Raw genomic sequence first — 57671 nt, 5'->3', positions numbered from 1 at the left:
GGCGGTTGCGCCGACGGTTGCGGTGACGTTGACGCCATCTTCGACGCCGCGCTTAGTAATGATGTTGATCGTGCCGCCCGTCGCGCCCGCGCCGTAGAGACTTGAGGCGCCATTGACGACCTCGATACGGGCTATGTTGTCCATGTTGATCAGGGACAGGATGCGCGAGTTACTCCGGAGAGGGGTGTTGCGCGGAACACCGTCAACCATGATCAGGACGCTGCGGCCGCGGAAGCTCTCGGACGCGCCCGATATGGTCTGATTGCTCGGCGCGTAGCCGGGCACCAGCCTAGACACAAGATCGGATGTGTCTGTAGCGAGGATCTTCGTTTCCTCGATCTGCTCTTCAGAAATGATCTCAACCGACTGTGCGACAGTCCCGAGGGCCCCTTCGCTACGGTTTGCCGTCACAACAATCTGATCAAGCAAGACGGTCTCGCCGGAGTTCTCCTGAGCGTGTGCCGGCAGCGTGCACAATGCCGTGCTCGCCCACAGAATGTAGGATCTGATTTTCATGGATGCCCACCCAATAAGGTTTTATTTTCAGGGAATTGGGTGGCTCGATAGCGGCTGCAGTCTGGCTTCCCGTTAAATCTACATCAATCATACATGAATAATTTATTCAAGTTTATGCACTGTAAATTGTACGGATTGATTGTGTTGTTGCAGATCGGACACATTGGAAAACACCAGATAGAACTGTCTCAGCAATTGCCTTCTGCAAAGCGAACCAGCGGGTTCCGCAAATCCGTCCCAAGCGCGGGAAGAGGCCGTTCGGCCGCGTCGCCATAGCCAATTTCAAACCGGACCTTGTTGATACAAACGCGCGGCAGGCTTGGATGAAACAGCTCGAAGGTTTTGAAGCGTTCCGCCAGCTCGGGATGCTCGGACATGTATGTCTTCAGCGTCCTGGACAGGAGGCCGTAGAAATCGCCCTCGGTGATTGCGTCCGCCGTGGCCAGCCGCGCTGAGAAGAAGCGCAAGACGGTGACGAAATGGGCCGTCTGAATATCATGTACGATGTACTCGGGCGGCTTGTTCGGCAGGATTGAGCGGATCTCGTCAGGCAAGCCAGAATGCTCGGCAAAGGTCTGATTGACGATATCCACATCGCCCTGAAGATCCTTGATCGCGAGGCCGACGGGCCGATGATCTTCAAGGACGACGGTGATGTTCTGACCATGGGCAATGAAGCCGACACCATATTTTGCCAGAAAGTGATAGAGCGGAACGACGGTGGTCCGGAAGAGCTCGGTGAGCCACTCCGAGATAGGCATCCCGGCGCGGTTGGCATGATGGACAGCAAGTGGAACTCCATCTCCTGCCACGTGGAGCAGCGCGGCGTAGAGGCAGGCATCCTGTTTCGTTGAGATCCGGCTATTGGCGTTCTCGCGCCAGATCGCGCCGAGCGTCTCCAGATGCTGATAGGGCGCGTTCGGCACCTGGTCATAGATCGGGTGGCGATACCAGATGCCGCGTTGTTCCCTAAGGATCGTGACGTTGGCGGCGAGGAGCTCATCGCCGGCGACCAGACCTTCGAGCCAGTCCGAGATGGCGCTGCCGAGCGCGATATACTGTCCAGGAATGCCACGCCATGCGGAGGTGTTCAGGATCATGAGGGCAAGTTTGATGTCAGGCGATCCGGGGCGGTCGATGCATGTCAGCGTTCTGAGGCTTGGACCCGCAACATAGCGGCCTCCGAAGGCGCCGAGGAAGACGAGCCGTCTTTCCATCAGCTCGCCAACATAGACCTGTTGTAGCACATGATCCCATTGCCAGGGATGTGCCGGGATTAAAGTATGTGTGGCGAGCGAAAGCCCTTGGTCTTCAAAGACTCCGAACAGTCTCTGCTCTTCTTCGTCGCCAAGGCATTGGCTTAGGAATGCACGCTCGTCGACGCTGGAACTGTCTCCAATTCGACATTGAGTGCGGTCGGCGGCAAGCCAGACGATTTCAAAGTCCTGCTGATGCTCGGGAGAAAAGCTGCGGACGTCATCCATTCCCCAACCGAGACGGCCTTTGTTCGCGACGGCCTTGGGGTGCCCCTCCAAAAAAGCGTGCCTCACATGCGAGGGAGCGTTGACCAGATCTTCGCCTCGCACTCGTTGGTTTTTCTCCAGAAGAACAAGGTCCTGCCTGAGCGTGTTCGAAAGTTCGCGCAGGAATGTCGCCTCGGTGTCTGGTTTCATGTCCAATTCCGCGCGGGCGTCAACGACGAATTGCAGCGGAGACGGGAAGGCCTCTGCTTCGGGCTTTCGCTGAATGCTCTCAGGATGCACCAGAAGATTGTCCCAAGCTCCGAGCTTCGCTGCGAAGCTGTAGACGGCATCTGATTGCAGTTTCAGAACAAAGCGCTCAGCGCCTTGGGCTTCGGGGGCGATCACCTCTTCATAGCTCAGCTCGTTCAGAAGTTTGGCCAGGCTTTCACGGCAAACGGTTTCCCAGCCTGAAACCGTTTCGATCGCCTGAGGTGCTACAACGACGTTCACAGGCGAACCTCATTGAAAAAGCGATCGCGGCGGCAGCGCATAAGGGCTGAACGCTTGTGCGGGAAATCGAATTCCTTGACCTTTTCATATGCAAGCGCATCAGCGTAGGTGAGAAGTTTGGCGTTATCGACGCGTGGCTCTCCCATGATGTTTTCGGTCATCGGGCAGTCGAGGAAAAGATAGTGGGCAAGGCCGCGCAACCAGGCACCTGTCTTGACCCTTCCAAGGTGCCGGCGCTCGCCAATAAGTCCATGCCAGCCCCGGTCCCATGGACCGCTGTCATAGAAGGGGCCGAGCCGGTCTTCGCGCACCCAATAGGTTTCGAAATACCCGGCATCCTCACCGTTGAAAGCCCCAATCAACGGGTAGGTGTGCGGCTTTGCGATGAGTTGTTCCAGGTAGGCGCGCAGCTCGTCCTTGGGGAGGGCTAGTTCCCAGAAAAAAGCGACCCGCCCGTCGTTCATCCAGCGATGAAACAGATCAAGATCCTTGTCGATGTCGACGGCGCGGAATGACACGGTCAACTCAGCCACCGGATCAAAGCGCTGGTACACGAGGCCATCTGGATGGGGCGCACGCAGGGGATGGTCGCGCCCGTCAGGGCCATCGACAAGTCCAGCGCGAGTCCGGTTGACTTGGGGATGTCCGATCCACATCTGAGGCACCTGATAGAACCCGGATCGCGAGACGACCAGATTAGAACCATCGCGATAAACAAATGGCAGACTGCGCAGCGGGAAGCTCGTTTCCTCGAGGTTCAGCACCAGCCTGTCAAGCGCCTCATTTGCAGCGAAAAAGCACTCCAGAGCGACCAGCACGGCGGCGATGGTCACCTCCTGGTCGAGGGCCTGTTTCCAGGTGAACGAAAGGTGCAGCTCTGCATCGCCTTGCAGTTCTGCCGATGCAATGGCTTCGCCATCGAGGAACAGTTCCGCTTGGGTGTCCGAGACCAGACGCGCCAGGATTGGTAATGCGCCAGCAAGGTTCGGACGCACAAGGCTTGGAAGAAAGGTATTGTCAGCGTCCTTTTGGACGGATGCGTGAATGTTCATGTGGTTGCCTCCGGATAGGACAAGGGATTTGGAATTTCGAGGAAACTGGCGAGTTGCCCACTGGCGTCGCCGGAGGCTTCGTTCACGCCGCTGAGGCTGGTGCGATAATTGCCCTTGCTGCAGAGGGTGGGCGCTTCGAGAAGCATGTCGTAGAACGTGGTGTCCGCATCACACGTCGCCCGCAATGCGATGAGTTTTTCGCGCAAGATCGCGTAGGCCGCGCTTTCTGCCAGCAGCCCGTCAATCGCCAGCATCGAGACAACGTTCATGAGGTTGTTGACGATCACGTAGTAGCAAAGCAGCCCGTCGCCGAGAGCGGGAGGAGCGACGTTCTCGCTGTATCGCCCAATGTCGGGAACATGACGTTCGAGGGTATCGTGATGTGTGGTCAGATGTCCTGTCCCCTGGCAGTCGCGCACCCAGACCGCGGACGGCAAGCCATCCTTCAACGAGATCATCATGTTCTGCTGATGAGAGCCGAACAGGAGGCCATGCCGGGAGCGGACCCTTGCAAGTGGAGCGACTGCAACGTCAACGAACGCGGCCAGCCATTCGCCTGCACTGGCCGCAAGAGCCTTGCCGGTCTCTCCGGCGCGTCTTTCAATCAGCGCGCCGAGTGGAGAGCGCTCATCGAGCCGTTCCTCACAAATGCTTGCCAGCATGACTGGGCCGTCTGATGCCGGGTCGCGGAAGGGGTTATCGCGAAAGATCACGAAGCTTTCTTCAAGCGCGCCACCATCTTGCGCCTTGAGCGCGGCGTAGGCCGGCTCACGCAGAATGTGAAGGTTGGGTTCCTGTTGAGAGATGTCAGCGCCGATCGGACTGTCGAGAAGGCGGCACATCTGGATCCCGCGTTCGACCTCTTTGCGCGACAGCACCCGCTTGGAGTTGGTGAGGCGCATGCTGAGCGAGAATTTCAGCATGGACGGTGCGTGATAGGCATGAACGCCGCGCATGGAGGCTGTTGCTGCGAACGGCTGACCTGTGCTGCCGACCGGGATCATTTCCCCTTGGGCAACCCAGTCGATCACTCGCTGGTCGGCCAACAGTCTCGACGCTTGCCAGGGATGCCACGGCACCGGGACAAAGCCGTCCGGGATTTCGACCTTCAGTCTTTTCGGCAGTGTTTCGTCCGCCTGGGCAAGATCACGGCAGTAGTCTTCGGCAGAGTGCTTGCCGGCGTCTTTCAGAACGAGGATCGAACGCTCCGCGAGGACCCAAAAGAGTGGGAACTTGCCTCCAAGCTCGGGGCTGTAGAGAGCTGAGCTGGTGTCGTCGACCTCGTCTTTACTGCGCGGGTTCGGATGTGTCGGATGTCCGGACATAAGCGCTTGTTCGGCGTCCTGGAACGACCAAAGATCGGCGGGCTTGTTGTTTCGGCAAGACGCATAGGCACGCTCAACGCCCAGCCGGCTGTCCAGGATCCGCTGCAAGAGCTTGAGTTGAAATGTGGGATCACCGGGGCTTGCCTGGGGATCGAGGACAAGAAGTGTCAGTGCTTCGGCGAGGGCGATTTCACGAGGCTTTGTTTTTTTGTCCCAGCGCAGGAAGGGGAGCGAGATCTTCTGTCTGAAGCGACCTGCGTACGGCACCTCAATGAGCAGTGCTTCATCGCTTTTGACGAGCGGCAGCTTGGCATAGGTGCCTGACATGCCAAGCTGTTCGGCTTTCTCTTGCGAGATTAGAGACCAGCCATCCCATTCGCGCAAGAGCGCGTTCAAAAAGGCCGTGGCTGTTGCATGGTCGGCCTTGCGTGCTGCGGTTTGTACGGCGTCGGCAAAGCCATCGGCGGACATCTCGTTCATGATGATCTGGTCCTGTTGCGAAGGGCTCAGCCGGCAGCGGCTGCTTGTTCCAGAGACGTCGCGACAGGTTGGTCCAATCGCGGCCAGCTGATGATGTCGGCGCTAGGCTCCACATCGAAGACCTGGCTGCCCGCGAGGGCATTGACGATGACACCGGCGCGCCAGGCCATAAGGCTCATTTGCGGGTCAACGATCCCATGGGAGGCGAGGCCCATATTGAGGCCGAATATGCGGTTCTCGGACGGGCCGTCGAAGGTCATCCGGTAGTCCTGTGACAGATGGGGAATGCCGGCAGGGTCACAGTCGATGCGATTGCATAGAGGTGCCATGAACTCCGGCAGGCTCGGCTTTGCACCTATCGCCAGAATGATGACATCGGCGCCTAGCGTTTCCGCCGTTTGGCAGGGGGTCACGTCCGTATGGATGCAATACCCCGTGGCGTCCCGGTCGAGTGCAAAAACGTTGCGACCCGGCAGAAGGGTGACGGTGTCGGGCGCATTTGCCAGATGTTTCCTGCGGTAGACTTCCTCATAGAGGGCGTCGATGGTGGCGGGCGTGAGGCCGTCGCTGGCGAGTTTTTGTCCTGCGACTTCGCTGCGTTTTCCAGCCTGGGGAAGCGTCTGGTAAGTCGAGACATAGCCCGGTGTGAAGACCTGATCGACGAAGCCTCCTTCTTCCAATGGCGAGAAACGGGGGAGGTTGCTGATCCAGGATACTTGCGCGGGGTCACGTCCCGGTGCGGTCAAGAGATCAAGCACGATCTCGGCACCTGTTTGACCTCCACCGATTACCGCGACGCGCTTGCCGCTGAAAGATGCTGCACGGTGGAGATAATCGCCGGCATTGAAACATGTTGGACCGATGTGAGGGACGGCCCAATCCGGCTTGTTTGGTTTCATGCCGGTGGCGACTGACAGGTTCCGCGCACGGCTTTTCAGGCCGTTATCAAGCTCAACCTGGAACGCCTCTCCATCAAAGCTTACTTCGCGCACTCCGCTATCCCACCGAGTGCTTGGCAGGCGGTGTGCGACCCAAGCCATGTAGTCTGAAAACTCGGTGCGGCTGACGCCAGTAAAGCGCCCGGCCATGAAATCGTAGAAGCGCTTTTGCTCAACGAGATAATTGACGAAGGAGTGGGGGCTTGTCGGCAAGACGGGGGTCACCAAGTCCTTCAGAAATGAAGTCTGCAGGATGCTGCCAGGAAACATCAGACCTGCATGCCAGACAAACTCCGGCTTCTGGTCAAAGAACGCGGCATTCATCTTCGGCATGCTGTCGAGAAGGGCAGCGACGCTGAGATTGAATGGGCCGATGCCTATGCCGATCAGGTCCTTGATCGCATCAGGAGCATTGGGTGATCCAACTGGGGCCAAGGAGGTCATTCAGAAGTTCCTTTGCGCGGACTGAGGGGCTGGACGGGCAGTACCCTGCTGATGAGGACGGCGATGAAAACCAGGAAAACCAGTAGAGCTGCGAACTGAAGCGCAAGCGTCAGATCGACGTCGCCGAGGTAGGCAAACAGGGTGGTTCCGCAGGCCAGGCCAAGCATTTGCGCGCTGGCGAGCCACGTTGATACCTGTGGTCTGTCTGCCTTGGGTGTTTCTTGAAGCTTTGCCGTCAGATTGGCGCTCAGGGCCAGGGCCGTGCCAATGGCGAGAGCGCAGGCTGCGAAGGACAACTGAAGTTGGGTCGATGCTTCCGCCAGACCCAGCAGGCCAAGGAACAGAATGAAAATCCCGCTTGTGAGCGCGAGGTGCAATCTGTCGGAAAACAGCCGTGTCAGCACTAGTTGGGTGAAGATGCCACACAGGAGCGCAAAGGTCAGAGCGATGCCTGCGGCTGATGTGGCCTCTGTGGCGTCGGCCGAAAGCCTTTCGAGTATCAGCGGCGCGAGGAGCACATAGGCGGCGCCGATCGTGACTTGAACGGTCGCAGCAATGGACATTGCGAGTATCGGGAGACCGCTGAGACCCAACCGAGTCTTGCGATCAGCCTCAGAGGTTGTTTTCGAAAGACTTTGTGGCGCGCGCGCGATGCCTGTCAGGGCGTAAAGGTATGCGGGTATGACAACCAGGATTGGCATGGCTGCACCGGCAAGGAGCAGTGGCGTTACCAGGGCATTGCCGGCAACCCTGCCGATGCCGTTCATGGCGTTCAATGATCCGATCGCGCCGAGCAGTGATTTGCCGTTACCGTGGTTGGATCTTAGGGCCTGCGCTACCGGCAAAGCCGCAGCTGCGGAGGCGCTGTAAATCAATCGCGCGGCAATCAGCAAAAACAACCCAAAGTATACATGCTCGGTTGAGCTCTGTGCCAAGACCAAGGAGCAGCATAGCAAAAGGATGCCAACGAGGCTGCCCGTTGCACTGCACATCAACGCTTTTCGGAGGTCGGTCTTGGTCGCCGCGTACCCCCATATCGGGGTCGTGCAGGCCGAGACCAGAAGGCCGCCGCCAATGATGGCGCCGAGCGATGAAAGCGAGAGGTCGTAAATCTCCTGAAGGATAGGCACCATAACCACAAGCGTCGCTTGATGGAATGAATTATACAGCAATATCAATCTAATAGACGAATTGTCAGACATTGACGCCTTGCTGGGTCATCGTTTCGATGCGCATGACAAATACATGAGTAAATTACTCAAGTAAATAGATGCACCTCATTTTAGGAATGAATTTTTACGAACACGCGTTGCTGCAAAACGCGCTTCTGCGCGATGATCGACGCTATCTAAGTGTTGATTTAAATCCGCGGTTCGCGGTCGTGAAGCATGAAAAGACAGATGAACAGCAACACAACCTATGATTTATGTTCCTGTCGCAAAGATTGTCGTGTTTGACCTTCTCCCCGATATCCGGGCCATTGCACACTGGAATTTTCCACCTTTGAATGGATGAAGGAGGAAGACTGAACCGCCCTGGGTTTACCGGAGGCTCCAACTTCTGAGAAAGTGGAGCCGATATGAGCAAAACAACAAACAAGTTTTCATCTGAAGTTCGCGAACGCGCCATCCGCATGGTGCTCGACCATGAAGCCGAACATCCGTCCCGTTGGGCCGCAGTGTCTTCTATCGCAACCAAGATCGGCTGCGCACCGGCGACGTTGCATGAGTGGGTCAAGAAGGCAGAGGTCCACAGCGGCAAACGAGCTGGCCTACCGAGCGATGTGGCCGAGAAGATGAAGGCCCTGGAGCGGGAGAACCGTGAACTTCGCCAAGCCAACGAGATCTTGCGCAAGGCGTCTGCTTATTTTGCACAGGCGGAGCTCGACCGCCCATTTAAGCGATGATTTCCTTCATCGAAGAACACCGTCCGGTGTTTGGGGTCGAGCCGATTTGCAGGGTTCTGCCGATTGCCCCGTCGACTTATTATGAGAATATCGCCAAGCGTGAGGATGTGGATCGCCTATCGTCCCGCGCTCGCCGCGATATTGCTCTGAAGATCGAGATCTGCCGTGTCTTCGAAGAGAACTTTCGGGTCTATGGCGTGCGCAAGATCTGGCGGCAATTGCACTGGGAGGGCTTTGACGTCGCCCGCTGCACGGTGGCCCGGCTCATGAGGGCCATGGGGTTTCAAGGGATCATTCGCGGTAAGCCGGTCAAGACGACGTTCCCGGAAAAGTCTGCATCCAGCCCGCTCGACCGGGTGAACCGCCAGTTCAGGGCTCCAGCGCCGAACAGGCTCTGGGTTTCGGACTTCACCTATGTCGCCACCTGGCAGGGCTTCGTCTATGTCGCCTTCGTCATCGACGCATTTGCCCGGCGCATTGTCGGCTGGCGTGTCAGCCGGACGGCCCACGCCACCTTTGTCCTCGATGCCTTGGAACTGGCGCTTCATGATCGACAACCTGCTCACGGCGGCGGTCTCATACATAATTCCGACAGGGGTGTTCAGTACGTGTCGATCAGGTATTAGGAGCGGCTGGCCGAAGCTGGCATTGAGCCCTCCGTCGGGAGTGTTGGTGACAGCTACGACAATGCTCTCGCAGAAACGATCAACGGGCTTTACAAGGCCGAGGTTATTCATCGGCGTGGACCGTGGAGAAACTTCGAAGCAGTCGAATTCGCAACACTCGAATGGATCGACTGGTTCAACCACAGGCGCTTGCTGGAGCCGATCGGAAACATCCCTCCGGCTGAAGCAGAGGAACAATACTACGCCACGCTAGATCAAACGGCCGAAGCCGCATAACTTAAACCAAACAGCCTCCGGCACATCCGGCGCGATTCAGTTCTCCGTTTGCCCGCGTTGCAAAGGGTTTGATGCTCATGACCGGCTTGGTGCTATCGCCCTTCGGGGATGCAACGCCCCGTGACAGGCCCGGATCACCGTTGAATGCAATTTGTGAACAGCCTGATCAGATTGGGCTTGGAGCCCCAGGTTATTGTTGCGGTGCTGCTTATTGCGCAGTCAATGTGACATTGGCTCCCGCCGGTATCGTTTGGTCTGCATTGTTGAGTGTGTCCATCGCGAAGCCTGCAGCCGTCTTGTAGCCAGCCATGAATGCCGCACGCTCGTCCGCCGGTATCACGTCATCGATATTTTCAAAATCACCGCCACATCGCTCGTCCAGCAAATTCAACAGGCCAAACGGACCCGCCCCACGGTTCCGAAGCACCAATTCGGAAACGGGCGAGCACAGCTGCGCGTCATAAGCCGCCAAGGCGCGTTCGCACACGCCATGCCCGAGCATTTTTGCGCCTATCACCCTTGCATCGACAATCGCCTGGCTCGCCCCGTTGGATCCGGTCGGATACATGGCGTGGGCCGCGTCTCCCATCAACGCCACTGAACCGTCAACCCAGCTTGGGATCGGATCTCGGTCGATCATCGGGTTCTCATAGGCGCAATCCGCCCGTTCCAGCAGCGCGGGGACATCGAGCCAGTCGTAACGGAACCCGTCGAAAAAATGCACAAAATCTTCGATCTCAACGGGCCGGAACCACCCCTCCTGCTGCCAGCCCTTTTCACTGTCGACAACAACCTCGGCAATCCAGTTGACCAACGAATAGCCGTCAGGATCCGGCTTCGAAATCGGATAGATGACCATGCGCTGGCGGTGCGTGCCCAAGCCGACGAAGGAGGCCCCCGTCCTGAGCGGTCTGGCCCGAACCGTTCCTCGCCACATGATCGCCCCGCCCCAGTGAATTGGCGCTTGGCCGGGATACATCTGGGCGCGTATTGCCGAATGAATCCCATCCGCGCCAATCAGAAGGCGGCCGCGAAGCTCTTCAACCGTGCCATCCGCAAATGTCAGCTGTGCACCAACGCCCGCTTCGCTCTGGACGTATCCGCTCACCCTGGCACCAAGCCGGACGGCGTCCTCCCCGGCCCTTTCGACAAGGGTGCGGTAAAGCAGCATGTGAAATTCACCCCGATGCACGGCATATTGCGGCCACCTGTAGCCTGCTTTGATCCCGCGCGGCTCCGCATAAACTTCCCTGCCGTTCAGGCCGACGAGCGCCCACTCCTCGGCCGGGATGCCAACTTCATCCAAGACACTGGCATCGAAACCAAGATCGAACAGCTCGCGGACCGCGTTGGGTTGCAGGTTGATCCCGACGCCAAGGGGACGCATCTCGTGCGCTGTTTCAAATACCGTGAAGGGAACGCCAATCTGATGAAGGGTCAGCCCCAGGGTCAGCCCGGCAATACCGCCACCCGCGATGAGAACTCTGTTTCCGTGCATAGTCACCTCCTGTTGATTTCCTCAAGTCCAAAGAGGCTACTGAAGAAGCACCGGTATCTGCACCGGTCCGCGAAACCCGAAACCGCGCCAGATCACCGCGTCTCGATCAGGAAGTTGCATATCCGGAAACCGATCGAACAACTGGGGCAACATGATCTGCCCGATCGCTCGGCGCGCGACATGGGTGCCCTGACAGAAATGCGGGCCATTGCCGAAGGACTGATGGCGGCAGTCCTTTCTGTACACGTCAAAGACCTCGCCATTCTCGATCACGTCTTCGTCGCGATTGGCGCTCGCCTGGATCGTCATCACCGTATCGCCCTTGGGAACAAGACAACCGCGAATTTCGGTATCCTCGGTCACAAGTCGCGAAGAAGCCGATATCGGGGCAACCCACCTCACGCCTTCCTCGAACGCACGCATCCAGTCACCGGTCCTTTTGACCTCGGCCAGTTGGTCGGGGTTGGTTAGGAGACCATAGAGCGTGGTGTTCAAGGCATCTCGCGGTTCATTGATCCCACCTCCGATCGCGATCTTGATATTCGCATATATCTGCTTTTCGGGGATGGGATCCTGCGCGTTGAGCATGACGGAAAACGCAGACGAGTTGGGCGCAGCCCGGTGCCGGTCCCGTAACCTGTCGAGAAGCGCATGTATCCCCTGATTGGCCCGGTCCGCACGCTCGAATGGAGCGTCCAGCCAACCGAAATTACCGGCCCCTTCGATCAGAGCCTGCGACCACTCCATCATGTCCTCGTCGCTGGCTTCTTCAATACCCAGCAGGATAGCAAGACCCCGGGCGGCGTAAGCACCCGAGAGGATCGCAAAAAGATCGACCACCTCGCCACGCGGCAAGCGTGCCACGTATTCCTCCGCGAGTTTCTGGTACCGTGGCATCCACTCGCTCGTGATCACCTTCGGGGCAAAGGCAGGCGCCATGGCCAAACGTTCGTGTAGATGGGCCTCACCATCCTTGCGCATCAGTGTATGCGCCCAGAACGCACGCTTCATCGGCGTGTTTGGATCATCCGAACTGAAGAGTTCCGGGTTGTCCTTGACGTATTTGGTGTCGGCCGCCTTGGTCAGGAAAGTACGGCCTGCCGCCTTGACCCGGCAGACTGGTGCTTCCCGCCGGAGCCGGCGATAAATCGGAAACGGATCGAGATCGAGCTGTCCGAGCGTAATCGTTTCATTCAGCGGCGCGTACTCTGCCATGTCATCCTCCCGGCAAGAGATTAGGCGGTCTCGCCCAGCAGCCGCAATGCGTTTTGCTTCAGAATGAGTGGACGCACCTCGTCCTTGAATGGAGCCTTCTCAAAATCGGCCAGCCACCGATCCGGCGTGATTGCAGGCCAATCGGAGCCGAACAGCATCTTTTTCTTCAGGATCGAGTTTGCGTATTTGATGAAGATCTCGGGGAAATACCTCGGCGACCAACCCGACATGTCGAAATAGACGTTGGGTTTGTGCTGTGCGACGGCAAGGCCCTCTTCGGTCCAGGGAAAGCTCGGATGGGCCAGCACGATCGGCATGTCGGGAAAATCCACCGCCACATCGTCCAGATGCATCGGGTTTGAGTATTTCAGCCGCATCCCCATCCCGCCGCGCATGCCTGAGCCGACACCGGTCTGGCCCGTATGGAAGAGCGTAATGACACCTTCTTCGGCACAGGCCTCAAGAACCGCATAGCAGGCTTCCCGGTCATTCGGGAAAAAGCCCTGCATCGTGGGATGAAACTTGAAACCGCGCACACCAAATTCGCGCACAAGACGGCGCACCTCGCGTGCTCCGGCTTTGCCCTTGTGGGGATCGATGGACGCAAAGGGGATCAGAATATCATCGTTTTCAGCGCAAAGCTGGGCAACCTCTTCATTGGAATACCGGCGGAACCCGGTTTCACGTTCGGCATCCACGGGAAAAATAATGGCCGCGATATTGCGTTCGCGATAATAGGCCGCAGTATCCTGAACCGTCGGCAACATACCCTCAGCGCCCGCCGGATTCTTGAAATACGCCGCCATGCCTGCCTGGAACTCGTTGTACCCATCGTCACGCCCATGATTGCAGGGCTCTTCCGCATGTGTATGAAAATCAATGGCCTTTACAGTTTTGAAGTCAACCATGCCACGGCTCCAGTCACGATTTTTCGGGGTCTTGCTGAAAACGCTATACATTAAAACTGTTTACCGATACAACAATAAACAACTGAAATCTAATGGAACTGAAAATGCAGGACGGGACAGCCCAGACCGGCAAGGTCACGCGGATAGAGATCGAAGGCGACATTGCGATACTTGTGTTCAATCGCCCCGAAAAAAGAAACGCGATGAATGACGCTTTGGTGGACGAGCTGGACCGGTTCTTTTCTGATCCGCCCGCAGGGGTGAACGCGGTTATCCTGCGCGGCGAAGGTGGGCATTTCTGTGCGGGACTTGATCTGGCCGAGCACGAACATCGCGAACCGGTCGAAGGCGTCTTCCATTCGCGCAACTGGCATCGTGTCTCCGAATTGATTGAATTTGGCGGACTGCCCGTCATTTCTGTCCTGACCGGAGCGGTGATCGGCGGAGGACTGGAAATAGCGGCCTCGACACATGTCCGCATCGCGGAGGCAGGTGTCCGGTTCCAATTGCCGGAGGGGCAGCGTGGCATCTTCGTCGGCGGCGGCGCAACCGTGCGGGTCGGCCGTCTGATCGGAGCCGACAGGATGCGGGAAATGATGCTGACGGGCCGAAACTATGATGCCGAGGAGGGAACGCGCCTGGGTCTTTCCCACTATGCCGTGGGACAAGGGGAGGGTCTCAACCTTGCACGCTCGCTGGCGCGCAAGATCGCTGACAATGCGCCCTTTTCGAACTACCTGATGATCAACGCCCTTTCCCGGATCGGAGACATGTCGAGATCGGATGGGCTGTTCACCGAAAGCCTGGCCGCTGCAATGAGCCAGACGTCTGACGGTGCGAAGGAAGGACTTCGTGCCTTCCTTGAGAAAAGGGCCCCCAAGTTCAGGTAGAGGACATCTGATACAGCCTAGGGCGGGGCACTTGAAAACGTGAGCAGACACCGGTTGATTAGGGTCAGGGACAAAACAGAAATTTACAAATGCATGGAGAACTAGGGAGGACATCCATGAAAAAACGCGACTTCATCAAAACGGCGATTGCAGGCGTGATTGCCTCAGCTGCCTTGGGCAGCGCGGCCTATGCGCAAGACGTTACGCTGCGCCTACACCAATTCCTGCCGCCCCCTGCACCGATACCGGCGCAGATCCTGAAACCCTGGGCGGCGGGCATTGAGCAAACCTCCGGCGGCCGCATCAAGATCGAGCATTTTGACGCAATGTCCCTTGGCGGACGTCCGCCTGAACTGATGGATCAGGCGCGCGACGGTGTCGTCGACATTGCCATGACTGTCGTCGGATACACCCCGGGCCGCTTCCCGCGCACCGAGGTCTTTGAATTGCCATTCATGATGACCAATCCAGTGGCAACGGCAGCGGCTTTCTGGGAAATGGTGGAAACGGACTTCCAAAGCAACGAATACAAGGACGTCAAGGTGCTGGGTGCCTGGGTGCACGGTCCGGGGCTGATCCATACCCAGGATGGTGTGACCAGTCTTGAAGACATGCAGGGACTGACCCTTCGTGGACCGACGCGCATCATCAACGACCTGCTGGGCGAATTGGGTGCGGAGCCGGTCGGAATGCCTCTGCCCGCGATCCCTGAGGCGATTTCCAAGGGTGTTGTGAAGGGCACCGTGATCCCCTGGGAAGTAACCACAGCCATCCGGCTTTCGGAACTCGTGGACAATCACACCGAGTTCGCTGGGGAGGAAGCGCTTTACACCGCCGCGATCGTCCTGGTCATGAACAAGGCCAAGTATGACGCACTGCCGGACGACCTGAAGGCAATTCTCGACAAGGCGTCCGGGGCGGCGCTCTCGACATTTGCGACGCAGGTGATGTGGGACATGGACACGCCGGCCAGATCGATAGCCGAAGAAGCTGGAAACACGATCGTCACCCTTGACGATGCGGAAGTCGCCCGCTGGAAAAAAGCTGCTGAACCCGTGATCGAACGCTGGATCTCGGACATGAACGGCAAGGGCATTGATGGCGCTGCGCTGATTGAACAGGCCAAGGCTCTGATCGAAAAGCACAGCGATTAACCTAACGTTAACCCAAATGGAAAGGCGGCCAAGGCCGCCTCTCACCTCCTCAGAGGAACGGGGAACGCATGTATCGCATTCTCAACCGCATTGCTGAAATGATTGCCAATGTCCTGGCGCTGGCCGGAGGCGCGGCCCTGCTTGCCATCATTGCCCTGACATGCGTGTCCATTGCCGGGCGGGCCATGGGTCCATTCAATATCGGACTGGGCCCGATTCGGGGCATCTATGACATCACCGAGTTTGGCATGGCCGCTGCAATTTTTGCGTTTCTGCCCTGGACACAGTTGCGCGAAGCCCATGCGCGCGTCGATCTGTTTGCACCGGTTCTGCCCAGAATGATGGACAAGCTTCTGGACCTGATTTTCAACATCGCGATGTTCTTGGTGGCCGTCGTCGGCACCTGGAGGCTTTACCTCGGCATGATGGACAAGCTTTCCTACGGCGAAACAACCCTGATTGCGCAAATTCCGGTTTGGCAAGGATATGCCGCATGCCTCGTCGGCGGACTGGGGTTCATCCTCGTTGCGTTTTTTTGCATTATCAGATCGCTGCGCCGACTCTCGGGATGGCCCTATGAAGGAGAGCCTGCGTGACCAATATCGAACTCGCGCTCTGGTCCTTTCCGGTCCTGCTGTTACTGGTCTTCCTTCGTGCCCCCATCGCGCTGGCAATGATCGGTGTGGGGGTCGGCGGCACCTGGTTGGTCATCGGCACACCAATGATGACCTTGAATCAGCTCAAGACGCTGACTTACGGAACCTTCTCCAACTACTCATTCTCGATCATCCCCCTTTTCCTGCTGATGGGCCAGTTCGCGACCTTGTCTGGCATGTCGTCCTCGCTGTTCAAGGCAGCCGAAAGTTTCCTCGGACATCGAAGGGGCGGGGTTGCGATGTCGGCCGTAGGAGCCTGTGCGGGGTTTGGTGCGATTTGCGGTTCGTCGCTTGCGACAGCAGCCACCATGGGCCAGGTGGCCCTGCCCGAACTTCGGCGCTACGGGTATCCCGGTTCACTGGCAACCGGCGCCCTTGCCGCGGGCGGCACGTTGGGCATCTTGATACCGCCGAGCGTTATTCTGGTGATCTACGCCATCCTTGCGGAACAGAATATCGAAAAGCTCTTCGTTGCGGCATTGCTCCCCGGCATCCTCGCAGCCGTCGGATATATGGTTGCCATCTCGATCTGGGTGCGGGTCTCGCCGAACAGCTCCGCGGTCAAGGAACGGATCCCTTGGGGGAAGCGGCTGAGGGCACTCGCTGCAGTCTGGCCGGTCGTCACGATTTTCCTTGTCGTGGTTGGCGGCATCTATGCCGGCATCTTCACCCCTACAGAGGCCGCCGCTGTCGGTGCGGCAGGGACAGGCATTGCAGCTCTAGCATCCGGTGAAATGAACGCAGACCGGCTGAAACAGGCAATCCTTTCAACTGCCGCCGCCTCGGGCATGATCTTCCTGATTATCCTTGGCGCGGGGATCTACAACAATTTCCTGTCACTGACTCAGCTTCCCCAAATGGCATCCGTCTGGGTCGGTGAGCAAGGATTCTCGCCTTGGCTCATCCTGACCATCGTGCTGATCATGTATCTGATCTTCGGCTGTGTGATGGACAGTCTGTCAATGGTCCTGCTGACTGTTCCGATCATCTTTCCCATCATGTCCGTCCTCGACTTCGGGATGAGCGTCAATGACTTCGGCCTTTGGTTCGGTATTCTGGTGCTGATCGTTGTTGAAGTGGGGCTTATTACGCCGCCAGTGGGAATGAACCTGTTCATAATCAATTCGATGGCCAAGGACACTCCGATCGGCCAGACCTACAAGGGCGCGCTGCCCTTCGTGATTACGGATATGGTTCGGGTCGTGATCCTCGTCGTTTTTCCGGCGATCACGCTCTGGCTTGTTTGGCTGATCGACGCAATTTGAAAGCGCGGGAATAAAGGAAAGCAGGGCCGCAAATAGTACCTTGCGGCACCTTGCTTATCCGCATCAGAGCCTCGTGCGATAAGCCTGCACCATTTGATGCTGGAAAGCAGATCTTTCGGCAAGGCGCTTTGCGCAGCGAGATGCGGTGTATCGGGCAAGCGACGCAACGCTGCAGATGGGATGCTTTCCATCATCCGAGGCGCTGGTCTGCTTTGTCCGCTGACATCGTTGGATCGCACTTGAGGTGGGAAACACCAAGGCGCGCGATCCGCCGCCTCAGCAGACAAAGCAGATCCGGTCAAATCGTGCAGACTTAGCGCAGGATGCTCTAACCGGAAGTTTCAGACCCTCAGCACAGACCCCTGGTCTGAGTACATTGCTGTGACAAGGTCTTCGTGGTTGGCGCGCAAGGCCCGCTGATTAAGAGAGCCTTTTTCCGTTATCTCGCCCTTGTCGAAACTCGGCACACTTTCGAGCACCATCGCCCGGCGTATTCGCGTGGCGGACCCCGTAGCTGTTTCTGCAGCAGCCTTCAGCTTTTCGGACAATTCGGCGGCACGGCGGTTTGCCTCCATCTGCTCAGCCCGTTCCGACAGGATCAGCAGCGCACCGAGTTCCGCTTCGTTTTCGCCCACAATGACCGCATCCCGGATCAGACCGTCCATCGCATCAACGAGTGCGCCGCGCACCGAGCCGACCGCGACCCACGTGCCCGTGTTGAGCTTGAAGTTTTCCGCAACGCGCCCGTCAAAGAAGAACCCCTTGGAGAAGTCGGCCGGATCAGCGGGACGCAGGGCATCCCCCATCATGTAATAGCCTTCGTCGTCAAAGACCTCGGCCGTCTTGCCAGGATCGCCATAGTAGCCTGGCGTGATGCTGGGACCCTTGAGACGAAGTTCGAGCTTGCCGCCGTTCGGCACCAGTTTCATCGACAATCCCTTGGCCGGTACGCCGACATTTCCGGACTTCTCCTGGGGTTCGGTGCAGGACAGGGCAAAGGGCGCGGTCTCGGTCGCCCCGAGGCTGGTCGAGAGAAGAACGTCGCGACCCGTGGTCTTCCGGGCAATCGCCCTCAGGCGTTCCCAGGTCAGTTGAGCCATTCCTGCCCCGGCGTAGAACATCATCGAGAGCTTTGCGAAAAATGTTCTCGCCAGCGCTTCATCACGCTCCAGTTCCTCCACCAGTTTGTCCCAACCCACGGGGACATTGAAATACCAGGTGCAGGAAATCTCGCGCAAGTTTCGGATCGTCTCTTCGATCTTTCCAGGCACGGGCTTGCCGTCGTCGATGTAATAGGTTCCTCCATTGGTCATCACGAGGTAGGAAACCTTGTTGCCCGCAGCAGTGTGGTTCCAGGGTGCCCAGTCCAGGACCACCGGTGGCGTGTGCTCCAGGAACCTGTAGCAGTCCCGCACCATCGCCTGCATCGTACAGATCATTCGGTTCGTGTTGATGACCGCCTTGGGAGACCCGGTGGAGCCGGACGTAAACAGGTATTTGACAACGGTGTCCGGCCCAATCGCCTGCCGTGCCCTGACCGCCCCCTCGGGATCCGTTGACAGAAGGTCTTCGAAACGCACGGCATCTGCGGGAACATTCTCCAGCGCAATGACCCTGCGCCCTTCATCCGAAATAGCCGAGAGTGCCGGGGCGAATGCGCCAGCATCATCGACGAACAGGGCGCCCGGTTTGAGATTGGCAGCAATGTCCTTGAGCTTGCCATGGTCTTTGGAGACCAGAGAATAAGCAGGCGACACCGGCGCATACGGGATGCCGACGTAGAAACATGCCGCGCCCAAGAGCGCATGTTCGAGCGAATTTCCCGAGAGGATAAGCAAGGGGCTATCCGGCCCAAGGCCCATGCCCAGAAGGGCCGCGCCGATACTGCGGGCCCGGTCACGCGCATCACCATATGAAATTCGCCCCCACGCCCCGTCCGGACCCCGCCGCGCGATCCATGTGTGGTCCGGCGTTGCATCGGCCCATTTGTCGAGATAGCCCGCCAATGTCGGCAAATGGTCGGGCAGTCTCCCCTTTTGGCGCATGATCAGCGTGCCGTCTGCGCGCTCGTCGTAAACGAATGCCGGATCCCAGAAATCCGCAGTCTTCGGGGTCGCTTGCGAATTCATCGTGTTCCTCCTCCCAGGTGTCTTAGTTAGCGTGGGGCCATGCGGATTGCCCCGTCGAGACGGATGACCTCGCCGTTCAGCATCGGGTTCTGCGTGATATGGGCAACCATCGCTGCATATTCCGCCGGGTCTCCCAACCGTGACGGGAATGGCACCTGCGCGCCAAGCGACGCCTGCACGTCCTCCGGCAATTCTTCAAGCAGGGGCGTCAGGAAAAGTCCGGGAGCGATCGTGCAGACGCGTATGCCCTTGTCGGCCAAATCACGCGCCATGGGCAAGGTCATTCCGACAATCCCCCCCTTGGATGCCGAATAGGCAACCTGGCCCACCTGGCCATCGTAAGCCGCGACGGAAGCGGTATTGACGATGACGCCTCTGGCACCGTCATCATCAACCGGCTGTGCCGCGACCATACGTGCTGCTGCCTGCGAGGCGCAGTTGAAACTGCCCATCAGATTTACGCGCAGCGTTCTTTCAAACAGACTGAAATCGTGTGGTTCGCCGCGTGACACGGTTTTAGCCGCCCCTCCAATCCCGGCGCAGTTCACAAGAACACGCGGCACGCCAAAAGCCCCCGTGACCTTGTCCAAACCTCGAGCCACAGATGACGGGTCGGATACATCGACACGCATGAAGAGGCCGTCTATGCTTTTTGCATGGGCCTGACCCTTGTCTTCATTCAGATCAAAAAGACCGACCTTCATGCCGCTCTCGGACAGTTTGCGAGCGGTGGCAGCACCAAGTCCTGACGCCCCCCCGGTCACGACAGCGCAGCATCCGTTCCAGTCCTGCATGGTCAGACCTCGATGTTTCTGATTTTTTTCAGCAAAGAAGTTAGGGTCTCGATCTCGTCAGGCGAGAGATCAGCGAACAATCGCTCCTCATGGGTGCGGACCACTTCCCGGGCATGCAGATATGCCGTCCGGCCATCCTTCGTAGGCGCCAGGGCCTGAACACGCCGGTCTCCGGGCACGGCCTGCCGCTGAACAAATCCACGACTTTCCAGTTCGTCGATGATTGCAACAAGCCCGGAACGCTCAATGCCCAGTTTCCGGGCCAATTCACTTTGCGTGATATTGGGAAACTGCACGATCAGAGAGATCGCGGAAAATACGCGTGGAGCAAATCCGTCCTCACCGAGCGCGCGGCGGAAATCCTCGCTGACGATGACATATGCGCGCTTGAGGTTGTAGCCGACAAAATCGTCGAGGTCTCCATGCGAGGCCTCTGAACCTGTCTGACTGCGGGATGCTTTGGACGACTGCGCCATTCTTTGCCTCATGTATTGTAATCTCCAATCTGATACGTCATATTGTTAACCAAGTAAACAGTTAATCAGGACACGCAATGACGCTCCCCACCCCATCGCTTGAACATATTTGCCGTTTGACGGTTGATCTTGCCGACATCCGATCGATGGGTACCGGGCGTGCCGGCACAAGGCGCATCATTCCGATCATCGGAGGCACGGTAGCAGGCCCCCACTTGTGCGGCCGGATCCTGAATATCGGAGCCGACTGGCAAACCATTTTCGAAGATGGCATGGCCGAACTCGACACCCGATATGCCATGGAAACCGATGATGGAGCGACGATCGAGATCATCAATTATGGATACCGGCACGGTCCACGGGAGGTGATTGAGGCACTCGGACGTGGCGAACAGGTCGATCCGGCGAGCTACTACATGCGCACGCAGGCAAGACTGGAAACAGGCGACCCGAGATATGACTGGGTAAACAGGACACTTTTCATCGGAACAGGCGCCCGCATGGCCAACAGCGTTCAGGTCGAGCTTTACGCGGTGCGCTAGAGCATCGTGCGATAAGTCTGCAAGATGCTCTAGGCTGCCCAGATCCGCTGTGGCGAAAGCACCTTGTCGGCGAGCCCGGAAAGGTCATCCGACGCTGCCAGTCGCGCGATGCGGTCCCAGGCCGCCCGATAGAACAGGTCGCCGGTGAGCTGCATGAAGTCATGCGCCAATTCAGCTGGCACCGCACTGGCTTCGACCGCCGCTCTTGCTTGCCTCCAGACATCACGCTGGGCCAGCACTTTGGCGTTTCCCGACAGTCTACCAATGAGCGCATCAAAGGCGTCCGCGCCCTCTCCCCCTCGCAGCGTCAGCCCGCGGGTGGCGGTGGCCAGGGCATGAATGCCGTTCGCTCCTTCGTAAATCGAGGTGATCCGTGCATCCCGCCAGGTCTGGCCCACACGGTACTCCGAAAGGTACCCATATCCCCCAAGCACCTGAATCCCCAGGTCTGCGGAACGGATGCCAGCTTCCGTGCAGAAAACCTTGCAGACTGGCGTCAGGAAATCGACCAGCGCCGATGCATCGCCGCGGTGCATCTCCACCAGCGTCACATGGGCCATGGCGCGGGCCCCAAGGGCCAGAGAGCGTTGCTCATTCAACATCCGGCGTACATCTGTGTGATCGCTCAAAACCGCTTCGCGGCCATCCGGCAGCTTGCCCTGCTTGCGGTCCCTCGCGTAGGCGGACGCGATCGCATGGGCCCGCGATGCATGTGCCACGCCTTGCAAGGCAACATCCAGCCGGGCGTGGTTCATGAGAGTGAACATCGCCTTCAAGCCCTCGCCTTCGACACCCACCAGTTCTGCAGGCGCAGCGTCAAATGCCATATGGCAGGTCGGAGAGGCATGAATTCCGAGCTTCGCCTCAATCCGCGTCACGTTTATTGCCGGGCCCGCAGCGGAACGCGAGGTCAGAAACAAAGACAGACCTTTCACCCCGTCCTCAACTGCCCCGGTTCGCGCCAGTACCAAGTGCAGGATGTCCTGCGAAAGGTCCTGATCGCCGCCGGATATGAATATTTTTTCTCCTGATATGGACCACCCGTCACCTTTCGGCACAGCGCGCGTTCTAATGCGTGACAGATCGGACCCGGCCCCCGGCTCGGTCAAGCACATGGTGGACAGGGCGTCCCCCCGTGCAAGCCGCGGTATCCAGGTCGCTTGCTGCGTTTGGGTCCCGAAAAGCAGAAGCGTGGAAATGGCCCCTGGCACGAGGTTGCACACCATCTGTAGCGCATGATTGGCACCGGCAAAGACCTCGGACACCATGGCTGCGACCAACGGCCCCTGTCCCATGCCGCCGTGCTCTTCCGGTGCGGTCAAACCCTGCCAACCCATCTCGGCAAGCTGGGTATAGACCCCTGGAAAACCGTCGGGCATCCGGACACGGCCATTCTCGAACCGGCAGCCCTGGCGATCGCCTTGTTCGTCCACAGCCGCGATTTCGGCTTCGGCAAAAGCTGCGAACGCGGTCAGAATATCTTGAGACAGATCCTCATCCCAGTCTGCAAGTTTGCCTGCGCCCGCGACGTCGCGAAGCGAAAAAAGGATGTCTCTGATAGGGGCTGAAAACGGTGCCATGTCTGCCGCGCCAAAATTGTTAACTTTATATACAGTTATGCTAGTTTACATAATGGAGTTACGCAAGATGCGGCACGGCGCACATTGCTGATTATCTGCCGCCCCTCCGGCTCATCGGCATCGCTTTGCAGTGTCTTTTCGGACAGCAGTCTCCGCATCAGGCGGGTATGTTCTCCCTGCGCCTATTCGCTTTCCCCCCAGAAAATGCTCGAAATCAGCCCCAAACAGACATGGTTACTTCCGGCCCGGAGTGGTTTGATCGGTCTTATTGACCCCTTGGCAGTGTTCGACGGCTTGGCGTAATTTTGTCGCCGTATTCAGGGCAATTCTGAGCGGCCATCGAGGTGCAGTTTCTCAGCTTCAACCGCACCCATACGAAGCCCCCCGAGAACCAAGACCATGATGGAGCAGAGGCGCATCTCGCACCAAACGTCGAACTGGACCACGCGAGTGGTAGGATCAAGGCCTGTCAGCCCCTTCTCTTGTTTTATGTCCCGTCCGGCCTCGATCAACGCCTGCTTTAGATTGCCGTTGTGGTAGTTCGGCGCGCTCCGTCGACCCTATCTTTACGTCGTCTATATTTTGGTTGACACCCTCGTTTTCATCATATAGACATCGTCTATATTGAATAGATTGAGCGTCCGGAAGGTTCCCATGGACTATCAGTGCTTTGCCGAAACCATCGCCCTTGTAAGCCGACACATACACAACGCCGATGTCGAAGCTCAACAAGAACTTGAGTGTATTTTGGGGTGCGAAGATCTTCGCCGTTCCTGAATATTCAAGATCATCTGATCATAAGGCCGCCCCTTACTTGATCGGCACCATTCTGGACGGGAAATTCTCATTTCGGTCGACCACCGGTAAAGAGCTGCGAGCGTTCTCCTGCCCGACACATTCGATGCCGTCCGCGTTGTTGGCTATGGCCGCAGACGGCGAAGCCTGCGAAAGGATGGCATAGAGAAATTGCCTCTAGTTGATGCCGAGTTTTGGCTGGCGTCCCTGTTCTTGCGGAAGAATTTACCGATAACCCGGCCGTGAAAGATCGCGGCGAAACAAGGTTGGCTCGTGACGGGCTTTTCTTATGACACTTGTTTTCACGTCGGCGCCTCTTGAGCCCAGGGCATTCAAAGGTCGTCTTGCTCGCTTTCCGAAGCACACCCCGCATTGGCTCGCCCCCCAGTATTTATATTGCTAAATAAAAATCAATAAGAATTTTTCTGTAAAAGTATTTATAAAATAAAATTTTATATTAATATAGAGCTATTTTATTTTTTTATTTCATCTCAAATAATTTTTACTTGATTCGTATTTTGCATCGAGTCCAAATTGATCGGAATAGCCAATTGTTACTATTTGGCTATTACGTCATACGACTCCGATAATTCGAAATTGAGTGACTCCATGAACACGAATTCCAACACAAATACGGTTCAAATTGTTCAGCCCGAGACTGACGGTGTTGTCGTAACTGCGGGAAATGGAACCGCTTATCGCGACTTCAGCAGTGAAGGCAGCTTCATCCAGACGGAGAAAATTGTCCTGGTCCGGGCTGGATATTCCCCGCAAGAGCTGACGCATATCGCCAACCCGGATCCGATGACGGACCTCTCGCTGAAACTGGTGTTGGACGACTTCATTGTTAGCTACGATCCAAGCAACGGCGCTGCTTCCTATGACTTCCGTGCTCTCGATGATGCAATGGCACGCTTGTCCCAGGCTGACGGGTTCGCGGCCCTGGAAATTCTCGTCGACAGCGCATCAATCAATGGCGATTCAGTTGACGGTACAGAAGCCTTTGCGCAGGTGAAGGCGGCCCTTGCGAGTCACATTCTGCCCGGCACCGACATGCCCTTGTCTGAGCTTCCCAATGTCGTCATTCTCCCGGACAATGATGAACCCGAAGGCCTGAACATCTCGGCGGTCAACACATGGTCCGCTTTGGGACAGGAGCTGGCACTACAATCCGGGGACACCGCCTATCTTGTCTATGACCGCAATGACCCGGTCGAGATGGATGGCTCGGAGATCATACCGACCTATCATGTTCTCCAGAACAACCAGCTCGAAAAAGGTGCAGACAGCTCTCTCGGCGGCAGTGCGCTTGAAACGGCCCTCAAATTCGGATCGATCTATCAAGGTGTCGCTGAATTTGCCGGAACGGACCAGGACGACCGGTTTTTCAGCCGCAACGACGACGTGGCGTTCTCTGGCGGCGCCGGAGATGATCTTTTCCGCACCTCGGGCGGCCGCACGACCATGGATGGCGGTGCCGGTGACGATACCTTCCAGATCTGGTCCGGCAAGGGGACCTTTGTTGATGGAGGCGATGGGGACGGCGATACCGCCTATGGTCTCGACACGGAGACCGGTCTGGTGATCGGCAGCATCAATCAGTGGAGCATGCTGGGGAACGAATTGGGCATCGAGCGCGGGTCCAATGCCTATAACATCCGCCTCACAGGCGCGACAACCGACTTCAACGGCACCACCGTCTCCGCCAACTACTTCAGCTTGAATGAGAATATAGCTGCCAGGGGATCGACAGACCTACTCTCGGCCACGGCATTGGAAACAAGCCTTGCGCTGTCCAATGTGGTCATCAATGTCGAAACAATCGTTGGCTCCAACCATGACGATAGGTTCTTCGGCGGCAGCGCCGACGACCATTTTGTCGGAAAGGGTGGAGATGACTGGTTCAACACAGGTGCCGGGGACGACCGCATCGACGCAGGCGACGGCAGTGACACCATCGTCATAGGCGCCGGCAATGATGTTGTCGATGGTGGAGACGGAGACGATACTCTCCGGCTGAATAATAACCTGTCCACCTACACATTCACCCGCCTGGAGGATGGCCGGGTGTCTGTGCTCCATGAGGCGGGTGAAACGCTGCTGACCTCGGTCGAACAGGTGCGCACCACCGACGGCGACAGGGTTTCAATCGAAACCCTGCTTGACGGCGGCGGCCAGGGGCAGACAAACCGGGCACCTGAGTTTGCCGCAGCGACCATTGCGCCACTGGCAGAAAATGCGGAAGCTGGCACCGTCGTCGGGCAGGTTACAGCCTCGGATCCGGATGGGGACACGCTCACCTATGCAATCACCGCCGGCAATGATCAGGGAATTTTTGCGATCAACAGCCAAAGCGGCGAAATCACGGTGGCTGACGCCGGCAAGCTCGACTTTGAAACCAGCTCCCTTCACAGCCTTGAGATCACCGTAACCGATGGCGAACTGGCAAACACGGCCACATTCGATATTCCGGTCGAAGACGTCGACGACACTTGGGACCCAACAGTACAGGCTCTTCTTGAGCAGACAAACCGAGCGTTCGGTCTCAAAGCCTCGGTCATCACCGTTAACTTGTCGGAACTGGCTGACTGGAACAATCAGGACCCCTTCCTGGACATCATGAAATTCTCCCGGCCCGGCGTCATCAACAACGGCACGGAATGGGGTAAATACAGCCATCAGGAACTCGTTGATGGCGGATATCTGGACGAAAACGGCTGGCCGATTGAAATTCCCGAAGATGCGACCCACTGGAGCGCTTTCTTTTCTGCAGAAGCCTCGCGCGCCGGCACCTTTGTCCTGACCTACGAGGGCGACGGCGAAATTGATTTCCAGAACGTCACGGTCATCAGCGAAGACGAGGACTTGAATCAGATTGTCTTCGAGTATAGCGGCAGCGGCAACTTCCAGGTGCAAATCAGGGAAACCGACCCCCAGGGAACCGGAGATTATATACGCAACGTCTCCATTGTCAGACAGGAATATGTCGCGCTTCATGAAGCCGGTCAGATCTTCAACCCGGATTTCCTGGCAGTTATCGAGAACTTTCAGGAAATCCGCTTCATGCACTGGGACAACATCATTGATACCGAAGTCACAAGCGTTGAGGACATGACGCCCTTCGGTTTCCAGACCTAGGGTGGATATGGCTTCAAGAGGGATGGTGTGCCTAAGGAAGTCATGGCGGAACTGGCCAACCAAACCGGTGTGGATCTCTGGATCAACATCCCGCCCGGGGTCGATGATGCTTACATTCGAGAGCTGGCCCAGTTCTACAAGGACAATCTGGATCCAAACCTTCAGATCACCGTCGAATATGGCAACGAACTGTGGAACAACAGCTACGATGAAACCCATGAAATTCGAGAATGGGCACAGGCAGACTGGGGTGTCGGGCCGGAAGCCTATGAAGCCTTTTATATGTACACCGCGAAGCTCGCGACAGAGGCGGCCATTATCTGGAATGAGGTTTTTGGCGAGGAAGCTGAAGCGCGGCTCCATCACACCTTGGGCATGCACACGGTTGGAGACTCCAGAACAAAGGACCTTCTGGAACCGACCGACTGGAAGCTCTATGAGCCGGACGACTATGTCGATCCTCTCACCGTTTTTGACTCTCTCGCCGTAACCAATTACTTCGGCGGAAAGACGATCACCTTCGAGGATCTACGCCAGGACATCCTGGACGCTATTGCCGACCCCGAAGTCGACGCCATGGCGTATTTCCGGGACCTGCTGCTGACACCGGATTATCCGGGATCGATTCAAAACTCCTACAACGAGATGATCGAACAAAGGGAACTGGCCGACCAATACGGTCTCGACCTCATCATGTATGAGGGTGGAACGCACATCCAGCATTACGACGGCACCGATATGACGCCCGAAGAAGCGGCAACGCTTCTGGATTTCATGTCGGACTTCGCTGGAAGCGAATATATGGCCGAGCTTTATCAGGTGCTGCTTGAGAACTGGATGGAAATCGGCGATGGCCCGCTGATGCAATTCGGCACAGTCGGCGAGCATTCCATCTATGGTGTCTTCTCCTTCCTTGAGAACCTCCAAGACAGCAATGCCCGCGCCGATTGGTTGTATCAGACCAGTGAAGAAGTCGATCAATGGTGGGACGGCGCTGAAGGCGGCGAATACCATCAGCAGGGTGTTACGGAAGACGGTACGGAGGGCGATGATGTTCTCATTGGCACCAATCAGGAAGACTTCCTCATCGGCCAGGCCGGAAATGATATTCTTGTGGGCGGCGCTGAAGACGACGGCTACAACGGCGGCAGCGGTATCGACACGGTCGTCCTGTCCGGCACGTTGACCGACTACATTGTCTACCGGGAGGACGACGGCTTCAAAGTCGCTCACAAGGGCGGTTACGGGACAGACTATCTGGTGAATGTCGAGCAGCTGCAATTCGAGGATGGCAGCATCGCCCTTCTAGAGGATCTGGTCGGATCTGAAGACGCCAATTCCCCTGTCCAGGCGCAAGACGATGCCATTACGGTCCGGGAAGATATTGCGCTCAACCTCGGCGCCCTTTTGACTGGAAATGACAGCGACACCGACGGCGACACTTTGCACATAATAGATGCCGATGATCTCTATAGCAGCGGTCATGTTCTGGTGAACCCGGATGGAACCGTGACCTACACACCCGGCAAGGACTTTGTCGGCGAAGACACCTTCACCTACACCGTTACGGATGGAACGGCCCGGTCCGAGGGAACGGTCACTGTTACCGTGATCAATGAGCCGGATGCACCGGTCGTGGAACCGGAGCAGGTCTACTCCGTTCTGGATACGGCCGAAGTCGGTTCAACACTTCTGACCGTTGAGGCGAGCGATCTGGATGGAGACACGCTGACCTATTCGATCACGGCTGGAAATGACGAAGGGCGCTTTGACATTGACCCTGCGACTGGCGAAATCAAGGTGGCAAAGTCCCTGCTCAAGGAAGGACCGCTAGAAAGCTACGCACTCAACATCACCGTATCGGACGGGCAGCTAACGACGGAAGCAGTCTACAATCTGGACGTTCACGGGCAAGCCGACAGTTTTGATCTGGCAACCGTTTCCGGCAGCCTTGTCAACGGGCTCGAAGGCACCCAAGACACGGTTTATCTCATATCAACCAATGGCGAGGGCTTCCGTGTCGGCACGATCGGATATTGGGGTGAAACAGGTGAGGAAATGCGGCTTGGCAACATCGTCGACGATGTGAACCCGGTGCCGGCCTATACGGTCTACCAGGCAAGCCATACCGTCGAAATTGACGGCCTGGACTACAAAGCGTCCAGCAGCATCTTGAACAACAACGTTCTGGCATCCGGGGACACGGAAACAATCTCGGACTCCGCCCTCGGCACGGCTCTGATGTTTGCCAATGTCATCGCCAATGTGGAAGTCGTCGTCGGATCGGACTATGCAGACCGGTTCTTTGGCAACGACACAAATGAAACCCGCTACGGTGGCGCTGGCAACGACTATATGAGCATGGCAGGAGGCGATGATCTCCTGGTCGGCGGACTGGGCCGCGACACCTTGTTTGGGGGAGCTGGCTCCGACACTTTTGTGTTCGACAACCTCGACACCTTCGATGTCGTGAGGGACTTCAATCCCGACGAAGGTGATGTTCTGAGTCTGTCGTCTCTTCTGGGCAACTTCGACCCGGAAACAAACGCGCTCGTGAACCTAGTCAGCCTCACGGAAAATGACGGCACCTATGATTTGAGCATCCGTTTAAACGGGGACGGTGATTACACCAAAGTGGCGCAGCTCAACAACATTACCGACGAACTCAACCTCGAAGATCTGATCAACAACGGAAACATATCAATCAATGATATTTTCTGATCCATAACATTGGCCAGGCGCTGGCATGATACAGCGCCTGCAGCTTCCCTATGGTCGGTCAGGCGGGCCGAAAATCCAGGTTTCTTTCGTCGGCTTTGGATTAGAGCATCGGCCGACAAGTCCGCACGATGCTCTAATTTCTGGGCGCTGACGAAATTTCACCCATCATTCCCTCTATGCCAGCCTCCGTCCCCTTCACTAAGGCTGGTTTCAAGGATGCGAAATATGTTGTCGAGTAACTTTCAATTCACTCAAGGTCTGCTGCGCATATTGGCCAGTGCTGTGATTTCAAATTTTGTTGTCATGAGTGCCTTTGCAGAATCGGTGGACGTTCGCGGTGCGGTTGACCATCCTCTGATTGAGCGGTTCCCAGACACTTCAATATTGTCTTACAGAGTGAGCGATTTTGCTGGCCTGAATTTGGCGACGGGACCATTGACAGACGAAATCTTATCCAGACAGGGACGAACAGCAATGCCGCCCGTCCGTCAGGTTGAAGGGCATATTACGCAAATTGGGTATCGCGCGAACACAAAAGAGACCTCGATATTACGCATATATCGAAGCTTTGAGGAAGCATTTCGGCAAGCCAACTTTACCCCTCTTTTTAGTTGTGCGTCCGACACCGAATGCGGCCGAAATTTTGTCGTGCAAACTTATTGGTATGGCGACCCTGATCGTCAGGGCATCTATCAAAACCTGAGTGCGCCTAACATCGATAGTGACTACAACTACCGTTATTGGGCAGGCTTTGCTGAAGCGGAAGGACAAAAATATGCTGTTTCCCTGCTTGTGGCACAACACAGATCGGGAAGAATGGCGGCCAACATAGCGCTCGATATTGTGCGTCTGGAAAAAATATCGCTTGAAGAAATAACAATAAGCCTGACTGTGGACTCGATAGAGCAGAGCATTTCAGATACCGGCCGCGCGGTTCTGGATGGCATCTATTTCGACTTTAACAAAAGCACATTAACGACACAGTCAAAGGACGCGATTGGCGTTATTGCTGATTTCCTGCGGAAGCATCCAGAAGAAGAGTATTGGGTGGTCGGCCACACAGACAATGTTGGTTCGTCAAACTTCAACGCAGCGCTTAGTGAAGATCGAGCCCGGGCCGTAAAGCGACAGTTGGTCGAGGCCGAAGGGATTTCAACATCTCGCTTAACGTTTGCTGGGGTCGGACCGCTAAGCCCCATTGCGGGCAATGAAACCGAGGAAGGCCGCAGCAAAAACCGGAGGGTTGAACTGGTTCCAGTCCAATAGCGAGGCTGTGATGCGAAAATACTTCGTAAGCGTCCGGTGAGGCTCTACCAGGCGCAAAACCAACGGAGTAAGGGGGAAATGCTCTATCCGTTCATCCCATCAGCTCACTCAGAGCCCAAGCGTCAAATTTGACCCGCAGACTGGTCTGTTCACGTATGTGCCTCTGCCCCCTCACGCCTCGACCAGCCGGCTGTCGTCCCGTGCTGCTTCCAGGGCCAGCCCTGTGCACATCATCAGCGGGCCGACGCCTTTGCTGTCGTTGGAAACGACCGGTTCGCTCAGGTAATAGGCCGCAGACCCGTCCCGGTAGGTGCCTTCAAAGCCGCCGAGGCCGGCGACCTCGCAAATGGCGGACATGCGCGGGGAGCCGTCCAGACCGGGTGTCATGGCGAATTCCGTCAGTCCTTTGAGAAGACCGGCATCCGCTGTCCCTCCCCGCAGGGCTGCGCCAGAAGGCGGCGGGGCTTGTGTTCCGCCGTGCAGGTCCGGAGGTGAGACCGGGTCCAGCAGGCCAAGGGCACGGGCGCGCAGGAGAGCGTAGACGAACATGGCCGAGGCGGAAGTCTCGATATAATTGCCCTCAAGATCCGGAGCGTCGATCACCTGCAGCCACAGGCCCGGTGCGTGCTGAAGGCGTTCGATCCGGGTGAGAAACGCCTGCGTGCGCGCCTTCAGCGGCAGGAACGCCTGCGGGCCGGTCAGATCCGCCACGTCCACCAGACACATGGCCAGCCAGCCCAGCGCCCGCGCCCAGTGGGCTTTGGACAGGCCGGTCTGCGGATCGGCCCAGAGCTGCTCGCGGACCTCATCAACCCCATGGGCGTAGAGGCCGGTATTTGGCACGAAGGTCTGGTCCAGCGCGGTACCGATCTGCCTGACGGCATCTTCCACCAGGTCCGGGCAGCAGGTCACCTGGCCATAGGCAACCTGGAAGGGAGCGGCCATATAAAGCCCGTCCAGCCAGATCTGCCAGGGATAGCGCAGCTTGTGCCAATAGACGCCGGAGCGGGTGCGCGGGTGACTCTTGAGCTGGCGCGCCAGAAGACCGGCGCCCGCCAGCCAGGCGGAATCCCCGGTCACTTCATGCAGGTAGAGCAGCGCGCCTCCAGACTTGATATTGTCGATATTATAGTCCGACAGGCTGTAGCCGCGCAGCGCCGGGCCGGGCAGAAGCTGCGGGGTGATCAGGCGCATCAGATGTGCCAGCCAGCGCTCCTCTCCAGTGGCCCGGTGCAGCAGCTCCAATCCCCGGTAGATCAGGCCGTCCTCATAGCACCAGGCGCCGCCCTTATAGGCCCCGTAGGTGGCGGCGTAGCGGTCGAAAAACTCAGTCAGCACGGCCAGCCTCCTGCTCAAGAGGGGAAATTGCGCCGCTGAACCCGGCAAATTCGGCAACAATCTGTTCATGGCGGCAGGCGGGCACGCCGCAGGCCATCAGCGGCACCCCGGCCTCAGCCTCCGGGTCGAAACTCACCTTCAGGCCGGAGATCTCAATTCCGCTCAGCGGTGCCTCTGGCAGGCCAAGCAGGGCGACAGCCGCCAGGCGCACCTTTTCGGCAATCACGTTTTTCACCGTGATGCCGGTGATGTCCGGGGTGCCCTCAGTCACCGGCGCCAGCTGCCGCGACTGCACAAACGCGCTCTTGCCGTCCGCATCGCAGAAATAGAACGCATTGGCGCAGATGGCCGTGTCGACCTCGCACATATGCACATCGGTGAGGCTGACGCGGGCCACCCTGCCACCGCGCCCGCGCCGGGTCTTGATCCTCAGGCCCCGGTCGGTACGCAGGAAGGCGCAATTGGCAATGCGGATATCTGTGATACCGCCGCTCATTTCCGAGCCCAGCACAACCGCGCCATGGCCCCGCTCCATCAGACAATGGCGGATGGAAATGTTGCGGCAGGGCGCCAGATGATCCGTGCCATGGGCGCTGTCCCGCTTGCCCGCCTTGATGGCGATGCAGTCATCACCCACGGAAAAATGCAGGCCGGTCAGGGTCACATCCTCACAGCTTTCCGGGTTGAAGCCATCGGTGTTGGGGCTGTCGGGCGGGTTTTGAATGGACAGGCCTGCAGCCAGCAGGCTGCGGCATTGGAACGGATGGACCGTCCAGGAGGGGGAATTGCGCACCGTCAGGCCGCTCAAGGTGACATGGGTGCAATGGGCGAGGAACACGGTCCGCGGCCGCCGGGCGCCCCGCCGGGTCTCCTTGGGCCAGTCCCACCAGTCGCCCCGGTCGCCGCCGCCATCCAGAATGCCCTTTCCGGTCAGGGTGAGGCCTGTGCAGCCGACCGCATTGATCAGCGCGGCGAAACAGGGCTCCGGCAGCCCTTCCCAGGTGCCCACCACCCGGTTGTGGCCGTCCCGCGCGGGCAGAACCGGCCAGTTCTGCCAATCCGAAAGAGCCGCCAGTTCGGCCCCTTCACTCAGATAAAGCGTCATATGGGAGCGCAGGAAAAGCGGGCCGGTCCAGTAGCGGCCGGGGGGAACGATCAGGGTGCCGTTTTCCGGCACGGCGTCAATCGCGCGCTGCAGGGCTGCCGTATTGTCCTCAGCCTCCGGATCAGCCCCGAACCCGGCCGCATCCACGGAGCCACCGCAGGCGCGGGTGCGGAAGGTCAGATCACCAAGGGATGTTGACAGGGTGTAGCCGGTCTCCGGCGTCAGGCCGCTGACGTGCAAGACAGCGGCGGTGGCCGTTCCGTCCGCCACGCACCCACCCGGTTGTGCCGTCAGCGTGTAGGGGACGGGCTCGCCCAGATGATAAAGGGTGCCTTCCGGCGCGAGCAGAAGGGTTGCCGTTCTTGAGGAAACGGTGATCAGCGAAAGCAGGGCCATGATCTCACATGAAGGTTGGAGGTTACGGCGGCCGGACAGACCGGCCACCGCACAAAGGCTCAGGAGCGGTAGTCTTCCAGGGCGTCGTTGATGCCCTCGATAATCTCCTCGGCTGCGGTCTGCGCATCGATCCGCCCGTAGGCGTAATATTCCAGCGTATCGAGAAAGATGCTGCGCACGTCGGGATGCTCGTTGAACGGCGACACGCTCGGCCCGGTGCCGGTCATGATGATCTCATTGGCCTGTTTCAAGATCGGCTTGACCGCCCCGGCTTCAATCAGCTGGGTGGCGGCCGCCCTGGAGGCAGGCAGGCCACGGGCGCTCGACATGGCCGCAATGCCTTCCGGCTCGTTCATCAGGCAATTGAGGATCTGGGCGGCGGCCTTGGGATCTTTCGCCCGCTTGGAGATGGCAAAGGTCATGGAGGCCTTGCGGTACACTCCTTCGGTCTTGGCGCCGTCCACGTTCAGGATCTTCACCGGCACCAGTTCGTTGCCCTCTTCCAGCGGATCGGAATATTTGAAATAGGTGGAATCCCATTCATAGGACCCGCCCATCTGCCCGCTGGCCCATTTCGGGTTTTCGTGCAGCTTCATATTGCCTTCCGCAGCACCCGCCTTCCAGGGGCGGATCGCGCCCTTGTCGACCAGCATCTGGTAGAACTCCAGGCCTTCGGACAGCTCTTGCGGGGTCCAGGCCACGGTGGTCGTCGCCGGGTCGATCAGGTCTTTTCCGGTCTTCTGGGTCACCACGTTGGAGATCAGCAGCACCGCGTTGATGGTGGCCGCATCAAAGGGATAATAATCCTCCCCGAGCTTTTCCTTGAAGACCGGGGCTGCGGCGATCAGCTCCGCCCAGCTGGCGGGCACCGCAAGGCCCGCCTTTTCATAGGCGGTCTTGTTGAACATATAGACCCGCCCCGTGGTGGAGACGGGCAGGCCGTTCAGCTTGCCGTCCATTTCCCCGGCCTTCAGCTGCTCCGGTGTCCAGTTGTCCAGCGCAATCGTGTCCTTCAGATCATAGAGATTGGCAAAGCCGTCCCCATGGAGAGAAAACAGCGGCAGCCAGGGCCAGTTGATCTGCATGATGTCGGCTTCAGTGCCCCCGGCAATCTGGGTGGTGACCTTTTCCAGATGCCCGGCCCAGCCGGTGAATTCCGGCTTGATGGTGTGGCCGTGCTTTTCGCCGCACACCCGTAAGGCCTCCTGAGTGGCCTTGTGGCGGGTATCACCGCCCCACCAGCTCATGCGCAATTCGGCCGCGCCTGCAGATCCTGCGGCGGCTGCCAGCGCTGTGGTGGCCAGCAGGGCCGCAGCCATTGTCTTCAGTCCTGTCATTCCTTCCTCCCATGACACACCCGGCCTCACCCGAGTGAAATGTTGTCCTCTGTGTGACGGTCGAACAGGTGGATCTTGTCGCCCTGGGGCCGCAGGGCGACCGCATCGCCGCGCGCAGGCAGATGTGCCAGCTGGCCGCCGGGCACCACCACAACAAAGTTGCCGCTGCCGACCTTCAGGTGGCAGTTGAGCTCGTGGCCGAGAAATTCCACATTGGTCACGACCCCGTTGAGGGCATTGTGAGTGCCGGGCGGTAGCAGCTCCAGATGCTGCGGCCGGATGCCCAGCTTGACCGGCCCGGCGCTTTCGCTAAGCCGGCCGGCCAGCCCTTCCCCGATGCGGATGGTCTGACCGGCCAGGGTCAGAAGCGGCACGTCTTCGGTTGTCAGCACCGCGTCCACAAGGTTCATTTCCGGCATGCCGATGAACCCGGCCACAAAGGCATTTGCCGGCCGCTCATAGAGCGTCACCGGATCGGCCACCTGCATGATGCGGCCTTCGCGCATGACGCAGATCCGGTCGCCCATCGTCATGGCCTCGACCTGGTCATGGGTCACATAAACAACGGTGGCCGGTTGGCCCTCGGCCTTCAGCCGCTTGTGCAGGTCGGTGATGCGCACCCGCATGGAGGCGCGCAGCTTGGCATCGAGATTGGACAGTGGCTCATCAAACAAAAACACTTCCGGCTGCTTAATCAGCGCCCGGCCGACGGCGACCCGTTGCGCCTGCCCGCCGGACAATTGCTTGGGCAGGCGCTCCAGAAGCTCCTCGATTTCCAGCACCCTGGAAACGTCCTTCGTGGCGCTTTCAATGGCCGGTTTCGGCTGACCCTTGAGGCGCAGGCCGAAGGATAGATTGTTGCGCACCTTCATATGCGGGTAGAGCGCATAATTCTGGAACACCATGGCAATGCCGCGCTTGCCTGGCACCAGATCGTTGACCACCTTGCCGCCGATGGAGATCTCTCCGCCGGTAACGGTTTCCAGCCCGGCAATCATGCGCAAGGTGGTGGATTTGGCACAGCCGGAGGGACCGACCAGAACCATGAACTCCCCTTCTTCCACCGCCAGATCGATGCCATGCACGGCCTTGAAGCCGCTGCCATAGGTTTTTTCAACGGATGTCAGTCGCAGCTCAGCCATTATCCCTTGACCCCTCCCGTGGAGATCCCTTCGATGAAATATTTTTGCGCAAGGAAGAACACGAAGAGCGAAGGCGCGAGCGCCAGCACCGACATGGCCAGGATCTGGTTCCAGTCAAAGGCTTCCGTCGTGTCGATAGACAGTTTGAGAGCCAGCGAGACCGGATAGTTCTCAACGGAAGAGATGTAGATCAGGGGCCCGAGAAAGTCGTTCATGGTCCACATGAACTGGAACAGGCAGACCGAGATGATCGCAGGCATCAGCATCGGTACCACGATATAGACCAGCGTCTGCAGCGTGTTGGCCCCGTCCACCCGGGCCGCTTCTTCCATGTCCCGGGGGATGGCCCTGAGAAACTGGATCAGCATGAACACGAAAAACGCATCTCCGGCGACGGCGGACGGCACCCAGAGAGGCAGGAAACTGTCCAGCCAGCCAATGTCCCGGAACAGAAGATATTGCGGAATGCGCGTGACCACATTGGGCAGCAGCAGGGTTGCGATCACCGTTGCAAACAAAATGCGTTTGCCGGGAAAGTCGAACCGGGCGAAGCCGTAGGCCACCAAGGTGCACGACACCGCTGTGCCGATGACCTTGGGGGTGATGATCAGGAACGTGTTCCAGAAAAACCGGGCGAAGGTATAGGGCGTTGAGGTTTCCCAGCCCTTGATATAGCCCGACAGCGTCGGCTCCCTGGGCCAGAAGGAAGGGCTGGAGAAGATCTCCGCGTTGGTCTTGAACGAGGCGCCTACCAGCCAGATGAGCGGATAGAGCATGACCAGGCCAACGGCGGTCAGCACCGTGTAGCGCAGCAGGCTGTTGAGCCGCCGGCGGCGGCGCAGCTTGATCTCCATGACGGTGGCCGGTTCGTTCGACTGGACGGAGGCTGGCGGCAGGATGTCGGCGGATGTGGACATGGGGTCAGCTCCTCTTGTCGCCGGCGTAGTAGACCCATTTCCGGGAAGACCAGAAGGCAACAAGGGTCAGCACCATGATGATTGCGAACAGCACCCAGGCAATGGCCGAGGCATAGCCCATGTCGAAGCTTTTGAAGGCTTTGTCATAGATGTAGAGCGGCAGGAAATAGGTGGCTTTCAGCGGCCCGCCATCGGTGATGATGTAAGGCCCGTTGAACTCCTGAAACGCCTGCACAGTCTGCATGATCAGGTTGAAGAAGATCACCGGTGTGATCAGCGGCAGGGTGATGTAGCGGAAGATATGCCAGGGATTGGCCCCGTCGATGGAGGCGGCCTCATAAAGGGACTTGTCGACCGATTGCAGTGCCGCCAGGAAGATCACCATGGCCGAGCCGAATTGCCAGACCCGCAGCAGAGTGATGGTAAACAGCGCATTGGCCGGATCGCCGAACCAGTTGATGGCATCGATCCCGAACATCCCCAGCAGCATGTTGACCAGACCGGCCTCGGCAAAGATGTAGCGCCAAAGCACCGCGATGGCGATCGACCCGCCAAGGATGGAGGGCACATAATAGGCGGTCCGGAACAGGTTGATTGCCTTCAGGCGGTAATTGAGCATCACCGCGATCAGCAGGGCAAAACTCAGTTTGAGCGGCACTGTCATCACCACATAAAGCAGCGTCACGCCCAGCGATCTGGTGAAGGTGCGGTCCCGGGTGAAGAGCTTTTCGTAATTCTCCAGCCCCAGCCATTTGGGGGTGCTAAGAAGATCATAGTCGGTAAAGCTCAGATAGAAGGAGGCGACAAAGGGAAAGCCCGTAAACAGCAGCAGACCGATGATATAGGGCGAGACATAAAGGACCCCGAGATACTTGCTGTCACCGCCCATGGCGCAGCCCTCCGGCCCAGATTCCGGTCCTCTCTCCGGCGCGCATTCTGACCCGCTTTCCGGCCGTCGGCTCTATGCCCCCCGCGGCGCAGGCCGTTCTCGCGGCAAGGGCCGGTACCGTGGACACCAGGATGAGCCTGCACGCCAAAAATCTCGCATAAGTTGCATTTCCAGGCGAATTGCTCTGTTCGAAATATTTCATGTCTTTAGCTGACTGCCACAGCTGCGGCCCCGTGGACTGTTGCGTCCAGGTGCAGATGTGGCACTCTTTCCTCCCAAAACAGGCAGCATCCCTTGGTATCGGGAGATGCAGCCCCTGTCAGATCCATGCTAGCGCCCTCGGGGCTAGATCGAAATGAAGGCTATCAAACAAAAACATGGAGAAAAACGAACAAAGTCTGTTTTCACGCATGCCGGTTCAGGCCCTGACGCTCCGCCTGGCCCGCACCCCCATCCGCATGCAGCACTCCAGAAGCTGGCGTATCAACAAGGTCAATCCGGTGCATGATCTCGTATTCTGTCTGAGCGGCTGCGCCCGGTATGAGATCGCGCACGAGAGCATCTGCCTGAAGGAAGGCGAAGCCATGATCCTTTATGCCCGGGAGCGGTTCCGGGGCACCAATACGGGCGAAGGAGGCTATACGGGCGTTGCCCAGCATTTCACGCTCGGCCTGTTCGGCCGGGCCGATCTTCTTGATCAGATGACCCTGGCTCGCACCGCTCCTTTGAAAAACTGGGCCGTGCTGCGCCCATTGATCAGTCATTACCGCGAGACGGCGGCCACGATCAGCCCGACCCTGGCGCAACACCACCAGTTTATGGTGCTGCTGCTGGCCTTTCTGGACGATGCGTTTCTGGGCTGGCGGGAGGATGTGGATCTGCTGGCAAGCCAGGGGCAGCTGTCCCTGCAGATCATGCTGCTGGCCTCGCGTCTCGCCGCCGATCCGCTGAAACCCGGCGGCCTGAACGAGGCGCTGGCCGAGGTTCCCTATAACCGGGACTATTTCCGCCGCGCCTTCCGCGAGCGCATCGGCATGACGCCGCAAAAATTTCTTGAGCTGAAACGCATGGAATATGCGGTCCACCGGTTGGGTCTTGGCCAGACGGTCAAGGAGACCGCCGCCGAGTTGGGCTATTCGGACCCCTATTTTTTCTCGCGCATGTTCAAGCACTATATCGGCACCAGCCCCTCCAGCTACCGCCTGTTGCGCACGAAGCGGTCGGGCTACCGATATGCGGAGTAAGGAGGCTTTGATCCGGCGCCTCCCTTTGACGTGGGAGAACCGTTTGACGAAATCCACGTTCGCCGCAGGCCGCCGCCTGCGCCGGGAACTGGTGGCCGGTTTGATCCTCGCTCGGAGCCTCCCCCGGCCCCTCCCCAGCCCCGGGGAGGACGCGCTTGGTCCCTTCGGCTTCAGGCTGAGCTCCGGAAACCGGACATCCCGTTTTCAAACGGCTGTCAGCACGCCCCCAGCCGTCTCAAGAGCTGCGGGACTTTGATTTGCCATCAGCACGCCAAGCTTCCCCTTAGTCAATTATTAAGGCTATTCCTTTGTCCTGAGATACAGCCGCCGATTGCGGCCGCTTTTTTCTCTGCAATCCCCAGATGGGGATGGGCAGCGCGGCCCGTGCAGACTAAAGGCAGATGCGCTTGAGGAGAGACCCATGAAAGGCATTGTCTTCAACGAGTTTTTTACCCTGGTTGATGAGGCCTTCGGTCCGGACATGACCGAAACCATTATCATGGAAGCGGATTTGCCCAATGACGGCGCCTATACGGGGGTCGGTTATTACGACACCGCAGAGATGGTGCGGCTCGTCAAGGCCTTGAGCGCGCGCAGCGGCTTGCCCGTGCCCGAACTGTTGAAGACCTTCGGCAAACATCTGCTCGGCAGTTTTGTGACCGGGCATGAGACGTATTTTGCCTCCTGCACCAGCACGTTTGAATTTGTCAGCTCCATTGAGGAACAGATCCATGTGGATGTTCTGAAACTCTACCCGGATGCGGAATTGCCGAAACTGACCGCCAGCCCGGTCTCAGAGACAGAAATGACCCTGGACTACCGTTCCAGCCGGCGCATGGCAGACCTTGCCGAAGGGCTGTTATGGGGGGCCATCGGCCATTATGGCGAAGACATCGGCATTGCACGCACCGAGCTGCCCGACCAGGACGGCGACCAGTGTACCCGCTTCACCTTGATGAGGAGGTGACCCTGAAAGAGCTCTCCTATGACATGCTGGTCCGGCGGCTGGAGCGGGAAAAAAAAGCCCGCCTTGCGGCTGAGACCCTGCTGGAGGAAAAGAGCCTGGAGCTCTACGAGGCCAACCGGGACCTTGCGGCTGCCGCTGCCAAGCTGGAGCGGGAACGTTCGCTCCTCAGCGCCGTTTTCGACGCCCGCCCGGCGGGTCTTGTGCTGACGGACAGCGCCCTGCGGCTGGTGCGGATGAACCCGGCCGCGCGCAGTTTTTTCGGCCTTGACGGGGAGGTCCTGCCCGAGGCCGAACTGACCGATTTTCTGACCGGTGAAGATCGGGCCTATGCCTGGATCCGGGCTCGTTCCGGCCAGGAGCCCGTGTTTGACGACACCACCATGGACTTGACCGTCAACCAGCGCGAGGGGGAGGAAATCCCGGTGCGCATGTCCTGTTCCCCCATCGGTCAAGGCGAATTGCGCCTTTGGATCCTGCTGGACATCCGCCGTCACCTGGCGATTGAAGCCGAACGCCAGCTTCTGGAACAAAGCCTCAATCAGGCTCAGAAGATGGAGGCGCTGGGCACATTGGCGAGTGGCGTGGCCCATGAGATCAACACCCCGATCCAGTATGTCGGCGACAATGTGCGCTTCATGCAGGAAGTACATGAGGCCGCCGGGGCTGTGATGACCGCCTATGACGCCCTGACCCAGGCTGCCAAGGGCACCAGCGGCCTGGAGGAACTTGTCCAAGCCGTTGAGGACCAGCGGACAGAAACCGACATCGCGTTCCTGATGGAAGAAGCTCCCGTGGCCCTGGACCAGTCCCTTCACGGACTGCAGCAGGTGGCCTCGATTGTCTCGGCCATTCGGGAATTCTCCCACCCGGGCGAAACCGAACTGAAGCCGATCGACATCAATCTGGTTCTGGAAACCACCATGTCGGTGTCCCGCAACAGCTGGAAACACGTGGCGGAGATTGACCGGCACTTTGCTGTGGATCTGCCTGATGTCATGGGCCAGCCCGGGGATCTGCATCAGGTGTTCCTGAACCTGATCGGCAATGCCACCGATGCCATTGAAGACAGCGCGCCAGCCGGTGGCGGTGTGATCCGCATCGAGACCCGGCGGAACGGCTCCTGGATCGAAATTTCCATTGCCGACAACGGCGCAGGCATTGACGCGCAGACACGCAGCCGGATCTTTGATCCGTTTTTCACCACCAAGGAACCGGGCAAGGGCACCGGCCAGGGTCTGGCGATCGTCTACAAGATCGTGCACGTGAAACATGGCGGCCGCATTGAAGTTGACAGCACACCCGGAAAAGGCACCACCTTCACCGTGAAGCTGCCGGTCACCCCACAACAGACCGGTGTCCCGCAGGCTCGCGCGTCTTCCGGGCAGATGGTCCCCGCACCTCCCGCAAAAGAGCAGCCGGAGGATGCCGGGGACGCCCTCTCCGGTGAATTTATCGGCTAGAGCATCGTGCGATAAGTCTGCACCATTTAACCGGATCTGCTTTGTCTGTTGCGTCGACCTCTCTCATATCAGGCCGCGATAGACAAAGCCGATGAAACGCGATTTGCTCCAAGGCACGCCACCGCCCTGCAAGGTCTTGTCACAAACCACCAGTCCCCAAATGAGGATATCGCACCAGGCGGCACTGATGCAAAGTTGCAGTCAGCTGCCACCTCTTGACGCCCCGGGAGCGCAGCTCTGGCCGAAAGGACAAGCCGGATGTTGTTCGCCAAACGCTTTTTCAGAGCCGCTCCCCTGGCCTGGATTACTTTGCCCGCACTGGCCGGGGCCGCGTTCCTGTGGGGCGCAAGCCTGCTGGTGGCGGACATGGCCAATGCCCTGAAAAGCCAGTCGGACAGTCATGAATTGCTGGCCTACCTGTCCCAGGGGCGTCACCAGCTTGAACACCTGGAACGGGATCTGGCAGCATTGGCCGAAGGCCCCGCCGGACCTTCCGGAAACCGGCAGAGCTCAATTCTGGAGATCCAGACCCTTTACCAGTCGCTTGTGGACAGTCTTCAAGTCGCCGGGAACGGCGGACCGGACGCTCAAACACACCTCCAGAGCCAGAGCCAGAGCCAGACCCATCAAGCGCTCGTGGCCCTCACAGACACGATCAGAACCGACCTTCAGGCTCTACGCCCCGCGTTCGCGGCGCTGGGACAAAACCATCCGCAAGATACGGCAGCGCATCTGACCGCCGCCCTCAACGCCATCCGGGCGCATATGGAGCCTGCCGACTGGCATCTGATTCAGGCCATCACGCAGGAAAGCCAATCGCATATCGACAAGCGGGCCGCATTTCAGCTGGCCCTGGTCGCGGGGCTGACCGCTGCCGCGCTTCTGCTTCTGGCTGTCAGCCTTGTGCTGGGAACACGGCTGAAAAAGCAATGCGCCGCTCTGCGCCAATACGCTCAAAAAACCAACAGGGTCCAGCTCACGGACGGCTTGACCGAACTGCCCAACCGGTATGCTTTTTTGCAGATGATTGAAGAAGCTTCCCAGCCCCGCCAAATCGAAGGCCCCCGCAGGTGCCCTGACGGCGGCGCTGTACCGGATGGCTGGGGCATTGTGGTTCTGAAACTCAGCGGGCTGAAGCGCGTCAATATCCAGTTCGGCTATTCTTACGGTGATGATGTGATCGCCCGGCTCGGTGCCGATCTGTCCGGCTATGTGCGCGAACTGGACGGGCGCAACCGGATTGCCCGCACGGGCAGCGTAGAGTTCTCCTTCCTGATCCATGACATCACCAGCGAAGAGGAACTGGCTGTTCTCGCCCATATGCTGCTTGCCATTGTTGCTGTGCCGGTGGAGCGGCACGCGATCGCTGTGACGCTGGACGGTTATGCGGGGATTGCCACCAGCCAAGCGGAAGGGCTCGACTCCAGGGAGCTGGTTCTGCGCGCCGATCTGGCCATGCAGGAGGCGGCCCGCAAGGGGACCAACGAAGTCGCCCGGTTCTCACAGCCGCTTCAGGCCGGTCAGATCCGCCGCCGCAAGATCGAAGACACCCTGAGGGGCGCAATCGAGACCAACCAGATTTATCCCGTCTATCAGCCGCAATTCGACATGATGAGCGGCGAGATGGTGGGCATGGAAGCCCTGGCCCGGTGGAACAGCCCGGAGTTCGGCATGGTCCCGCCCCTGGAGTTTATCGAGGCCGCCGAGCGGGTCGGCGGCATTCTTGAAATCGGCCGCCACATTCTGCAAAGAGCCTGCGAGGATGTGGTCACCATGCGTGGTACTCCGAGTGTTTCCGTCAACCTCTCGGTCCTGCAGATTGTTCAGGACGATGTGCCAGCCTTTGCCCGCCAGGTTCTGGACGAAACTGGCCTAGAGCCCGTCCGGCTGAAGCTGGAAGTGACCGAATCCGTCCTGATCAGCGATGGCCGGCGGGTGCATGACACCCTGACACAGCTCAAGCGCCTCGGCATCTCCATTTCCCTGGACGATTTCGGCACAGGCTATTCCGCCCTCTCCTATCTGACGGATTTCGACTGGGACGAACTCAAGATCGACCGCAGCTTCGTGGCCAAGGCCCTCAACTGCGACAAGGCCCGGCATGTGGCGACAACCGTGGGCGCCCTGGCGGGCAAGATGGATGCCTGCCTGACGGTGGAAGGGATCGAAACCTCCCCGCAACGGGACCTGTTCGCCGCCATCGGCTACCGGGTTGCACAAGGCTATTTTTACGCCAAACCCATGGATTTCCGCGACCTGAATGCATCTCCCTACATCCTCACCTCCAGAAATACGCATTGTAATATTTATCAATAACTCAACGGAATAAATTTATCTGAATGAGAATTAGAATTTAAAATCAAATTATACTTTTGAAAAATTGAACATATACACTTGCTTTACTTTGTGTGACTACGGTAGCCACATGAGTGCAGCAAGACAGCGAATTCTGTTCGTCGATGACGAAGCCATGATGCTGAGCTCCCTGCAGCGGGTGCTCCGGTCCCAGCACGTGTGCTGGGATATGGTGTTTGAGACCGATCCGGTTGCCGCAATCGAGCGGGCCCGGAGCGAAGACTTCGATGTGGTTGTCAGCGATCTGCGCATGCCCCATCTGACCGGCATCGAGATGATCGACCGGATGCGGAAGGAAGAAGCCTCAGACCGCGAATATATTCTCCTGACCGGCAATGCGGATCTGGCCTCTGCCATTGATGCGATCAACAGGTCCGGCGTCTTCCGGTTCCTGACCAAGCCCTGTGCCGCCGAAAGCCTGATCGAGGCGATTGAGGTGGCCCTGTCTGCCATCAAGACCCGCAAGGAGCAGCCGGGTCATATGGCCACGGCGGCTCTCTCTGCCATGGCGCCTGCGGTTGCCGTGGTCGATGGCACCAGCCGGATCGTCTATTACAATGACAGTGCCGATGAGGTGCTGAAGTCCCACAAGGGCATTGTGGTGGACCGGAACGGCGCCCTTGCGGTCAACGCGCCCGGCGCCCGCAGCGAATTCAAGGCCGCCGTTCAAAAAGCAGCCGAAGAAATGGACTCCGTTCCAAAATTCGTCTCCCTGTCCGACCCGGACGATCTGGAGCCCCTGACCGCCGTCATCATGCCTGTCGGCCAGAAGCGGGTTGCCGTCATGTTCACGGTGCCCGGCCGCTATGCGCCGCCGAGTGTTGAAAGCCTAGTAGACCTGTTCGGCCTGACCCAGGTCGAAGCGGTGATTGCCCAGACTATCGCCAGTGGCGGCACCGTGGAGGAGGCTGCGGGCAACTGCAACGTGACCCAGGAAACGGCCCGCACCTATCTGAAGCGCATCTTCCAGAAGACCGGTGTCCGGCGCCAGGTGGATTTGGTGCAACTGATCCTGACAACACCGGCCGCCTTGGTCCGGCCCCGCGCAGCATCTCTTTAAAGCACTTAAATATATACCTAAATTCCGCCACTCCACGTGCTAGGCGTGCTGGAACTGCGAAGAAATTTCAAAAAAACAAGCCCGATAGAGATCCTGTACCCAAATGGGGATACTCGGGAGCTGCTCCAATTCGTAAGGTCCATGCCAGAAACGTTCAAACGCATGAGACCCGGCATGACCCGCAAAGTGAGCATACTGTTTGTCGATGACGAGCCCAACATCCTGAAGGCCGTCCGCCGGCATGTGCGCCATTACCGGGACCAGTGGGACATGCATTTTGCCTATGGCGGCGTGGACGCGGTCAAGGTGATCACCCGTGAAACCGTCGATATCCTCGTCACGGATATGCGCATGCCGGAAGTGGATGGCTCGCAGCTGCTGGAATGGATTTCCGGCCACCATCCCCAGATTATCCGCATTGTGCTGTCGGGTGAAGCCAAACAAGACGAGATTTACCGTATCGTCGGCCGCAGTCACCGCTTTCTGGCAAAGCCGTGCTCGCCGGAAGCCATCATCTCCGTCATCAAGGACATTGTCGATGCCCAGCTGCATGACCAGCTGGAAAACGGCATCTTCAAACTGTCCGTCCTGGACACCCTGTGCTCGCCTAAGGGCCTGTTCAAGAATCTGACCAGCGCCCTTGAGGCGGAGGAGCCGGGCATTGACCACATCGCCGGACTTGTCCGCAAGGATCCGAGCCTGTCCCTGCGCCTGCTGCAGTTGTGCAATTCCGCCTATTTCAAACAACCCGTGCCGACTTGCAGCATTCGCAAGGCGGTCGGGTATGTCGGCCTCGATCGGTTGCGGGAACTGATCGAGGCCGGCAGGCTGGGGCAGGAATGCTGCTCTGAAGACCTGCACGGGTTTGCACCTGAAGACGCGCACCATCTGGCAGAGGACTCCAAGGCGCGTTGCCTTGAGCTGACCCAGGATACGGAAGCCGCTGCAGCTGCGTTCCTGCTTGGAATAAGCCTGCGCTCCGGCGCGGTCGGCTCGGCCGGAACGCTGGCCCAGGCGGCAAAACGGGTTGCCTTTCTCACGGTCCTGTTCGGGCTGCCGGCGGGCCTTAGCACCGCCCTTCAGCAACTCGCGGACACCAGCCCGTCGGCACCGACCGGCGCATGGCCCCAGCTGATTGCCGAGGCCGTGGCCAGGCAACACACCCCGTCATCGAAGAATGAGGTTGCAGCATGAGCGAGAACCGCAAAGTCCTTCTCGTCGATGACGAGATCCATGTCCTGCACGCGGCCAACCGCGTTCTGCGCAAAAGCGTGGACGTGACCATGGTCAACAGCCCGCAGGATGCCCTTGAAAAAATAAAAACCGAGGGCCCCTTTGCCGTCGTGGTCAGCGACCAGAACATGCCTGGTATGGACGGCATCAGACTGCTTGGTCTTATCTCAAAAAAAGCCCCATCGACCACGCGGATCATGCTGACCGGCAACAACGACCAGAAAACGGCGGTCAACGCCGTCAATGACGGGCGCATTTTCCGGTTTATCGGAAAGCCCTGCAACTCGGAAATGCTCCTGAAAGTGATCGAGGAGGGGATCGAGTTCCACCAGACGCTCGCCGCAGAGCGGGAGCTGCTGGAACAGACCCTGTCGGGAAGTATCAAGATGCTGGTTGACATCATCGCGATCTCCCGGCCGCGGGCCCATGTCCGCGCCTCGATCATCCAGCGCTGGGCCCGCAAAGTGACCAAGACCCTCGGCATGCGCCCCTCGCTGGAACAGGGCATTTCCGCCATGCTTTGCACCCTTGGCTACCTGACGCTGCCAGATGCCCTGGCCGACCGCTATTTCAACGGTGATGATCTGTCTCCGGAGGAAAAGCGCCAGGTCAACGAGGCGGTGGCCCAGGCCCGGGACCTTGTTTTGAATATCCCCCGCATGGAGGGCATCGCCGAGGCGATTTACTACTGCCGCAAGGGCTTTGACGGCAGCGGGTTCCCCTATGACGACATTGCCGGGGAGAACCTTCCAGAAGCCTCAGGCGTCTTGTGCGCCCTGATCGATCTGGCAGAGATTGCCACCGGCGATCAGCCCGATTTTGAGGCCTGCATGAACGAGCTTGAGCGCAATGCGCCGCGCTATGACCCGAAAATTCTGGAGGCGATGCGCCAGGTGCTCGGCGGCGACCAGGTGTTTGCCGGCAGCGTGGAAGCGGTGCGCAAGAAGGTGCCCGCGAACCAGCTTCTGGGCGGCGACATTCTGGCCTCTGATATCCGGGACGGCGAAGGCCGCTTGCTGCTGGCGGCCGGCAGCCAGCTGAGCGCCATCACGATCAAAAGGCTGCGGGCTTTGCCCACGCTGAATGCGTCCGAGACCTCCATTGAGGTCTGGCGTCAGGCCGCCACTGCCATGGCGGCCGGGGAAACGGCGGGTGAGACGGCCACCCCCGTTTCCTAATTCTTAACCAACAATACGAGGAGGAGGAGATTATATCCCTAAATGGGGATCGTGACGCAGGGTTCTTAGTGGCATCAATGGTGAAAACCGGAGGTAAGTGTCATGAAAAACCCTATCGACTTGATTGTACCACTGAAGAAAACTCGGCTGCAGGCTCTGAAACAGATCTTTCTGTCAGGTGCTGCAGCCTTTTTCTTGTCCGGCGTCCCGCAGGCTTCCGCAGAAAAAGTTTACACCTTTGGCGTTGTGCCCCAGCAATCCGCCACGCGGCTTGCCCAGGTCTGGGTTCCGTTTCTCAAAGAGCTGGAACGCCAGACCGGCTACAAGCTGAAATTCACCACAGCAAAAGACATTCCGACCTTTGAGGCCTGCCTCTCTGAGCGGGCGTATGACTTTGCCTATATGAACCCGTATCACTATACGGTCGTCCATCAGAGCGCAGGCTATGAAGCCTTTGCCCATCAGGCGGACAAGAAGCTGAAAGGCATTCTCGTTGCCCGGGCCGACAGCAGCATCGAGGCACTAACGGACCTGAACGGCCAGAAGATCGCATTCCCCTCCCCGGCCGCGTTTGGCGCCAGCGTGGTGCCCCGGGCCGAATTGTCCGCCGATCAGGTCGACTTCGAACCCCTTTACGTGAAATCGCACGACTCGGTCTACCGGGCGGTTGCCCTGGGCCTGGTGGCCGCGGGTGGGGGCGTGGTGCGCACCTTCGGCAATGTGCCGCAGGATCTCCAATCGCAGCTGCGGGTCTTCTACAAGACCGCTGCCTACACCCCCCATGCCTTTGCAGCCTCCGCCAATGTGGATGCGGACGCGCGCGCCACACTGGCTGAGGCCATGATCGCCCTCAAAGACGAGGCCCTATTGGGCCCGCTCGGCATGACCGGCTTTGTTCCGGCGGGCAACAGCACCTGGGATGATGTGCGGGCGCTCAACTTAAGTTCCAGCCAGACCCAGATCGCTTCTGCGGGAGAAGAGACATGTCATTCAAACTAAAGACCATTCTGGGCATTGCGCTCATTGAGATCCTCGTTCTTGGCATTCTGGTGGTGACCAGTCTTCAGGACCTTAGATCCTCCAACGAGCAGGAACTGCGCACCCGGGCGGAAACCTCCGTCCGGCTGCTGGCCACCATGACCAGTGACGCGGTGCTGGCCCTTGATCTGGCAACGCTGGACGCGCTTGTGGAGCAGGCGCTGAAAAATCAGGGCCTGCTCTATGTTCAGATCCGCAATTCCAGCGGACTGGTTCTGGCGGAAGGTGGCCCGGTGCCGGCCAGAACCCTGACCCATGGCAATCGCGCTCAGGATCTGGACCTGGAGGATGAGAGCGTCGATGTGGCCGCCCCCATACTGGCGGGCGGGGCCCAGTTCGGCGAGGTGCAAATTGGCCTCTCCACCTCCCTGCTCAATGACGTGGTGGCCGCCGGCACGCGGCGCATGCTGACCATTGCCGGCCTCGAGGTGATCCTGGTGGCCATCTTCGGCTATCTGCTCGGTTCAATCCTGACCCGCCAGCTGACCCAGCTGCGCGACGGGGCCGCCCGGGTGGCCAAAGGCGAGTTCGGCTATCACATGCCCGTACGCGGCAAGGACGAACTGGCCAGCACGGCCCAGTCCTTCAACCAGATGTCGACGGCCCTGGCTAAATTCGCCAAGGTCACGCGTAGTGAGCGGGACGAAGCGGAAGCCGGACGGAAATTCGCCGAAACCCTGTTACACAACGCCATCAACAGCGTGTCTCATGCGATCTTCATCGTGGGAGACAATGGTGAACTGCGCTTCGTCAACCGGGCCGCTCTCAACCTTTACGGCCTGAGCCGGGAGGCCTGCGGCCCAGGCGTGCATTTTGAGGACGTGCTCCTCAAGGCCTATGCCGCCACGCCCGTTCAGGACTCGCTGGCCCAGACCGAAGCTGTTCAGGACCGGCTCACCCGTCTTGAAGCCGAAGGCATCCAGACCTGGCAAAGCACCTGGAGCGAAGACAGGGTGCTGCTGCACACGCAGCGGCCCATAGCCTCCGGCGGCTTTGTCATGGTCGACACGGATATCACCGAACTCTACGAGGCGAATGAGAAAAACCGCCGTCTGGAACTGGAACTGATGGAAACCCACAAGCTGGAATCCCTCGGAACCCTGGCGAGCGGCGTCGCCCATGAGATCAACACCCCGACCCAGTTCATCGGCGACAATCTGAAGTTCCTTGGAGAAGCCTTTGACGACCTGAAGAGCTTTGTCGACGAGGCTGGCGGTGCGCTGACAGAGGCCCAGACGGACAAGCTGGAAGAGATCGACTGGGACTTCCTGAAGGACGAGATCCCCTCGGCCCTGACAGAAGCCGCCGAAGGCGTTCAAACCATCGGCAAGATCGTACGGTCCATCAAGGAATTCGCCCATCCGGACGATGCGGAGACATCCGAGACCGACATGATCAAGCTGATCGAAAACGCTCTGACCGTGTCCCGGTCCCAGTGGCGCCACAGCGCGGACCTGACTTTCAGCCCGCCGGAGGAGGAGATGATCGTGCCCTGTTATCCAGGCGACGTCTCCCAGGTGGTGATCAATCTGGTGGTCAATGCGGCCGACGCCATTTCCGAATATTCCCAGTCCCGGGACTATACGGGCGGCAAGGGCGAAATCACCGTCAGCGCCGAAAAGGACGACACCACCTGCACGATCAAGGTGACGGACAATGGCGCCGGGATCGATGAGCAGGCCCTGCGCCGCGTCTTCGACATGTTCTATACTACAAAGCCACCGGGAAAAGGCACCGGACAAGGGCTCGCCATCTGCAAATCCATCGTGGAGATCAAGCACAAGGGCAAGCTCAGCGTTCAGTCCGAACCGGGTAAGGGCAGCACCTTCACCGTTTGTCTGCCGCTCAATCCGGCCCAGGCCAAACAGCCTGAACCGGCCCGCCCCCAGGCCGCGTAAACCGGAACGCCCTCCAACCCAAGCGCAGACAGAACCGGCCCCCTTGCGGGGCCGGTTTTCTGCCGACGCAGGAATTGACCGCTTTGCGCCCCTGTTCGGCCGTTCACGGGGTTTCGGCCCGGCCTGAAAAGCTGTCGCACACCGCAAGCTTTTGCCAGACACACCCAATAAGACCCTTTTCGGCCGTGCCCAGAGAGCGCTCAGCGAAGAGGGCATCGCCAACTTGTTTGGGTCGGCCCGCATGGCTCCCTGTTTTGGCGGATTTCAGGCGTTCATCCCAGCGGTGTAGTCCTGCCATAGGCCGAACGCATCTGCTCTCGCGTGCTGGTATGAGGGCGCGGACAGTTTGCATCGGTGCGGCCGGAAGACCGTGTTGATCTGATCGTGGGCGGACAGAAACTGTTGAGCTTGCCGAGGCGACTTGAAACGGCCCATGATCTTCTCCCGTTTCCGGGCCGGACGATGGGACTTCTCAATCCTGTTGTTCAGCCCTTTGTGAGGGCGATGATCGGCGTCTGGAGCCAGGGCCCGAACCGGCTTGGTGTAGCTGCGCAGCTTGTCCGTTGCCAAGACCCTGGGCTCGCCGTATTGCGCGACCAGTGCACCGAAGAAACGCCTGACAGCCTTTGCATACCGGTGGGATTAAACCAGGATATCGAGCACATCTCCATCGCCGTCAATCGCACGCCAGAGCCAGTATCTCACTCCGCCAATGACGTTCACAGCTTCATCCAGATGCCATTTGGCATTGGGCTTTGGTCTGTCCCGGCGAATGCAGCGCGCGAAGCGCTGGCAAAACCGGTTCACCCATTTGCGGATCGTTTCACGGCTGACACAAAGACCCCGCTCCGCAAGGAGGTCTTCAACATCTGCCGTAGTCAACGCAAACCGGTGATCGGCCCAAACCGCATAGGAGATAATCGATCTGGGAAAGCGCCCCCCTTAAGGTGCGGCAAATCGAAATCCTCAAACATCACAGCGATCTACCAAACCCAAACGCGATCAACAAGTTGGCGATGCCCCGTCGCCAGCCAAAAGAAAACCGGCCCCCAAGAGGGGCCGGCTCGCAAGGCGGACATGTGCTGAATGTCAGGCGGCGGCGTGGAGATGTTGCTCCAGCTCCAGGCGCAGTTTGGCGATGTGATCCCGCTTGAGCGGGAATTGCAGCATGGTGCCGCCCGCTTCCGTCTGGGCGATCCGGGCCTGGATCGGGCCGGACAGGCCGTCGGTAACGAACTCCACCGGCGTTCCCGGCGCGCCACTGAGGACCGTGTCGACAAAGCAGGAGGCCGTCGACACCTTGCGCACCCGCACAGGCACCGTGTCGCGGCCCAGGGTGACACTGCCCTGCCAGTCCACATCATGGATCCGGTAGGTCTCATCATCTCCGCGGCTGGCAATGGCATCCAGGAAGGTCTCGACTTCCGTACCAAGCAGCACAGCTTCATCATAGACCACCGAGCTGCCGGCCTTGACGCTGTCGGCGGTCTCTGCACTGGTGTCGGCGTTGCTTTTCATCAGGGAGACGCTTTCCTGCACCCGCCCGGCATTCTGGGCAACGGTTTCCATGCTGTGGGCGATCTCGGAGGTCGCGTCTTTCTGCTGGCTGACGGAGGCCGCAATGCTGATGGCGGTTTCCGTCACCTCGCCGATGGCGCCATAGATCTCGTTCAGGGACCTTTCCGCCCCTTGGGCCGTTTCCTGAACCGCATTGACCTGTTCGCTGATTTCCGCCGTTGCCTTGGCGGTCTGGGCGGCCAGCTCCTTGACTTCGGACGCCACCACGGCAAAGCCCTTTCCCGCCTCCCCGGCCCGGGCCGCCTCGATGGTTGCGTTCAACGCCAGAAGGTTGGTCTGGTCGGCAATCTCCCGGATCAGATCGACAACACTGGTGATCTGGCCCGACACGTCCAAAAGGCGGTTGAAGTCGTCGCGGGTCTGCTCGGCCTTGGACGAGGCAGACGAGGCAATTTCAGCCGAATGGTCGGCATTGCGCCGGATTTCCTCAATGGAAGAGATCAACTCTTCGGCCGCAGAGGAAACGGTTGCCACCATGTTGGAGGTTTCCGATGCATCCTTGTCGAGCACGGCGGATTGATCCGCCGAGACGGCCGAGATTTCGGTCAGGGACAGGGCCGAGGTAGACATTTGCGACGAGGAGGTGGACATGCGCTGGAAGATGCCCCGGATCGCATTGCCGAAGACACCGATCATCTGATCCAGCTCGTCCCGGCGGCGGGACGCGGTTTCCTCCGTGCGGATCTGCTCTTCGCGCATCTTGTGGCGCTCGACCAAAGCCTCATGGAACACTTTCACGGCCTCGGTCATCTCGGCAATTTCATCTCGGCCCTTCGGCACGTCGATCACCACATCCAGGCGGTTGCTGGTCAGGGACTGCATCACCTCCACAAGGCGGGTCACCGGGCGGCTGATAAGGCGGCCAAGGCCAAAGGCGGTGGCAAAGCCGATGATGAGCCCGGACACGGTGGCGGTGATGGCAAAGATCATCGCGGTTTTCGTCTGCGCGTGCACCTGTTCCTCGATCTTGTGTTCCGCAGTCACTGCAATGGCGTTGATCTCGTCTAGGTCGTGGGAAATGATGCCGGCTTCTTCCACCATGACTTCCTTTTCCAATCGGCGGATATCCGTGTCCAGCACGCGGAACCGGTCCAGCGCTTCCACATAGACATCGAGCTGGTGCAGGGCGTCTTCGATCAGGGTGCGGTCCTCCGCCGAAACATCTGTCAGGGCTTCACTGGTCAGATCCCGGCGGACCCGTTCGATTTCCGAAAGGGCAAAATCGAGGTCATTGTCCTGGTGGGAATAGACAAACCGGTTGGCATGGTCCTTGGCGATCAGCAGATGGATAATGGCGTCGGTTACCATATTGAGCGCCTCTGACGGCTTGCCGTCTTTCACTTCGCTGCCCAGAACATGGTCGAAGACCAGTTGCAATTCGTCCTGCAGGGTTTTGCTTGCCTCCGAGAGGTTGCCGGTGATCAGCTGGTTCTGCTCGTTCCGCTCCTGCGCCAGTTTGAGGAAGTTTTTCCAGTAAATCCTGATGTGCTTTTCGGCATCCTTCAACCGGCGGAGCTCTTCTTCGTCGTGCATGAGCTTCATGTCCTTGACGATCAGAGCCGTTGCCTCTTCATAAGCCTTTTGCGCAGCCGCCATATTGTCCGCCGAAGACACGGAAATGAAGTCCTTCGCCCGGCCTTCCAGCTTGGCGAAGGAGCGCGTGATTTCGCTGGTGGCGGCCAGAACATTGCCCTGAGCGGAAAATTCGGTGAATTCCTCATCAAGAACGCCGAGCGTGAACACAAATGTGCTGCCGAGAAATCCGAGCAGAACAAGCAGTACGCCAAAAGCGCAAAAGAGTTTGTTCATCAGGCGAAGATTGTAGAACCAGGCCATAACTGCCTCCGAAAACTGCGGGAAAAGTGTGGTCCAAAGCGGGATGACCGGCGGCTCAAGCCGCCAGAACGTCGCTGACCGTGGTGAGCAACTGCCCGTTTTCAATCGGCTTGGACAGAACCGCGTCAGACTTCACGACGGCCAGCTTCAGGGCTTCGGCCGCCGTGATACCGGCGCCGCCGCCTGACATGGCAATCACCTTCGGCGCCCGGTGGCCATCCTTGAGGGCAAAGACAACGTCTGTGCCATCCGTGTCCGGCATCATGATGTCGGTGATCACCAGATCGAATGCCTGGGCTCCAGCCAGATCGAGCCCTGCGGCCCCGTCTGCCGCAGCGACAACCGTATGTCCGGCCTTTTCAAGGATCGCGGCCAATGCGCGGCGAACCGCATCTATGTCGTCGATCAAGAGAATATGCGCCATGTGACTACTCCTTACGCGAGGCTGAATGGGTCAATATGCGGGAAAGGTGATCTGGAACCGGCAGCCGAAGCTGCGGGGCGCCCCGTTGGGCAACCCATCGGCAATGGAGACGTCGCCCCCTGCGGCCGCGACAATGGTCCTGACGACGGAAAGGCCCAATCCGGATCCCGTTTCCCGTGTCGTGAAGAAAGGTTTGAAGACTCTCTCCCGGTCATTCTTCTCAATTCCCGGGCCATGGTCAGACACGTTGATCCGGCAGGTACCAGCCGTTTCCGTGTTCGCCTCCAAGACAATGCACCCGGCATTGTCCATGGCCTGGGCTGCATTCTGCACTGTGTTCAAAAGCACCTGGAACAGATTCGTTTCCGACACAGGCAGACGCACGCTTCTGTCCAGCCGGTCGAGATCGACCTTAAGCCTCACCGGAGCCGGGATCAGGATACGCAACAACTTTTCGGCCCGCTCCAGGGCCGCACCGGCCGTCGTAAGGCCGGTCTGCCCCTCCGCAGTTCCCTTTGTCAGCAACAGAAGGCTGTTGGACATCTCCGCCGCTTGCAAGGTGCTCTGAAGCGCGGTTTCCAGATCCTCCCGCGCTTCGGCGCTTGGCAGAGACGGGCCGTGCAGGGCCAACAGGCTAACCACAGGCTGCAGCAGGTTGTTCATCTGGTGGGCAAGAGTGCCGGAGGCCAGTCCAAGGGCTTCCAGCCGGTTTTCACCCCGATCGCGCTCCGCTCGGATTTTCACTTCGGTTATATCGCGCTGAATGCCCAGATAGGCCATCAGCTTGCCATCGCGCCCAAAGATTGGAGTCAACTTCAGCGCATTCAGGAAAGCCTGCCCGTCCTTTCGGTAGTTGAGCAATTCGACATCGACAGCGGATCGGGCTTTCAGGCCGTCGGCGATCGTTTTGACCACCTTGGGGTCCGTCAGAGGACCTTGAAGAAAGCGGCAGTTTTTCCCGATCACCTCTTCGGCCGCATAGCCGGTTGTGCGGGTGAAGGCCGGATTGACGTAAAGAAGCGGCATATCGGGGCGCGTGGCATCCGCAATGCTGATCGTATCCGGTGACGCTTCCATGACTGCGGACAGAAGATCCGGCGCCGCAGCGATCAACTGGCGCAGGGCCGCCTGGCTAGATGGCGGCCTGTCCAGCCCCCCGTCATCTTGCACACGGCCGTTCCGCGCCAGACAGGGGATCTGATGACAGGGCATTTGCTCACCCGCAGACACTGCTGAGTGAGCCTGGCTCCCGCCCAAGGGGATTTGCGTAAACTGGACAACTGCTTCCTGCATACCTTGCCTCCGCTGCAACCTCGCACGGCAAAAGAAATGCAGACAATTTGAATAGAATTCGATCCCCATTTGGGGACTGGAGCGGCCAGCATGCCGTCTCCGGCGCGCAGCCTTTGCGTGAACTACTGCCAAGACTACATGTTTTGCGATAACTTCAAGCGAACGAATACTTCAAATAACGCATCAAAGAGACACAGTCTCAACGGCCTATATCCTCAATAAAATTATACACATACATCGATATGAAAAATATGTGCATTAAATTCACATTTAAAATAAAGTAAAAAAAATTTGCTCCTTAGGTCACTTTAGTACAAAATACCCAGCGTTGATTTAAGTAAATGGCGTTTTTTCCGCCGATACCAAAAAATCTCGAACCTCTCTCCAGGTTCTCGCTGGCGAAACGTCAGCTGTATTTCACTGCGGTCCAGTCGTGTGTGGGGCCGGCATTTGTTCGCAGATTTTAACTTTGAAATATCGTAAGGGGCACAGCATGAGTCTTCTTCCATCCTTCTTCAAATCCGTTCCTGTTAAAACCGTGGCCGCGGGAGCAGGCGCTCTTCTTTTGGCAGCAGGCACCGCGTCAGCATCAGCGATCATCGACAATGGCACCATCCAGCTGGGCGTGGACGACTTCGGCCAGCTGAACGTTTCCGGAGGGACCCCCTCCCCGGTAAGCGGTACTACACCCGTTGGCTTACGGTTCATTCCGACCGGCAACGAGTCCACCTCCCACGGCTGTCTGTGCGAAGGCTGGGGCGTCGGGATTGCTGACAGCGGCGCCAGCGGCAGTGCCAACAATGACTTTGGTGGAGCGAGCGGCCTGTCCCTGGTGTCCTTCGCGTCAACTGCCTCAACGGCGACTTCCGTTGTCGATATGGGCAGCGACCTGCGCGTGACACACGACTTCAAGCCGGCAACGGAGACCTCAAATCTCTACCGTGTGGATGTCACAATCGAAAACACTAGCGGGGCCGCCATTGCGGATCTGAGATACACCCGCACATTCGATTGGGATATCGAACCGGATACATTCAGTGAATTTGTCACCCATGGGGGCGTTGCAGCCGCGTCTTCCGTTCTTCTGGCAGTGGATAACGGGTTTGTAAGTTCCGATCCGTTCGCTGCACGGTCGGAAATTGTAGCCGGCGGCACCGGAGATTTCACGGATCTCGGACCGGCCGACCATGGCTCCAATTTCGATTTCGGATTTGGCGGCCTTGCCGCCGGTGAAAGTTTTTCCTTCGAGATCTTCTACGGCGCCACCACCACTGAGGCCGGCGCGCTTGCCGCCCTGGGCCTCGTTGGCGCAGAAGTGTTTTCCCTTGGCCAGCCTGCCCGGGATGCCGCAGGGACGGGGGCCGGTGGCTCAAATACGTTCATCTTCGGCTTTGCCGGTGTTGGCGGCACTCCGCTGCCCAGCCCCAACCCGATCCCGGTTCCGGCCGCCCTTTGGCTTTTCATGACCGGCATTGCGGGCCTTTACGGAATGCAGCGCTTCAAAAAATCCTAACCTAGCGTAAGCACACAATGGACAGTCACCGCACTTTCGGTGATTGTGGGACGCCCGGCGGGCGTCCCATTCAGTCAACCCAATGGTACCGGCATGATTTCAACGTGTGACTTCTCCCCCGCATCCCTTGTGCAGATCTTTCTGCAGCGGGCCATGCGGTTTCCGGCAGCAGTCTGTCTGGCCGCCTTTTTCTCACTCCTGGCCGCCTTGAGCGCCAATGCCCAGGACAAGCCGGAAACGACTTCCGAGGTCGCAGGCTGGGCCACAGCCTGCAAGATGGGCTCCTGCAGCCTGACCAAGTCCGTTGCCGAAAAATCATCTCAGCAGACATTCCTGTCCCTTTCCGTACTGATCGAGCAGGATGGGCGCAAGCCAGCTCTTCTGATTGCCCTGCCGCTTGGCACCTCTCTTGAGCCGGGCGTTCGTGTCGTTCTGGGAGAAGATGTCTGGAACGTTCCCTTCAGCGCCTGTTTCCCGAACGGTTGCCAGGCGTTGCAGGATCTGAGCGCAGCACAGCTCGATCTTTTGCGCGGCAGCGACAGTGCAGATATTCGCTTCTTTGCGGTCTCATCGGAAGATCCGATCGCGGCAGATGTCAGCCTCTCCGGCCTGGGCGACGCACTGGATTTTGTTCAGAGCAACTGACGGACGCGGAGGCAAACGCAGAGCCAGGCAAATACCCGCCTCGCTTCTCCATCCCCGAGACGTGTTGCGCTCTGGCTCCTGCGGCGTTTCGTCAAGGTCAATCCGGCTTTCCCTTTGCGCTGACCTCTTGGGTTTCAGGCCGCGCAAGAGACCTCCGATTGCGGCTCCACATCTAGAGCATTTCCCAAAAAGTCTGAATCGTCTTGGGTTCCCTTTTGTGGTGAATAGTGATTCAAGCTGAGGGCTGGACAAGGAGGCCAGC

The 57671-nt window shown here is 58.6% G+C and carries 41 protein-coding genes, 2 pseudogenes and 1 other annotated feature (1 of these 44 running past the window's edge); of the genes and pseudogenes, 20 read left to right on the top strand and 23 right to left on the bottom strand.

Annotated elements, in window-relative coordinates; all coding sequences use genetic code 11:
- The 6 genes from ACXAIC_RS13700 to ACXAIC_RS13675 form a co-directional block, all read right to left on the bottom strand.
- Positions 1-429 carry the 5' end (the start) of a TonB-dependent receptor gene (locus ACXAIC_RS13700; RefSeq protein ID WP_475179932.1) on the bottom strand. 1656 nt of this gene lie to the left of the window's left edge, so the window shows 429 of its 2085 coding nt (coding positions 1-429); the start codon lies at positions 427-429; its stop codon lies off the left edge, out of view.
- A 275-nt stretch (positions 430-704) separates the two neighbouring features.
- A complete protein-coding gene (locus ACXAIC_RS13695) occupies positions 705-2489 on the bottom strand; it encodes an IucA/IucC family protein (protein ID WP_475179930.1) in 1785 nt (594 codons plus the stop codon).
- Positions 2486-3541 carry a GNAT family N-acetyltransferase gene (locus ACXAIC_RS13690; protein WP_475179925.1) on the bottom strand — a complete coding sequence of 352 codons (1056 nt, stop codon included), beginning with the start codon at positions 3539-3541 and terminating at the stop codon, positions 2486-2488. The genes ACXAIC_RS13695 and ACXAIC_RS13690 overlap by 4 nt, the downstream gene beginning before the upstream one ends.
- Positions 3538-5346 carry an IucA/IucC family protein gene (locus ACXAIC_RS13685; protein WP_475179919.1) on the bottom strand — a complete coding sequence of 603 codons (1809 nt, stop codon included), beginning with the start codon at positions 5344-5346 and terminating at the stop codon, positions 3538-3540. The genes ACXAIC_RS13690 and ACXAIC_RS13685 overlap by 4 nt, the downstream gene beginning before the upstream one ends.
- Positions 5347-5372: 26 nt before the next feature.
- Positions 5373-6728, bottom strand: coding sequence for a lysine N(6)-hydroxylase/L-ornithine N(5)-oxygenase family protein (locus tag ACXAIC_RS13680; protein WP_475179916.1), 1356 nt, complete (start codon positions 6726-6728; stop codon positions 5373-5375).
- Complete coding sequence (locus ACXAIC_RS13675; RefSeq protein WP_475179913.1) at positions 6725-7930, bottom strand: MFS transporter; 1206 nt, start codon at positions 7928-7930, stop codon at positions 6725-6727. The genes ACXAIC_RS13680 and ACXAIC_RS13675 overlap by 4 nt, the downstream gene beginning before the upstream one ends.
- Positions 7931-8307: 377 nt before the next feature.
- Here ACXAIC_RS13675 and ACXAIC_RS13670 point away from each other — a divergent pair.
- A pseudogene (locus ACXAIC_RS13670) lies at positions 8308-9536 on the top strand (IS3 family transposase).
- Positions 8589-8705, top strand: a sequence feature (AL1L pseudoknot). Its footprint overlaps the pseudogene before it by 117 nt.
- A gap of 208 nt (positions 9537-9744) precedes the next feature.
- On the opposite strand, the gene ACXAIC_RS13665 reads toward ACXAIC_RS13670, so the two are convergent.
- From ACXAIC_RS13665 to ACXAIC_RS13655, 3 genes are read right to left on the bottom strand one after another with little or no spacing between them, the layout of a single operon-like run.
- Positions 9745-11034 carry a flavin-dependent oxidoreductase gene (locus ACXAIC_RS13665; RefSeq protein WP_475179908.1) on the bottom strand — a complete coding sequence of 430 codons (1290 nt, stop codon included), beginning with the start codon at positions 11032-11034 and terminating at the stop codon, positions 9745-9747.
- 36 nt (positions 11035-11070) lie between these two features.
- Entirely contained in the window at positions 11071-12249 is a 1179-nt protein-coding gene (locus ACXAIC_RS13660; RefSeq protein WP_475179903.1) for a cytochrome P450, read from the bottom strand.
- Between the two features lie 20 nt (positions 12250-12269).
- Positions 12270-13157, bottom strand: a complete 888-nt coding sequence (locus tag ACXAIC_RS13655) for an amidohydrolase family protein (RefSeq protein WP_475179898.1) — start codon at positions 13155-13157, stop codon at positions 12270-12272.
- 104 nt (positions 13158-13261) lie between these two features.
- Between ACXAIC_RS13655 and ACXAIC_RS13650 the strand changes: the two genes are divergently transcribed.
- The 4 genes from ACXAIC_RS13650 (at position 13262) to ACXAIC_RS13635 (ending at position 17122) form a co-directional block, all read left to right on the top strand.
- Positions 13262-14047, top strand: coding sequence for a crotonase/enoyl-CoA hydratase family protein (locus ACXAIC_RS13650; RefSeq protein WP_475179895.1), 786 nt, complete (start codon positions 13262-13264; stop codon positions 14045-14047).
- Between the two features lie 116 nt (positions 14048-14163).
- Entirely contained in the window at positions 14164-15201 is a 1038-nt protein-coding gene (locus ACXAIC_RS13645) for a TRAP transporter substrate-binding protein (protein WP_475179892.1), read from the top strand.
- A 68-nt stretch (positions 15202-15269) separates the two neighbouring features.
- Positions 15270-15797 (top strand): TRAP transporter small permease, encoded by a 528-nt coding sequence (locus ACXAIC_RS13640; RefSeq protein ID WP_475179890.1) that lies wholly within the window; start codon positions 15270-15272, stop codon positions 15795-15797.
- The gene (locus ACXAIC_RS13635; protein WP_475179886.1) at positions 15794-17122 is read left to right on the top strand and encodes a TRAP transporter large permease; all 1329 of its coding nucleotides are present in this window, start codon (positions 15794-15796) and stop codon (positions 17120-17122) included. Before ACXAIC_RS13640 ends, ACXAIC_RS13635 begins: the two co-directional genes overlap by 4 nt.
- A gap of 341 nt (positions 17123-17463) precedes the next feature.
- On the opposite strand, the gene ACXAIC_RS13630 is transcribed toward ACXAIC_RS13635, so the two are convergent.
- From ACXAIC_RS13630 to ACXAIC_RS13620, 3 genes are read right to left on the bottom strand one after another with little or no spacing between them, the layout of a single operon-like run.
- Positions 17464-19251, bottom strand: a complete 1788-nt coding sequence (locus tag ACXAIC_RS13630; RefSeq protein WP_475179883.1) for a feruloyl-CoA synthase — start codon at positions 19249-19251, stop codon at positions 17464-17466.
- A 26-nt stretch (positions 19252-19277) separates the two neighbouring features.
- A complete protein-coding gene (locus tag ACXAIC_RS13625; RefSeq protein WP_475179877.1) occupies positions 19278-20045 on the bottom strand; it encodes an SDR family NAD(P)-dependent oxidoreductase in 768 nt (255 codons plus the stop codon).
- Positions 20046-20047: 2 nt separating this feature from the next.
- Entirely contained in the window at positions 20048-20521 is a 474-nt protein-coding gene (locus ACXAIC_RS13620; RefSeq protein ID WP_475179873.1) for a MarR family winged helix-turn-helix transcriptional regulator, read from the bottom strand.
- 77 nt (positions 20522-20598) lie between these two features.
- Between ACXAIC_RS13620 and ACXAIC_RS13615 the strand changes: the two genes are divergently transcribed.
- On the top strand, positions 20599-21063 hold the full coding sequence (locus ACXAIC_RS13615) for a DUF3237 domain-containing protein (RefSeq protein ID WP_475179869.1): 465 nt from the start codon (positions 20599-20601) through the stop codon (positions 21061-21063).
- Between the two features lie 29 nt (positions 21064-21092).
- Here ACXAIC_RS13615 and ACXAIC_RS13610 read toward each other — a convergent pair whose 3' ends face one another.
- Positions 21093-22643, bottom strand: a complete 1551-nt coding sequence (locus ACXAIC_RS13610; RefSeq protein ID WP_475179863.1) for an acyl-CoA dehydrogenase family protein — start codon at positions 22641-22643, stop codon at positions 21093-21095.
- 1404 nt (positions 22644-24047) lie between these two features.
- Here ACXAIC_RS13610 and ACXAIC_RS13605 point away from each other — a divergent pair.
- The 3 genes from ACXAIC_RS13605 to ACXAIC_RS13595 all read left to right on the top strand — a co-directional run bounded on the left by ACXAIC_RS13605 (position 24048) and on the right by ACXAIC_RS13595 (position 30563).
- Positions 24048-26576 (top strand): cadherin domain-containing protein, encoded by a 2529-nt coding sequence (locus tag ACXAIC_RS13605; RefSeq protein ID WP_475179860.1) that lies wholly within the window; start codon positions 24048-24050, stop codon positions 26574-26576.
- Positions 26577-26603: 27 nt separating this feature from the next.
- On the top strand, positions 26604-29297 hold the full coding sequence (locus ACXAIC_RS13600) for an Ig-like domain-containing protein (protein ID WP_475179856.1): 2694 nt from the start codon (positions 26604-26606) through the stop codon (positions 29295-29297).
- Between the two features lie 225 nt (positions 29298-29522).
- Complete coding sequence (locus ACXAIC_RS13595) at positions 29523-30563, top strand: OmpA family protein (RefSeq protein WP_475179850.1); 1041 nt, start codon at positions 29523-29525, stop codon at positions 30561-30563.
- A gap of 171 nt (positions 30564-30734) precedes the next feature.
- On the opposite strand, the gene ACXAIC_RS13590 is transcribed toward ACXAIC_RS13595, so the two are convergent.
- The 6 genes from ACXAIC_RS13590 to ACXAIC_RS13565 all read right to left on the bottom strand — a co-directional run bounded on the left by ACXAIC_RS13590 (position 30735) and on the right by ACXAIC_RS13565 (position 37687).
- Positions 30735-31901 carry a glycoside hydrolase family 88/105 protein gene (locus ACXAIC_RS13590; protein WP_475179847.1) on the bottom strand — a complete coding sequence of 389 codons (1167 nt, stop codon included), beginning with the start codon at positions 31899-31901 and terminating at the stop codon, positions 30735-30737.
- On the bottom strand, positions 31891-33402 hold the full coding sequence (gene pglA / locus ACXAIC_RS13585) for a polygalacturonase PglA (RefSeq protein ID WP_475179844.1): 1512 nt from the start codon (positions 33400-33402) through the stop codon (positions 31891-31893). The genes ACXAIC_RS13590 and pglA overlap by 11 nt, the downstream gene beginning before the upstream one ends.
- A 59-nt stretch (positions 33403-33461) precedes the next feature.
- Positions 33462-34739, bottom strand: coding sequence for an ABC transporter substrate-binding protein (locus tag ACXAIC_RS13580; protein WP_475179839.1), 1278 nt, complete (start codon positions 34737-34739; stop codon positions 33462-33464).
- Positions 34740-34765: 26 nt separating this feature from the next.
- Complete coding sequence (locus ACXAIC_RS13575) at positions 34766-35881, bottom strand: ABC transporter ATP-binding protein (RefSeq protein ID WP_475179833.1); 1116 nt, start codon at positions 35879-35881, stop codon at positions 34766-34768.
- Positions 35881-36735 carry a carbohydrate ABC transporter permease gene (locus ACXAIC_RS13570; RefSeq protein WP_475180147.1) on the bottom strand — a complete coding sequence of 285 codons (855 nt, stop codon included), beginning with the start codon at positions 36733-36735 and terminating at the stop codon, positions 35881-35883. The genes ACXAIC_RS13575 and ACXAIC_RS13570 overlap by 1 nt, the downstream gene beginning before the upstream one ends.
- 67 nt (positions 36736-36802) lie before the next feature.
- Positions 36803-37687 (bottom strand): carbohydrate ABC transporter permease, encoded by an 885-nt coding sequence (locus ACXAIC_RS13565; protein WP_475179828.1) that lies wholly within the window; start codon positions 37685-37687, stop codon positions 36803-36805.
- A 377-nt stretch (positions 37688-38064) separates the two neighbouring features.
- On the opposite strand from ACXAIC_RS13565, the gene ACXAIC_RS13560 reads away from it, so the two are divergent.
- From ACXAIC_RS13560 to ACXAIC_RS13520, 9 genes are all read left to right on the top strand, one after another.
- Positions 38065-38931, top strand: a complete 867-nt coding sequence (locus ACXAIC_RS13560) for a helix-turn-helix domain-containing protein (protein WP_475179824.1) — start codon at positions 38065-38067, stop codon at positions 38929-38931.
- A 421-nt stretch (positions 38932-39352) separates the two neighbouring features.
- Positions 39353-39898 (top strand): heme NO-binding domain-containing protein, encoded by a 546-nt coding sequence (locus ACXAIC_RS13555; RefSeq protein WP_475179818.1) that lies wholly within the window; start codon positions 39353-39355, stop codon positions 39896-39898.
- A complete protein-coding gene (locus tag ACXAIC_RS13550; protein ID WP_475179813.1) occupies positions 39868-41358 on the top strand; it encodes a two-component system sensor histidine kinase NtrB in 1491 nt (496 codons plus the stop codon). The genes ACXAIC_RS13555 and ACXAIC_RS13550 overlap by 31 nt, the downstream gene beginning before the upstream one ends.
- A gap of 258 nt (positions 41359-41616) precedes the next feature.
- Complete coding sequence (locus ACXAIC_RS13545; RefSeq protein ID WP_475179807.1) at positions 41617-43674, top strand: putative bifunctional diguanylate cyclase/phosphodiesterase; 2058 nt, start codon at positions 41617-41619, stop codon at positions 43672-43674.
- A gap of 109 nt (positions 43675-43783) precedes the next feature.
- Entirely contained in the window at positions 43784-44773 is a 990-nt protein-coding gene (locus ACXAIC_RS13540) for a DNA-binding response regulator (RefSeq protein WP_475179803.1), read from the top strand.
- Between the two features lie 174 nt (positions 44774-44947).
- Entirely contained in the window at positions 44948-45967 is a 1020-nt protein-coding gene (locus ACXAIC_RS13535; RefSeq protein ID WP_475179798.1) for a response regulator, read from the top strand.
- A complete protein-coding gene (locus ACXAIC_RS13530) occupies positions 45964-47184 on the top strand; it encodes an HD domain-containing phosphohydrolase (protein ID WP_475179794.1) in 1221 nt (406 codons plus the stop codon). Before ACXAIC_RS13535 ends, ACXAIC_RS13530 begins: the two co-directional genes overlap by 4 nt.
- A 102-nt stretch (positions 47185-47286) precedes the next feature.
- Positions 47287-48183 (top strand): phosphate/phosphite/phosphonate ABC transporter substrate-binding protein, encoded by an 897-nt coding sequence (locus ACXAIC_RS13525; RefSeq protein ID WP_475179791.1) that lies wholly within the window; start codon positions 47287-47289, stop codon positions 48181-48183.
- Positions 48168-50120 (top strand): sensor histidine kinase, encoded by a 1953-nt coding sequence (locus ACXAIC_RS13520; protein ID WP_475179786.1) that lies wholly within the window; start codon positions 48168-48170, stop codon positions 50118-50120. Before ACXAIC_RS13525 ends, ACXAIC_RS13520 begins: the two co-directional genes overlap by 16 nt.
- A 264-nt stretch (positions 50121-50384) precedes the next feature.
- On the opposite strand, the pseudogene ACXAIC_RS13515 reads toward ACXAIC_RS13520, so the two are convergent.
- The 4 genes and pseudogenes from ACXAIC_RS13515 to ACXAIC_RS13500 form a co-directional block, all read right to left on the bottom strand.
- A pseudogene (locus ACXAIC_RS13515) lies at positions 50385-51094 on the bottom strand (IS6 family transposase).
- Between the two features lie 115 nt (positions 51095-51209).
- Entirely contained in the window at positions 51210-53534 is a 2325-nt protein-coding gene (locus tag ACXAIC_RS13510; protein ID WP_475179783.1) for a methyl-accepting chemotaxis protein, read from the bottom strand.
- Positions 53535-53589: 55 nt separating this feature from the next.
- Positions 53590-53958, bottom strand: a complete 369-nt coding sequence (locus ACXAIC_RS13505; RefSeq protein ID WP_475179779.1) for a response regulator — start codon at positions 53956-53958, stop codon at positions 53590-53592.
- Positions 53959-53988: 30 nt separating this feature from the next.
- On the bottom strand, positions 53989-55170 hold the full coding sequence (locus ACXAIC_RS13500; RefSeq protein WP_475179774.1) for an ATP-binding protein: 1182 nt from the start codon (positions 55168-55170) through the stop codon (positions 53989-53991).
- A 574-nt stretch (positions 55171-55744) separates the two neighbouring features.
- Between ACXAIC_RS13500 and ACXAIC_RS13495 the strand changes: the two genes are divergently transcribed.
- Both ACXAIC_RS13495 and ACXAIC_RS13490 read left to right on the top strand, forming a co-directional pair.
- Positions 55745-56764, top strand: coding sequence for a hypothetical protein (locus ACXAIC_RS13495; protein ID WP_475179770.1), 1020 nt, complete (start codon positions 55745-55747; stop codon positions 56762-56764).
- Positions 56765-56857: 93 nt separating this feature from the next.
- On the top strand, positions 56858-57409 hold the full coding sequence (locus tag ACXAIC_RS13490; protein ID WP_475179767.1) for an invasion associated locus B family protein: 552 nt from the start codon (positions 56858-56860) through the stop codon (positions 57407-57409).
- The last annotated feature ends 262 nt before the right edge of the window (positions 57410-57671 follow it).

The sequence above is a fragment of the Roseibium sp. AWQ4_254 genome (genome assembly GCF_056161025.1).
Note: the sequence above shows the minus strand (reverse complement) of the source record. Positions and strands in the feature narration are given on the sequence as shown.

Bases quoted from the DNA above. Each gene is read 5' to 3' on its own strand.
- ACXAIC_RS13580 (WP_475179839.1), bottom strand. From the start codon at position 34,739: ATGACAGGACTGAAGACAATGGCTGCGGCCCTGCTGGCCACCACAGCG.
- ACXAIC_RS13540 (WP_475179803.1), top strand. From the start codon at position 43,784: ATGAGTGCAGCAAGACAGCGAATTCTGTTCGTCGATGACGAAGCCATG.
- ACXAIC_RS13615 (WP_475179869.1), top strand. From the start codon at position 20,599: ATGACGCTCCCCACCCCATCGCTTGAACATATTTGCCGTTTGACGGTT.
- ACXAIC_RS13690 (WP_475179925.1), bottom strand. From the start codon at position 3,541: ATGAACATTCACGCATCCGTCCAAAAGGACGCTGACAATACCTTTCTT.
- ACXAIC_RS13650 (WP_475179895.1), top strand. From the start codon at position 13,262: ATGCAGGACGGGACAGCCCAGACCGGCAAGGTCACGCGGATAGAGATC.
- ACXAIC_RS13675 (WP_475179913.1), bottom strand. From the start codon at position 7,930: ATGTCTGACAATTCGTCTATTAGATTGATATTGCTGTATAATTCATTC.
- ACXAIC_RS13595 (WP_475179850.1), top strand. From the start codon at position 29,523: ATGTTGTCGAGTAACTTTCAATTCACTCAAGGTCTGCTGCGCATATTG.
- ACXAIC_RS13640 (WP_475179890.1), top strand. From the start codon at position 15,270: ATGTATCGCATTCTCAACCGCATTGCTGAAATGATTGCCAATGTCCTG.
- ACXAIC_RS13520 (WP_475179786.1), top strand. From the start codon at position 48,168: ATGTCATTCAAACTAAAGACCATTCTGGGCATTGCGCTCATTGAGATC.
- ACXAIC_RS13660 (WP_475179903.1), bottom strand. From the start codon at position 12,249: ATGGCAGAGTACGCGCCGCTGAATGAAACGATTACGCTCGGACAGCTC.
- ACXAIC_RS13620 (WP_475179873.1), bottom strand. From the start codon at position 20,521: ATGGCGCAGTCGTCCAAAGCATCCCGCAGTCAGACAGGTTCAGAGGCC.
- ACXAIC_RS13560 (WP_475179824.1), top strand. From the start codon at position 38,065: ATGGAGAAAAACGAACAAAGTCTGTTTTCACGCATGCCGGTTCAGGCC.
- ACXAIC_RS13655 (WP_475179898.1), bottom strand. From the start codon at position 13,157: ATGGTTGACTTCAAAACTGTAAAGGCCATTGATTTTCATACACATGCG.
- ACXAIC_RS13630 (WP_475179883.1), bottom strand. From the start codon at position 19,251: ATGAATTCGCAAGCGACCCCGAAGACTGCGGATTTCTGGGATCCGGCA.
- pglA (WP_475179844.1), bottom strand. From the start codon at position 33,402: ATGGCCCTGCTTTCGCTGATCACCGTTTCCTCAAGAACGGCAACCCTT.
- ACXAIC_RS13495 (WP_475179770.1), top strand. From the start codon at position 55,745: ATGAGTCTTCTTCCATCCTTCTTCAAATCCGTTCCTGTTAAAACCGTG.
- ACXAIC_RS13565 (WP_475179828.1), bottom strand. From the start codon at position 37,687: ATGGGCGGTGACAGCAAGTATCTCGGGGTCCTTTATGTCTCGCCCTAT.
- ACXAIC_RS13605 (WP_475179860.1), top strand. From the start codon at position 24,048: ATGAACACGAATTCCAACACAAATACGGTTCAAATTGTTCAGCCCGAG.
- ACXAIC_RS13530 (WP_475179794.1), top strand. From the start codon at position 45,964: ATGAGCGAGAACCGCAAAGTCCTTCTCGTCGATGACGAGATCCATGTC.
- ACXAIC_RS13685 (WP_475179919.1), bottom strand. From the start codon at position 5,346: ATGAACGAGATGTCCGCCGATGGCTTTGCCGACGCCGTACAAACCGCA.
- ACXAIC_RS13545 (WP_475179807.1), top strand. From the start codon at position 41,617: ATGTTGTTCGCCAAACGCTTTTTCAGAGCCGCTCCCCTGGCCTGGATT.
- ACXAIC_RS13490 (WP_475179767.1), top strand. From the start codon at position 56,858: ATGATTTCAACGTGTGACTTCTCCCCCGCATCCCTTGTGCAGATCTTT.
- ACXAIC_RS13500 (WP_475179774.1), bottom strand. From the start codon at position 55,170: ATGCCCTGTCATCAGATCCCCTGTCTGGCGCGGAACGGCCGTGTGCAA.
- ACXAIC_RS13510 (WP_475179783.1), bottom strand. From the start codon at position 53,534: ATGGCCTGGTTCTACAATCTTCGCCTGATGAACAAACTCTTTTGCGCT.
- ACXAIC_RS13645 (WP_475179892.1), top strand. From the start codon at position 14,164: ATGAAAAAACGCGACTTCATCAAAACGGCGATTGCAGGCGTGATTGCC.
- ACXAIC_RS13665 (WP_475179908.1), bottom strand. From the start codon at position 11,034: ATGCACGGAAACAGAGTTCTCATCGCGGGTGGCGGTATTGCCGGGCTG.
- ACXAIC_RS13575 (WP_475179833.1), bottom strand. From the start codon at position 35,881: ATGGCTGAGCTGCGACTGACATCCGTTGAAAAAACCTATGGCAGCGGC.
- ACXAIC_RS13555 (WP_475179818.1), top strand. From the start codon at position 39,353: ATGAAAGGCATTGTCTTCAACGAGTTTTTTACCCTGGTTGATGAGGCC.
- ACXAIC_RS13680 (WP_475179916.1), bottom strand. From the start codon at position 6,728: ATGACCTCCTTGGCCCCAGTTGGATCACCCAATGCTCCTGATGCGATC.
- ACXAIC_RS13610 (WP_475179863.1), bottom strand. From the start codon at position 22,643: ATGGCACCGTTTTCAGCCCCTATCAGAGACATCCTTTTTTCGCTTCGC.
- ACXAIC_RS13535 (WP_475179798.1), top strand. From the start codon at position 44,948: ATGACCCGCAAAGTGAGCATACTGTTTGTCGATGACGAGCCCAACATC.
- ACXAIC_RS13525 (WP_475179791.1), top strand. From the start codon at position 47,287: ATGAAAAACCCTATCGACTTGATTGTACCACTGAAGAAAACTCGGCTG.
- ACXAIC_RS13505 (WP_475179779.1), bottom strand. From the start codon at position 53,958: ATGGCGCATATTCTCTTGATCGACGACATAGATGCGGTTCGCCGCGCA.
- ACXAIC_RS13570 (WP_475180147.1), bottom strand. From the start codon at position 36,735: ATGGAGATCAAGCTGCGCCGCCGCCGGCGGCTCAACAGCCTGCTGCGC.
- ACXAIC_RS13625 (WP_475179877.1), bottom strand. From the start codon at position 20,045: ATGCAGGACTGGAACGGATGCTGCGCTGTCGTGACCGGGGGGGCGTCA.